At 60.6% G+C, this 54,174-nt stretch carries 58 protein-coding genes and 1 tRNA gene (2 of these 59 running past the window's edge); 24 read left to right on the plus strand and 35 right to left on the minus strand.

All coding sequences use genetic code 11. The features are described from left to right. Both ACQZ6F_RS20975 and ACQZ6F_RS20980 read right to left on the minus strand, forming a co-directional pair. On the minus strand, positions 1–40 hold the 5' end (the start) of the coding sequence (locus tag ACQZ6F_RS20975; protein WP_449093775.1) for an autotransporter assembly complex protein TamA. The gene continues 1,886 nt to the left of window position 1, outside the view; only the first 40 of its 1,926 coding nucleotides appear in the window; its start codon is at positions 38–40; its stop codon lies off the left edge, out of view. Between the two features lie 320 nt (positions 41–360). Continuing rightward, positions 361–660, minus strand: coding sequence for a glycine zipper domain-containing protein (locus ACQZ6F_RS20980; protein WP_449093774.1), 300 nt, complete (start codon positions 658–660; stop codon positions 361–363). A 481-nt stretch (positions 661–1,141) separates the two neighbouring features. Between ACQZ6F_RS20980 and hemA the strand changes: the two genes are divergently transcribed. Then, positions 1,142–2,353, plus strand: coding sequence for a 5-aminolevulinate synthase (hemA, locus tag ACQZ6F_RS20985; protein ID WP_077471781.1), 1,212 nt, complete (start codon positions 1,142–1,144; stop codon positions 2,351–2,353). A 66-nt stretch (positions 2,354–2,419) separates the two neighbouring features. Here hemA and ACQZ6F_RS20990 read toward each other — a convergent pair whose 3' ends face one another. From ACQZ6F_RS20990 to dxr, 3 genes are all read right to left on the minus strand, one after another. Beyond that, a complete protein-coding gene (locus ACQZ6F_RS20990) occupies positions 2,420–3,052 on the minus strand; it encodes a LysE family translocator (protein ID WP_449093773.1) in 633 nt (210 codons plus the stop codon). Between the two features lie 153 nt (positions 3,053–3,205). Beyond that, positions 3,206–4,111, minus strand: a complete 906-nt coding sequence (locus tag ACQZ6F_RS20995) for a pyridoxal-phosphate dependent enzyme (RefSeq protein WP_449093772.1) — start codon at positions 4,109–4,111, stop codon at positions 3,206–3,208. Positions 4,112–4,149: 38 nt separating this feature from the next. Then, positions 4,150–5,343 carry a 1-deoxy-D-xylulose-5-phosphate reductoisomerase gene (dxr, locus tag ACQZ6F_RS21000; RefSeq protein WP_267554725.1) on the minus strand — a complete coding sequence of 398 codons (1,194 nt, stop codon included), beginning with the start codon at positions 5,341–5,343 and terminating at the stop codon, positions 4,150–4,152. 199 nt (positions 5,344–5,542) lie between these two features. Between dxr and ACQZ6F_RS21005 the strand changes: the two genes are divergently transcribed. Further along, on the plus strand, positions 5,543–5,809 hold the full coding sequence (locus ACQZ6F_RS21005; protein ID WP_174072417.1) for a BON domain-containing protein: 267 nt from the start codon (positions 5,543–5,545) through the stop codon (positions 5,807–5,809). Between the two features lie 72 nt (positions 5,810–5,881). Further along, complete coding sequence (locus tag ACQZ6F_RS21010) at positions 5,882–6,343, plus strand: Ivy family c-type lysozyme inhibitor (RefSeq protein ID WP_449093771.1); 462 nt, start codon at positions 5,882–5,884, stop codon at positions 6,341–6,343. Positions 6,344–6,843: 500 nt separating this feature from the next. On the opposite strand, the gene ACQZ6F_RS21015 is transcribed toward ACQZ6F_RS21010, so the two are convergent. Beyond that, positions 6,844–6,920 (minus strand) — tRNA-Arg (locus ACQZ6F_RS21015). A gap of 119 nt (positions 6,921–7,039) precedes the next feature. After that, the gene (locus tag ACQZ6F_RS21020) at positions 7,040–8,200 is read right to left on the minus strand and encodes a M20 aminoacylase family protein (RefSeq protein WP_068389045.1); all 1,161 of its coding nucleotides are present in this window, start codon (positions 8,198–8,200) and stop codon (positions 7,040–7,042) included. Positions 8,201–8,394: 194 nt separating this feature from the next. Here ACQZ6F_RS21020 and ACQZ6F_RS21025 point away from each other — a divergent pair, with 194 nt between their 5' ends. Together ACQZ6F_RS21025 and ACQZ6F_RS21030 are read left to right on the plus strand one after the other, a co-directional pair. After that, complete coding sequence (locus tag ACQZ6F_RS21025) at positions 8,395–9,561, plus strand: D-alanyl-D-alanine carboxypeptidase family protein (protein WP_077471774.1); 1,167 nt, start codon at positions 8,395–8,397, stop codon at positions 9,559–9,561. Between the two features lie 15 nt (positions 9,562–9,576). Beyond that, the gene (locus ACQZ6F_RS21030; RefSeq protein WP_449093770.1) at positions 9,577–10,776 is read left to right on the plus strand and encodes a CobW family GTP-binding protein; all 1,200 of its coding nucleotides are present in this window, start codon (positions 9,577–9,579) and stop codon (positions 10,774–10,776) included. 355 nt (positions 10,777–11,131) lie between these two features. On the opposite strand, the gene ACQZ6F_RS21035 is transcribed toward ACQZ6F_RS21030, so the two are convergent. The 5 genes from ACQZ6F_RS21035 to ACQZ6F_RS21055 form a co-directional block, all read right to left on the minus strand. Beyond that, positions 11,132–11,365, minus strand: coding sequence for a sulfurtransferase TusA family protein (locus ACQZ6F_RS21035; protein WP_449093769.1), 234 nt, complete (start codon positions 11,363–11,365; stop codon positions 11,132–11,134). After that, a complete protein-coding gene (locus tag ACQZ6F_RS21040; protein WP_449093768.1) occupies positions 11,358–12,653 on the minus strand; it encodes a L,D-transpeptidase family protein in 1,296 nt (431 codons plus the stop codon). Before ACQZ6F_RS21040 ends, ACQZ6F_RS21035 begins: the two co-directional genes overlap by 8 nt. Before the next feature lie 230 nt (positions 12,654–12,883). Beyond that, positions 12,884–13,837: an acetyl-CoA carboxylase carboxyltransferase subunit alpha gene (locus ACQZ6F_RS21045; RefSeq protein WP_449093767.1), complete on the minus strand. Its 954-nt coding sequence runs from the start codon at positions 13,835–13,837 to the stop codon at positions 12,884–12,886. A 63-nt stretch (positions 13,838–13,900) separates the two neighbouring features. Beyond that, on the minus strand, positions 13,901–14,857 hold the full coding sequence (xerD, locus tag ACQZ6F_RS21050) for a site-specific tyrosine recombinase XerD (RefSeq protein WP_449093766.1): 957 nt from the start codon (positions 14,855–14,857) through the stop codon (positions 13,901–13,903). Between the two features lie 14 nt (positions 14,858–14,871). Beyond that, a complete protein-coding gene (locus ACQZ6F_RS21055; RefSeq protein WP_034481806.1) occupies positions 14,872–15,039 on the minus strand; it encodes a hypothetical protein in 168 nt (55 codons plus the stop codon). A 158-nt stretch (positions 15,040–15,197) separates the two neighbouring features. On the opposite strand from ACQZ6F_RS21055, the gene ACQZ6F_RS21060 reads away from it, so the two are divergent. The 3 genes from ACQZ6F_RS21060 to ACQZ6F_RS21070 are packed head-to-tail and all read left to right on the plus strand — an operon-like array spanning position 15,198 to position 18,228. Further along, positions 15,198–15,791, plus strand: coding sequence for a shikimate kinase (locus ACQZ6F_RS21060; RefSeq protein ID WP_077471770.1), 594 nt, complete (start codon positions 15,198–15,200; stop codon positions 15,789–15,791). After that, positions 15,788–16,918, plus strand: coding sequence for a 3-dehydroquinate synthase (aroB, locus tag ACQZ6F_RS21065; protein ID WP_449093765.1), 1,131 nt, complete (start codon positions 15,788–15,790; stop codon positions 16,916–16,918). The genes ACQZ6F_RS21060 and aroB overlap by 4 nt, the downstream gene beginning before the upstream one ends. Then, the gene (locus tag ACQZ6F_RS21070; protein WP_449093764.1) at positions 16,918–18,228 is read left to right on the plus strand and encodes an HlyC/CorC family transporter; all 1,311 of its coding nucleotides are present in this window, start codon (positions 16,918–16,920) and stop codon (positions 18,226–18,228) included. Before aroB ends, ACQZ6F_RS21070 begins: the two co-directional genes overlap by 1 nt. A 16-nt stretch (positions 18,229–18,244) precedes the next feature. Here ACQZ6F_RS21070 and ACQZ6F_RS21075 read toward each other — a convergent pair whose 3' ends face one another. After that, on the minus strand, positions 18,245–18,532 hold the full coding sequence (locus ACQZ6F_RS21075) for a BolA family protein (RefSeq protein ID WP_449094108.1): 288 nt from the start codon (positions 18,530–18,532) through the stop codon (positions 18,245–18,247). 106 nt (positions 18,533–18,638) lie between these two features. Here ACQZ6F_RS21075 and ACQZ6F_RS21080 point away from each other — a divergent pair, with 106 nt between their 5' ends. The 4 genes from ACQZ6F_RS21080 to ACQZ6F_RS21095 all read left to right on the plus strand — a co-directional run bounded on the left by ACQZ6F_RS21080 (position 18,639) and on the right by ACQZ6F_RS21095 (position 23,579). Then, positions 18,639–19,259, plus strand: a complete 621-nt coding sequence (locus ACQZ6F_RS21080) for a J domain-containing protein (protein WP_068389070.1) — start codon at positions 18,639–18,641, stop codon at positions 19,257–19,259. 308 nt (positions 19,260–19,567) lie between these two features. Further along, entirely contained in the window at positions 19,568–20,557 is a 990-nt protein-coding gene (gene cobS, locus ACQZ6F_RS21085) for a cobaltochelatase subunit CobS (RefSeq protein WP_068389242.1), read from the plus strand. Positions 20,558–20,574: 17 nt separating this feature from the next. Further along, positions 20,575–22,476: a cobaltochelatase subunit CobT gene (cobT, locus tag ACQZ6F_RS21090; protein ID WP_449093763.1), complete on the plus strand. Its 1,902-nt coding sequence runs from the start codon at positions 20,575–20,577 to the stop codon at positions 22,474–22,476. A 110-nt stretch (positions 22,477–22,586) separates the two neighbouring features. Next, the gene (locus ACQZ6F_RS21095; protein WP_449093762.1) at positions 22,587–23,579 is read left to right on the plus strand and encodes an esterase-like activity of phytase family protein; all 993 of its coding nucleotides are present in this window, start codon (positions 22,587–22,589) and stop codon (positions 23,577–23,579) included. A gap of 131 nt (positions 23,580–23,710) precedes the next feature. Here the strand turns inward: ACQZ6F_RS21095 and ACQZ6F_RS21100 are convergent, their stop codons facing one another. Next, entirely contained in the window at positions 23,711–24,346 is a 636-nt protein-coding gene (locus tag ACQZ6F_RS21100; RefSeq protein WP_077471762.1) for a queuosine precursor transporter, read from the minus strand. A gap of 117 nt (positions 24,347–24,463) precedes the next feature. Continuing rightward, on the minus strand, positions 24,464–24,766 hold the full coding sequence (gene rpmB, locus ACQZ6F_RS21105) for a 50S ribosomal protein L28 (RefSeq protein ID WP_077471761.1): 303 nt from the start codon (positions 24,764–24,766) through the stop codon (positions 24,464–24,466). Between the two features lie 237 nt (positions 24,767–25,003). Between rpmB and ACQZ6F_RS21110 the strand changes: the two genes are divergently transcribed. Then, the gene (locus ACQZ6F_RS21110) at positions 25,004–25,780 is read left to right on the plus strand and encodes a DUF3108 domain-containing protein (RefSeq protein WP_077471760.1); all 777 of its coding nucleotides are present in this window, start codon (positions 25,004–25,006) and stop codon (positions 25,778–25,780) included. Positions 25,781–25,919: 139 nt separating this feature from the next. Continuing rightward, positions 25,920–26,819, plus strand: coding sequence for an aromatic amino acid exporter YddG (yddG, locus tag ACQZ6F_RS21115; RefSeq protein WP_449093761.1), 900 nt, complete (start codon positions 25,920–25,922; stop codon positions 26,817–26,819). Between the two features lie 21 nt (positions 26,820–26,840). Here the strand turns inward: yddG and ACQZ6F_RS21120 are convergent, their stop codons facing one another. The 3 genes from ACQZ6F_RS21120 to gloB form a co-directional block, all read right to left on the minus strand. Beyond that, positions 26,841–27,998 (minus strand): esterase, encoded by a 1,158-nt coding sequence (locus ACQZ6F_RS21120; RefSeq protein ID WP_449093760.1) that lies wholly within the window; start codon positions 27,996–27,998, stop codon positions 26,841–26,843. 135 nt (positions 27,999–28,133) lie between these two features. After that, positions 28,134–28,559 (minus strand): cupin domain-containing protein, encoded by a 426-nt coding sequence (locus ACQZ6F_RS21125; RefSeq protein WP_449093759.1) that lies wholly within the window; start codon positions 28,557–28,559, stop codon positions 28,134–28,136. Continuing rightward, on the minus strand, positions 28,559–29,329 hold the full coding sequence (gloB, locus tag ACQZ6F_RS21130) for a hydroxyacylglutathione hydrolase (RefSeq protein ID WP_077471757.1): 771 nt from the start codon (positions 29,327–29,329) through the stop codon (positions 28,559–28,561). The genes ACQZ6F_RS21125 and gloB overlap by 1 nt, the downstream gene beginning before the upstream one ends. A gap of 53 nt (positions 29,330–29,382) precedes the next feature. Between gloB and ACQZ6F_RS21135 the strand changes: the two genes are divergently transcribed. From ACQZ6F_RS21135 to ACQZ6F_RS21150, 4 genes are all read left to right on the plus strand, one after another. Next, on the plus strand, positions 29,383–30,162 hold the full coding sequence (locus ACQZ6F_RS21135; protein WP_068389259.1) for a class I SAM-dependent methyltransferase: 780 nt from the start codon (positions 29,383–29,385) through the stop codon (positions 30,160–30,162). A gap of 102 nt (positions 30,163–30,264) precedes the next feature. Continuing rightward, positions 30,265–31,374 (plus strand): histidinol-phosphate transaminase, encoded by a 1,110-nt coding sequence (gene hisC / locus ACQZ6F_RS21140; RefSeq protein WP_449093758.1) that lies wholly within the window; start codon positions 30,265–30,267, stop codon positions 31,372–31,374. Next, positions 31,371–32,300: a prephenate/arogenate dehydrogenase family protein gene (locus tag ACQZ6F_RS21145; protein ID WP_449093757.1), complete on the plus strand. Its 930-nt coding sequence runs from the start codon at positions 31,371–31,373 to the stop codon at positions 32,298–32,300. Before hisC ends, ACQZ6F_RS21145 begins: the two co-directional genes overlap by 4 nt. A 27-nt stretch (positions 32,301–32,327) precedes the next feature. Further along, on the plus strand, positions 32,328–32,756 hold the full coding sequence (locus tag ACQZ6F_RS21150; protein WP_449093756.1) for a GNAT family N-acetyltransferase: 429 nt from the start codon (positions 32,328–32,330) through the stop codon (positions 32,754–32,756). Positions 32,757–32,760: 4 nt separating this feature from the next. On the opposite strand, the gene ACQZ6F_RS21155 is transcribed toward ACQZ6F_RS21150, so the two are convergent. After that, on the minus strand, positions 32,761–33,774 hold the full coding sequence (locus ACQZ6F_RS21155; RefSeq protein ID WP_077471753.1) for a DUF2125 domain-containing protein: 1,014 nt from the start codon (positions 33,772–33,774) through the stop codon (positions 32,761–32,763). Positions 33,775–33,826: 52 nt separating this feature from the next. Between ACQZ6F_RS21155 and ACQZ6F_RS21160 the strand changes: the two genes are divergently transcribed. After that, positions 33,827–34,360, plus strand: a complete 534-nt coding sequence (locus ACQZ6F_RS21160) for a gamma-glutamylcyclotransferase (protein WP_449093755.1) — start codon at positions 33,827–33,829, stop codon at positions 34,358–34,360. 33 nt (positions 34,361–34,393) lie between these two features. Here ACQZ6F_RS21160 and ACQZ6F_RS21165 read toward each other — a convergent pair whose 3' ends face one another. From ACQZ6F_RS21165 to ftsE, 4 genes are all read right to left on the minus strand, one after another. Continuing rightward, complete coding sequence (locus tag ACQZ6F_RS21165; protein ID WP_449093754.1) at positions 34,394–35,194, minus strand: lysophospholipid acyltransferase family protein; 801 nt, start codon at positions 35,192–35,194, stop codon at positions 34,394–34,396. Positions 35,195–35,292: 98 nt separating this feature from the next. Next, positions 35,293–36,015 carry a YdcF family protein gene (locus tag ACQZ6F_RS21170; protein WP_449093753.1) on the minus strand — a complete coding sequence of 241 codons (723 nt, stop codon included), beginning with the start codon at positions 36,013–36,015 and terminating at the stop codon, positions 35,293–35,295. A 69-nt stretch (positions 36,016–36,084) separates the two neighbouring features. Beyond that, positions 36,085–37,122 carry a cell division protein FtsX gene (locus ACQZ6F_RS21175; protein WP_449093752.1) on the minus strand — a complete coding sequence of 346 codons (1,038 nt, stop codon included), beginning with the start codon at positions 37,120–37,122 and terminating at the stop codon, positions 36,085–36,087. Continuing rightward, complete coding sequence (gene ftsE, locus ACQZ6F_RS21180; RefSeq protein ID WP_449093751.1) at positions 37,115–37,774, minus strand: cell division ATP-binding protein FtsE; 660 nt, start codon at positions 37,772–37,774, stop codon at positions 37,115–37,117. Before ftsE ends, ACQZ6F_RS21175 begins: the two co-directional genes overlap by 8 nt. Before the next feature lie 208 nt (positions 37,775–37,982). Between ftsE and ACQZ6F_RS21185 the strand changes: the two genes are divergently transcribed. The 3 genes from ACQZ6F_RS21185 (at position 37,983) to ACQZ6F_RS21195 (ending at position 40,011) form a co-directional block, all read left to right on the plus strand. Beyond that, complete coding sequence (locus ACQZ6F_RS21185; RefSeq protein WP_449093750.1) at positions 37,983–38,642, plus strand: FxLYD domain-containing protein; 660 nt, start codon at positions 37,983–37,985, stop codon at positions 38,640–38,642. 201 nt (positions 38,643–38,843) lie between these two features. Continuing rightward, on the plus strand, positions 38,844–39,389 hold the full coding sequence (hpt, locus tag ACQZ6F_RS21190; RefSeq protein WP_068389122.1) for a hypoxanthine phosphoribosyltransferase: 546 nt from the start codon (positions 38,844–38,846) through the stop codon (positions 39,387–39,389). A 262-nt stretch (positions 39,390–39,651) separates the two neighbouring features. Then, positions 39,652–40,011, plus strand: coding sequence for a response regulator (locus ACQZ6F_RS21195; RefSeq protein ID WP_068389128.1), 360 nt, complete (start codon positions 39,652–39,654; stop codon positions 40,009–40,011). A 15-nt stretch (positions 40,012–40,026) separates the two neighbouring features. On the opposite strand, the gene ACQZ6F_RS21200 is transcribed toward ACQZ6F_RS21195, so the two are convergent. From ACQZ6F_RS21200 to argH, 4 genes are all read right to left on the minus strand, one after another. Continuing rightward, positions 40,027–42,744 carry a TIGR02302 family protein gene (locus ACQZ6F_RS21200; RefSeq protein WP_449093749.1) on the minus strand — a complete coding sequence of 906 codons (2,718 nt, stop codon included), beginning with the start codon at positions 42,742–42,744 and terminating at the stop codon, positions 40,027–40,029. Between the two features lie 247 nt (positions 42,745–42,991). Continuing rightward, positions 42,992–44,263: a diaminopimelate decarboxylase gene (gene lysA / locus ACQZ6F_RS21205; RefSeq protein WP_449093748.1), complete on the minus strand. Its 1,272-nt coding sequence runs from the start codon at positions 44,261–44,263 to the stop codon at positions 42,992–42,994. A gap of 13 nt (positions 44,264–44,276) precedes the next feature. Then, the gene (lptM, locus tag ACQZ6F_RS21210; RefSeq protein WP_068389134.1) at positions 44,277–44,471 is read right to left on the minus strand and encodes an LPS translocon maturation chaperone LptM; all 195 of its coding nucleotides are present in this window, start codon (positions 44,469–44,471) and stop codon (positions 44,277–44,279) included. 99 nt (positions 44,472–44,570) lie between these two features. Further along, positions 44,571–45,971, minus strand: a complete 1,401-nt coding sequence (gene argH / locus ACQZ6F_RS21215; protein ID WP_449093747.1) for an argininosuccinate lyase — start codon at positions 45,969–45,971, stop codon at positions 44,571–44,573. A 23-nt stretch (positions 45,972–45,994) separates the two neighbouring features. Here argH and tlpA point away from each other — a divergent pair, with 23 nt between their 5' ends. After that, a complete protein-coding gene (gene tlpA, locus ACQZ6F_RS21220; protein ID WP_449093746.1) occupies positions 45,995–46,660 on the plus strand; it encodes a thiol:disulfide interchange protein TlpA in 666 nt (221 codons plus the stop codon). Positions 46,661–46,709: 49 nt separating this feature from the next. On the opposite strand, the gene ACQZ6F_RS21225 is transcribed toward tlpA, so the two are convergent. The 7 genes from ACQZ6F_RS21225 to ACQZ6F_RS21255 form a co-directional block, all read right to left on the minus strand. Continuing rightward, positions 46,710–47,297 (minus strand): DUF1989 domain-containing protein, encoded by a 588-nt coding sequence (locus ACQZ6F_RS21225; protein ID WP_449093745.1) that lies wholly within the window; start codon positions 47,295–47,297, stop codon positions 46,710–46,712. A 262-nt stretch (positions 47,298–47,559) separates the two neighbouring features. After that, entirely contained in the window at positions 47,560–48,438 is an 879-nt protein-coding gene (locus tag ACQZ6F_RS21230) for a 3-hydroxybutyryl-CoA dehydrogenase (protein WP_068389142.1), read from the minus strand. 148 nt (positions 48,439–48,586) lie between these two features. After that, positions 48,587–49,528 carry an electron transfer flavoprotein subunit alpha/FixB family protein gene (locus ACQZ6F_RS21235; RefSeq protein WP_449093744.1) on the minus strand — a complete coding sequence of 314 codons (942 nt, stop codon included), beginning with the start codon at positions 49,526–49,528 and terminating at the stop codon, positions 48,587–48,589. A 27-nt stretch (positions 49,529–49,555) separates the two neighbouring features. Continuing rightward, complete coding sequence (locus ACQZ6F_RS21240; RefSeq protein WP_449093743.1) at positions 49,556–50,305, minus strand: electron transfer flavoprotein subunit beta/FixA family protein; 750 nt, start codon at positions 50,303–50,305, stop codon at positions 49,556–49,558. 196 nt (positions 50,306–50,501) lie between these two features. Continuing rightward, on the minus strand, positions 50,502–51,080 hold the full coding sequence (locus tag ACQZ6F_RS21245) for a cob(I)yrinic acid a,c-diamide adenosyltransferase (protein WP_449093742.1): 579 nt from the start codon (positions 51,078–51,080) through the stop codon (positions 50,502–50,504). Positions 51,081–51,192: 112 nt separating this feature from the next. After that, complete coding sequence (locus tag ACQZ6F_RS21250; protein ID WP_047630776.1) at positions 51,193–51,396, minus strand: twin transmembrane helix small protein; 204 nt, start codon at positions 51,394–51,396, stop codon at positions 51,193–51,195. Positions 51,397–51,516: 120 nt separating this feature from the next. After that, positions 51,517–52,350 (minus strand): SDR family oxidoreductase, encoded by an 834-nt coding sequence (locus ACQZ6F_RS21255; RefSeq protein WP_449093741.1) that lies wholly within the window; start codon positions 52,348–52,350, stop codon positions 51,517–51,519. A 97-nt stretch (positions 52,351–52,447) separates the two neighbouring features. On the opposite strand from ACQZ6F_RS21255, the gene ACQZ6F_RS21260 reads away from it, so the two are divergent. After that, positions 52,448–53,386: a YihY/virulence factor BrkB family protein gene (locus tag ACQZ6F_RS21260; RefSeq protein ID WP_174072386.1), complete on the plus strand. Its 939-nt coding sequence runs from the start codon at positions 52,448–52,450 to the stop codon at positions 53,384–53,386. Here the strand turns inward: ACQZ6F_RS21260 and gluQRS are convergent. Beyond that, positions 53,351–54,174, minus strand: partial view of a tRNA glutamyl-Q(34) synthetase GluQRS gene (gene gluQRS, locus ACQZ6F_RS21265; protein WP_449093740.1) — the 3' portion only. 58 nt of this gene lie beyond the right edge of the window; the window shows 824 of its 882 coding nt (coding positions 59–882); its start codon lies off the right edge, out of view — the gene reads right to left on this strand; its stop codon occupies positions 53,351–53,353. The two genes, ACQZ6F_RS21260 and gluQRS, sit on opposite strands and share 36 nt — an antisense overlap.

The following is a 54,174-nucleotide window of genomic DNA, read 5'->3' on the forward strand; positions in this document are numbered from 1 at the left end:
GATACGCAATACTCTTCCTCGGTTCAGTTCTTTTATGCATACGCCGCTTTACGGTTACATGAGAACTTACTCAGTTTGACGTTTCCCCGGGGTTAACGCGCGGCCACCATAGAGGCAAAAGTCGCTCAGGTGTACCAGTTTGGAGTCAAAAACCTGGAAAAGATGACCAAAATGGACAGAAACGCCGGGATTTCCGATGGAGTTGCCGCGTTTCAGCGCTGGCCTTGAGGCGACGTCCAAGGGTTGTCGTCGCTGTGCCAACGCGTGATGCCGGCACCTTGAAGGCGGGGTATTTGCCTTGCTGGAATGAAAAAGTCCCGGGCTTGCGGCCCGGGACTCGATATAGCGATCTGATATCGATCAGTAGCCGCCGTAACCGCCGCCGTAGCCACCACGATATCCGCCGCGCGGGCAATCGTCGATGTAGCGACGACCGTAGCGGTCGCGATAGTAGCATTGGCCGGGCTGTTCCTGGACGCTGCCGATGACAGCGCCGGAAAGACCGCCGATAGCCGCGCCAACGGCGGCGCCGCGGACGTTGCCGGTCACTGCGCCGCCGATGATGGCGCCGCCTGCCGCGCCGATGCCGGCGCCTTGTTCAGTCGGCGTGCAGCTTGCGATGGACAAGCCGATCAATGCGAGCATGAGAACTTTTTTCATTTACTCTCTCCAACGTTAGTTAAGCCGAACCCGGCAACGTCGTCCCAATTCTTCAGCTCCAACACGATGGGCTGTTTTTTCAGTCCTGCAACTACGAAAAAATATCGTGCAAAATATGATTGTCCATTGGGCGCGAATAGTTTTTTTGTTGCTGAACAAAGGCACGTTCTTATTCGGACAATAAACGATTGGCAGAGGGTAGAAAATCTGCCGTCTTTCTCCACAGACTCCGTGGCAACGCTGATCTAACTTTGCGTCATCGCCGCCCGCATGGTTTTAGCGTTGCAGCGACCTGGGGCTGCTGTTCGGTTCCTTCGTTTCGGGCATGGTTTCGATTGTCAATTTGATGCGATTGGTTATTCTTGTCTGGAACTGTTCAAAATTAGGGGCCATTTGCCGCAGCGGAGCCCGAAAGCAGTTGGGAGGGGTTGACGTGTGAACCGCCATTCTTGAAAACGGTTGCACGCTACTGGAGCAGATGATGGATTTCGAAGCATTTTTTAAGGGCGAGCTGGACGGCCTGCATGATGAAGGTCGTTACCGCGTGTTCGCCGATCTGGAACGCCGCCGGGGCAATTTTCCGCGCGCGACGCGCTATACGCCCAACGGCCCGCAGGAAGTGACGGTCTGGTGTTCCAACGACTATCTCGGCATGGGCCAGCATCCAAAAGTGATCGAGGCGATGAAGCAAGCCATAGATCACTGTGGCGCGGGTGCGGGAGGCACCCGGAATATTTCTGGCACCAACCACTATCATGTTCTGCTCGAGCAGGAACTCGCCGATCTGCACGGCAAGGAATCCGCGCTGATCTTCACCTCCGGCTACATCTCCAACTGGGCGACGCTCGGCACGCTTGGCGCGCGCATTCCCGGCCTCATCATCTTCTCGGATGCGTTGAACCATGCATCGATGATCGAAGGCATTCGCTATGCGAAGTGTGACAAGGTCATCTGGAAGCATAACGACCTGCACGATCTCGAAGCCAAGCTGAAGGCCGCCGATCCGAAGGCGCCGAAGCTGATCGCTTTCGAATCCGTCTATTCCATGGATGGCGATATCGCCCCCATCAAGGAAATCTGCGATCTCGCCGACAAGTATGGCGCGATGACCTATCTCGACGAAGTGCATGCCGTCGGCATGTACGGCCCGCGCGGCGGCGGCATCGCCGAGCGCGAAGGCTTGATGGATCGTCTGACAGTCATCGAAGGCACGCTCGGCAAGGCATTCGGCGTCATGGGCGGCTATATCGCGGCTTCGACGGCGCTTTGCGATTTCATCCGCTCGTTTGCGTCCGGCTTCATCTTCACGACGTCGCTGCCGCCGGCGCTTGCCGCGGGTGCGGTCGCTTCGATCCAGCATCTGAAGGTCAGCCAGTTCGAACGCGCCCGCCATCAGGATCGTGTCCGCCGGCTGCGCGCCCAGCTCGATGCCGCAGGCATTCCGCATATGCCAAACCCGAGCCATGTCGTGCCGGTGCTGGTCGGTGATGCTGCCAAGTGCAAGTGGATTTCGGATCTGCTGCTCGACGCCGGCGTCTATGTTCAGCCGATCAATTATCCGACTGTACCGAAGAAGACCGAGCGTCTGCGCATCACGCCGACGCCGCTGCATTCGGATGGCGATATCGAGCATCTGGTTGGCGCGCTGCATGCACTCTGGTCGCGCTGTGCGCTGGCCCGCGCCGTCGCCTAAAACTGCTGTTTGCATCCAGTATCGCGGAAATGCATGGGCATTTCCGCGATATTTTTTCAAGCTGGGTTAGTTGCGGCTTGCCAAGGCCAGGCGGCACGCCAGGCCGGCAAAGACCGTTGCCAGAAGATATTGCGGCAATTTCGGCACACGCTTGATCGCCGAGAGACGTCCTCGGATATGGCTGCCGAGCAGGATGACGGAACCGTTCACGAGGAAGCCGATCCCATTCAAAATCGTGGCCAGCAGCGCCATCTGCAGGGTCATCGAGCCGCCATGCGGGTCGACGAATTGCGGGAACAGCGCCAATACGAAGAGTGCCATCTTCGGGTTGAGTAGATTGGTTGCCAGCCCCTCGGTGAATATGCGTTTTCCAGAGAGCCGCTTGAGTGCCGTGGACGGCGCGAAAGCCGAGCCTTGCGAACGGATGGTCTTGAAAGCGAGATAGAGCAGATAGGCACAGCCAGCCCAGCGTACGATCTCATAGGCAACAGGCACGGTGAGAAACAGCCTGGAGAGGCCGAGTGCGGCGGCCATGGCGTGGCAATAGGTTCCGAGCGCAATGCCCGCATAAGTGAGGAAGCCCGCCGAGCGGCCCTGGCTGACGCTGCGCGAGGCAATGAGCAGCATATCGGGACCGGGCGTGGCGGTGAGCACCAGCGATGCGGCGGCAAAGAGAATGAGAGTGGAAAAGTCCGGCATCCTTGATTCCTTTGAAAGTGAGGCCGGAATTCCTCTCTAGCGATCGATATCGGGAATGGCAACAGCAGAAATCAATCGGTAAGATTTTGCTTACCTATTGGTCTCGGGAGCCGACGGCAATCCTGCTGAAGGCATGCCGTGCAATCAGGATGCTTACCAAGCCTGCAACTGGGCGAGGGTGGCGGTCGCGCCACCACAGACGATCATCAACACCCGCTCGAAGCGCGCCAGCCGATCGGTATGGGCGTAGGCGACGGCCAGTGCGGCGCCGCAGGCAGGCTCCACGAGAGTGCGGTGATTGTCGAGGAAGCGCATGCATGCGTTGACGGCCGCGCGGTCATCGACGACGACGCAATCGACTGGTCTGTTCCGGGTAATCTCAAAAGCGCGCTGGCAGACCTTTCGGGCGCCGAGCGATGTTGCGATGCTGGTGATGGCGGGCAGCTCCACCAGCTTGCCCGATGTCACCGAAGCTGCCAGCGAGGCGGCACCTTCCGTTTCGGCGGCGATGATGGGGATATCCTGAAGACCATTGCGGTCCAGCCCCTCCGCGACGCCGGCGAGCAGGCCGCCGCCGCCCACCGAGAGAACGACCGCATCGAACCGGACACCAGCCCTGACGACTTCATCGATCATCGTCGCGTGACCCGTCCAGAGCAGTGGATCATCGAAGGGGTGGATGAAGGCGGTATCGGCATCGACCGCCTGGAGCGCGCGTTCGTTTGCCTCCTGCCAGGACGCGCCGTGCACGAAGACCTCGGCACCTTCCTGGCGGATCAGCGCCTTCGCCTGCTCCGTCGTCGTCTCGGGAACGAAGACCGATACCGGGATCGAAAGCCGACGCCCGGCATAGGCGACGGCAATGCCGGCATTGCCGCCGGAAGAGGATACGAAGCGCCGTTTCCCGTTAGCGGCATGATGTTCGCAGGCAGCACCGACACCCCTGATCTTGAAGGAGCCGGGCGGCTGCAGCGCATCCATCTTCAACCAGATGGAACGTCCCGAGGCATGGCTGAGCGGCTGGGATTCGATGAGCGGAGTTTCGAGGTGAAGTGGCATGGAGTGATCTGTCCGAAAGGCGCTGTTGGCGAGGCGGGTTAGGCTGCTTTTTCCCGCTGGGTGATCAGCGCCGCTGCCCGGCCGCGGGCTTCCCCGTCGGCGGCAAAGACGGCGTCCATGGTTTCGGCGCTGCCGGTCGCGATCATCTCGTCCATGACGGCTTCGGCGATATCGGCCATTTCCAGGAAGCCGATGCGGCCATCCACGAAGGCATGGAAGGCGATCTCCTCGGCGGCGTTCATGATGGCGCCCTGCAGGCCGCCGCGCTCAAGCGCGGTGCGGGCAAGCCGCAGCGCCGGGAAGCGAACCTCATCCGGCGCCTCGAAATCGAGCCGCGCCAGCTTGGCGAAATCCAGCCGGTCGACGCTGAGCTTGGTGCGGGCCGGGTAAGTCAGCGCATAGCCGATGGCCGTGCGCATGTCGGGACAGCCGAGCTGCGCCAGCACCGAGCCATCGCTGTAGCCGACCATGGAATGGATGACGGATTGCGGATGCACCACCACTTCAATCTGATCGGGCCGGACATTGAACAGGTGCTTGGCCTCGATCATCTCCAGCGCCTTGTTGAACATCGAGGCGCTGCCGACTGATATCTTAAAGCCCATGGACCAGTTGGGATGAGCACGCGCGATTGCGGGCGTCACATTGGCCATCTGCTCGCGCGTCCAGGTGCGGAAGGGGCCGCCCGACGCGGTGATGATGATGCGCTCCACCGCGTGCTGCTGATCATCCTCGAGCGCCTGGAAAATGGCGCTGTGCTCGCTATCGACCGGGATCAGCCGTCCGCCGCCTTCTGAAACGGCGCGCACGAAGAGATCGCCGGCGGAAACGAGGCATTCCTTGTTGGCAAGCGCAATATCGGCGCCACGGCGGGCAGCGGCGAGCGTCGGCGCAAGGCCGGCCGTGCCGATGATGGCGGCCATCACCCAATCCGATGGCATGGAGGCTGCTTCGATCAGAGCGTTCTTGCCAGCGCCGACTGCAATACCGGTGCCAGCCAGCGCGTCCTTCAGTGCCTGATAACGCTCCTCATTGGCGGTAACGGCGAAAGCCGCGCCGCAGGCCTTTGCCTGCTCCGCCAAAAGCTCGATATTGTCGTGGCCTGTAATGGCGGCGATGTCGAAGGCTTCACGCCCGCCCAGCTGGGCTATGACATCAAGCGTATTCTGGCCGATGGAGCCGGTCGAACCCAATATCGTCAGGCGGCGTCGCGCCTTGCTACCGGTGGTCATTCAGGTATCCGCATGTTGCTGAAAGTCTCCAAGGCTCTACAGGGGATCGCAGGAAGCGGCAAGTGTGCCGGCTTACAACCCCCTGCGACTGCGATGCGCGTTTAAGGCGAAATCACTGATTTAATGATATTTTTCGATCATTATTGAACCAATTGCCAAGTGCTGCGTTTTTCGTCCACTCGAATGCGGAGGGCGATGAATGGTTTTCAAAGCGGCGACATTTCACGGCATGGAGCTTTATCTGGAAAGCGAGCATTCCAGGCGTTCGGAACTGGAGTCAACAGTTGCCAACGCACTGGCCGTTGCCGGCGGGATCGATGCCTCCGAGGTGAAGGTGACGGCCGCCGGCCAGGAGATCCGCCTCGATGGCACCGTCGCCACTCAGCAGGAAGTGATGCGGGCAACCGCGGTCGCCGAATCGATCCGCGGTGTGAGGCTGGTGAGGAACAGGATTGCGGTGGGGTGATGTCATGTTCAAGCTCTTGCCCAGCGCTGGACATGAGCCCTTTATGCTCCCTATTCTTTTGAGGGCAAACGCATGAGAAATATCGTGGCATCAGTCGCGTTGCTGACAATCCTCGCAGGCACTCCGCCTGCATTCGCACAAAATCATCCCGCCACATTTCGCGAAATCGCCTCCGATCCGGCTGCTACCGCCGCCTTCAAGGCGATGGCCAAAGGCCACACGTTGCCGGACTGGATCAACGGCAAGACCGTCGAATCCCCCGGCAACGAGGTGACGTTTGGCGGAGACAAGGTCTATGTCATGAGCGCCTGCAAGCAGCATGACTGCGGCTCGGAGCGCATCGCCGTGATGTACGATCCCGGCAAGAAGATCATGTACGGCCTGCTGCTCTCAGCCGACCAGAAGACCGTGACCGAGAAGCTGACATGGCTGAACATCGGGCCGGGCAATGAAGCGATCGACGGCAGAACCATACTCTATGCGGCGCTGACGGGCAGTTTGGAAAACCATCCGGGGGCGTTTGATTACAAGTAAGCGGTAATGGGCAATGCCTCTCGGGGAACCGACCCCTAGCTCCCATTTGCTGAAATTGGGAGCTTGCGGCCTTTTTGAAGACGCCCACCATTCCATAATCTAATTGCTCTCCAGCGACGGAATAGCCTTTCCGTGCCGTTTAAGCTCTATCGGGGCGGGTTTGAGAGGTAATTATGCTGCGATTTGTGTTGAAGCTGGGCTCGGCGATCATCCTCGCCACAATGCTGGCGGGCTGTGTTGTAACCGGCCCCTATTACTACCATCCTTACTACTACCACCCGTATTATTATCATCCCTATTATCATTATTATGACGGCGGATTTTATCACCGGTGCTGGCACTGCTGGTAATTTCTTTTGTGTGTCGGAGTTCGCCAAACGGCGAACTCCCGGTCACATATCGTGAGCGTGCGAATGCATCGGGGACAGGCGTGCAGGAACGCCGGTGGACCCTTATAGATCTGATGGATAGGCTAACATATTGTTTTAATTGGGAAATGTTGGTGATCTCGACGCGATTCGAACGCGTGACCCCCAGATTAGGAATCTGGTGCTCTATCCTGCTGAGCTACGAGACCACTCGGGATGATCCATACAAAAGCAAAGGCAGGAAGCCAAGCCCTTTTACGTACCAGGGACAATTCGCTTTTGCGGTGCCGTGCGCCTCATAAGGCGCACGGAGAGTGGCGGTGGTGTCTCAGGCGTTGAGGCGCTGTTCGGCGAGGCGCACCCAGTAGGAAATGCCGTGGGCTATGGCTTCGTCGTTGAAGTCGTAGGCCGGGTTGTGCAGACCGGCGGTATCGCCATTGCCGACGAAGATGAAGGCGCCGGGGCGGGCGAGCAGCATGTAGGAGAAATCCTCGCCGCCCATCATCGGGTCGATATCCGGAATGACATTGTTCGCGCCGGCAATTTCCTCGGCGATGGCGATCGCATGGTCGGTCTCATCGGCATGGTTGAAGGTGACCGGGTAGTTGCGCTGGAACTCGATGTCGACCTCGGCGCCGTGGCTGGCGGCAATGCCGGAAACGATCTGCCTGAAGCGCTGTTCGGCGAGGTCGCGCATCTCGGGATCGAGCGTGCGCACCGTGCCGGCAAAGCTTGCCTCGCTCGGAATGACGTTATGCGCATTGCCGGCATTGAACTTGGTGACGGAGACGACGACGGATTTCAGCGGATTGGCGCTACGCGAGGCGATGAGCTGCAGGTTGGAGACAATCTGCGCGCCGATGGCGATCGGGTCGATGGTCTTGTGCGGCATGGCGGCATGGCCGCCGACACCCTTTATGGAAACGGTGAATTCATCTGTCGCCGCCATGATCGCGCCCTTGCGGATGGCGAAATGTCCCACGGGCAGGCCTGGCATGTTGTGCATGCCGTAGACTTCGGCGATGGCGAAGCGCTCCATCATGCCGTCCTTGACCATGGCGTCGCCGCCGGCGCCACCCTCTTCGGCCGGCTGGAAGATGACGGCGACATTGCCGTTGAAATTGCGGTTTTCGGCGAGGTATTTCGCAGCGCCCAAGAGCATCGCGGTGTGACCGTCATGGCCGCAGGCATGCATTTTGCCGGGTGTCTCGGAAGCCCAGGGCTTGCCGGTGATTTCGGTGAGCGGCAGGGCATCCATATCGGCGCGCAGGCCGACTGTGCGACCCTCGCCCTTGCCGCGGATCAGACCGACGACGCCGGTGCGGCCGATGCCGGTCACCACCTCGTCGACGCCGAAGGAGCGAAGTTTTTCAGCGACGAAGGCGGCGGTGTTTTCCACCGCATAGAGAAGTTCGGGCCGCGTGTGGATATAGCGGCGCCATTCGGTCACTTCGCCCTGGAGTTCGGCGGCTCTGTTCAAGATCGGCATGCTGATTTTCCTGCTGCTCACTATCGGTTGTGGTTCAACTCTTCGGTTCTTCGTTCCGCCCCTGCCGGCTCTTCGCATCTAGCGTGGCCTGCTCAAGGGCAAATAAAGTCGTCAATCGCCTTTGCCTTCTCCTAGCCATATAGGTTAAATAGACGAAGCTTTCGAGAAAATTCCGGAACTCTGAAGGATAGATCGTGCCGACGAAGCAGAATCGTTTGTATGCCGCCCTGCGGCTTGTTCCCGTAGCCGCAGCTGCATCCATGCTTTTCCTGTCGACCGCGCAGACGGCCGGAGCCAATCCGCATATTCTCGTCGATGTCAGCACCGGCCGCGTGCTCGACCAGCAGGAAGCGTTTCGCCGCTGGTATCCGGCTTCGCTCACCAAGCTGATGACCAGCTACGTCACCTTCCGTGCCCTGCAATCCGGCCAGATCAAACTCGATACGCCCGTCGTCATGTCGAAGCTCGCGGCCGCGCAGCCGCCGGCGAAGATGTACTTCAAGCCCGGGCAGAAGATGACGCTCGACAATGCCCTGAAGATGATGCTGGTCAAATCGGCAAACGATCTTGCCATGGCGGTCAGCGAAACCGTGGGCGGTTCGCAGCCGGCATTCGTGGCGCGAATGAATGCGGAGGCGGCTCGCCTTGGCATGCGCGACACGCATTTCATCAATCCGAACGGCCTTCCGGGCAAGGGGCAATATACGACGGCGCGTGACCTTGCCATTCTCAGCGTCGCGCTGCGCCGCGAATTTCCGCAATATGCCGGTTATTTCTCGCTGGAAGGCTTTACCAACGGCGTGAAGCAGGTGCCAAACATCAACATGCTGATCGGCCGTTTCGATGGCGCCGACGGCATGAAGACCGGCTTCATCTGTGCCGCCGGCTTCAACCAGATCGCCTCGGCAACCCGCAACGGCCGCACGCTGATCTCCGTCGTGCTCGGCACCGACAGCCTGGCGGCGCGGGCCGATGATTCCGCCAATCTGCTGGAAAAGGGTTTCCAGAACCAGCTCGCGGGCAAGGATACGCTCGCAAGCCTGCGGCCCGACACGCCGCAGTCGGCTGACGTTGCCGACGTCACCGCCGATATCTGCAGCACCAAGGGCGCGCAGGCGCGCAGCGAAACGCGCGATCCCTTCGGTCGCACCAAGGTGCAGTCGCCCTATATCCACGAAATGGATCATGAGCCCAATTTCATCTATGCCGGCCTGATCGGCGGCCAGGACATCGCCACCGCCGCGAAGGGCGACAAGGACGATGCCACTGCGAAAGGTGACAAGGCCACCAAGGGCAACAAGATCGCCATCTCCGGCGGGGCGGACAATGTGCCGATCCCGATGCCACGTCCCACTTTCTAATATCGGATTTTAGCCATGAGCGTTTCGCAGCAAAGAGTGCCGGTCGCAATCCTGACCGGTTTCCTCGGTGCGGGCAAATCGACCCTGCTCAACCGCATCCTCAAGGATGAGGCTATGCGCGATGCGGCCGTCATCATCAACGAATTCGGCGACGTCGGCATCGACCATCTGCTGGTGGAAAGCTCCGGCGATGCCATCATCGAGCTCTCGGACGGCTGCCTGTGCTGCACGGTGCGCGGCGAGCTGGTGGATACGCTGGCGAACCTGATGGACGCCATGCAGACCGGCCGCATCCGGCCGCTGAAGCGCATCGTCATCGAAACCACTGGTCTTGCCGATCCCGCGCCTGTCATGCAGTCGATCATGGGCAACCCGATCATTGCAGCCAATTTCGATCTGGATGGCGTCGTCACCGTCGTCGATGCGGTCAACGGGCTGCAGACGCTCGACAATCATGAAGAGGCGCGCAAACAGGTGGCGGTCGCCGACCGGCTGATCGTCTCAAAGAGCGGCATTTCTGGTGCGGTGCCTGAAGACTTGCTGATCGGTCGGCTAAGAGCGCTCAATCCGCGTGCGCAGATCCTGAGCGCCGATAGCGAGGAGGCCGGCCGCGCCGCCATTCTCATCAACGGTCTCTACGATCCGATGTCGAAGATCGCCGATGTCGGCCGCTGGCTGCAGGACGAGCTGAAGGCGGATGAGGATCACCACCATGATCATCATCATCACGACGGCCATGATCACCATCACCACCACCATCATGGCGGTCACGGCCATCACCATCATGGCCACCACCACGACCATCGCCACCAGCACGGCCATGACGTGACCCGCCACGACGAATCGATCCGATCCTTCTCGATCATCGAGACACAGCCGATCGACCCGGCGGCGCTGGAGATGTTCATCGATCTCTTGCGTTCGGCCCATGGTGAAAAGCTTTTGCGCATGAAAGCGATCGTTGCCGTGTCGGACAGGCCGGAGCGCCCGGTCGTGCTGCATGGCGTGCAGAACATCTTCCATCCGCCAGTGCGCCTGCCGGCTTGGCCCGACCCCGAGGACCGGCGCACGCGCATGGTGATCATCACCAAGGATCTGCCCGAGGATTTCGTGAAGGGCCTGTTCGACGCCTTTCTCAGCAAGCCGCGCGTCGATACGCCGGATCGCGCCGCGCTGCAGGACAACCCGCTGGCTGTGCCGGGGATGCGTTTCTAGAGCATTTCCAGGAAAAGTGCACAGCGGTTTTCCGTCCGGAAATGCGTAAAAACAAGAAGATAGAGCGTTTTCGCGCTTCGAAGAAAAGCGAAAATGCTCTAGCCATCCGGCAATCCGCCTCGCCCTTCGAGGGCGCTGCGCGCCACCTCAGGGTGAGGCTGGTCTTTGTGTATTGCCACCCGGTTCGTCGTAATCGGAGCAATACGAGGAAAAGTATGCCGAGGTTTGCTATCCAGACTTGTGTGAAAACGAGGAGATAGATGGTGTCCGAGCGTGGCGAGTTCGCTCCATCCTCATGGTGAGGTGGGAGCGAAGCGACCCTCGAACCATTGGGATGGCCACCGGCTGTAAGAGATCATCCCTTGCGGATGATGAAACGGTGGCCGCTTTCCGTCTTCTCGCTGGCGACAAGCGTGTGGCCCTTTTCATTGCAGAGATGCGGAATGTCGATCACCGCAAGAGGATCGGTCGTTTCGACCGTGAGCATGGCGCCGCTCGCCATGCCGCGCAGGCGCTTTTCCGTCTTGATCGCCGGATAGGGGCACTTCAGTCCGCGCAGATCGTAGATCTCGCCGTCCAGACTATTCACTCTTGGCCCAGAACTTCCAGAATGGCGGCTTCTTTGTCTGCTCGGTCTGTGCCGTCTCGACAGCCGGATTTTGCGCATAGGCGAGCGGGTTGACTGCTGGACCCGGAACCATCGGGTTTGCCGTCGGGATCGGAACATTCGCCGGAATGTTGGCGGCGACCAGCGGGCCGCCGGTCTGCTGCGCCGTTGCGTCCGGAGCGGCGGTTGCCGAGCGGATGCTTGCCGTCGTCGTCGGGCTGGCGACGGTGCCACCGCGCGCGATCTGCTGCGCCGATTGGTTGGACATCATCGACTCGAGATCGGCGACCTTCATCATCTTGCCGGCGGCCAGCGCAGTGCCCGTGGGAGCATAGGCAAGATCATGGCCCTTGCGCTGCTTGGCGACAACAGCCTTGCGCTCGGCCTCGGTCGGATCGTACCAGGCCATATCGCTAAATTTCTTCGTCGCCGCCGCGTAATCGGTCTGATACTGCTTGTCGTAATTGGCAAGCGCGACCTGCAGGGCAGGCGGTGTCGTCATGACCGGGCATTTGCCGCCGGCGTTGAACTGGCCGCTGGCCTGCTGGTTGAAGACATATTTCTTTTCGCAGACTTCGACTTCCGGCGGCCGCTTGGTCACTTCGAAATTGTCGTAGCCAACCTTCAGCATCTTCCAGAAATCGATATTCGGGCTGAGACGGTGCTTCCACATGTTTTCCGCCGTCATGCGGAAGGGGAATGCCTCGAGCTGAATGGCCTTCTGGCCGCCCTTGAAGGCGTCACGCGCGAAAGCGTAGATTTCCAGCACCTGCTGGTCGGTCATTGAATAGCAGCCTGACGACGAGCAGGCGCCGTGGATCATCAGATTGGCGCCGGTGCGGCCGTTGGCGGCGTCATACCGGTTCGGAAAGCCTGTGTTGATGGCGAGGTAGTATTTCGAGTTCGGATTGAGGTTGGCTGGCGTCAGCATGTAGAAGCCTTCCGGCGCTTGCCGGTCGCCTTCCTTGACCTTCGGGCCGAGGCGGCCGGACCAGGCGCAGATGCTGTAGCTCGCGATGACCTCGAAACGGTTGCTCTGGTTCGCCTTCAGGATTTCCATCGCACCTTCTTCCTTGAAGATACGGATCATGATCGGCGAATTGCGGTCCATGCCCTTCTTGGCCATATCCGCCAGGATACGGCTCGGCAGCGGTTGTTCGACCTTGTTCGTCACCTTCGACAGATCGATCGACGCGGTATCGAGCGCGTCGTTACAGCCGGCAAGAGCCAGCGCCATCAGGGAAACATAGGCAAGGTTACGGATGCGCATTCTGACTTGGCCCATAAATGCGAAGAGCGGCAGCTCGATCTGTTTCGCCACTCCCCTCGAAGCATGAAACGGAATCATAAACGGCTTATACTTGAAAATTCCTTACCAGCCTATGACGCTCTCGCGTCGCATCGGCAAGCTTTTCTTTGCCATAGAAGCTTCGATAACAGGAATGTGGCCAAGATTTGGCCTCATTCCTATTTTTCGCAATTGGATTTTCACAAAGCCGCTTAGAGATTGCGGCCGATGTTGAGGAATTTCTGGCGACGGTCGCTGCGCAGCTGCTCGCCCGTGCGGCTGGAAAGCTCGCCAAGCGCGTTGGAAATAATGTCGCCGGTTGCTGCGATCACGCTCTGCGGATCGCGGTGTGCGCCGCCGAGCGGCTCCGGGATGATGCCGTCGATCACACCGAGGCCTTTCAGGTCCTCGGCGGTGATTTTCATGTTGGTGGCCGCTTCCTTGGCGCGGGTGGAATCGCGCCAGAGGATCGAGGCTGCACCTTCGGGCGAAATCACGCTGTAGATCGAATGTTCGAGCATGTAGACGCGGTTGCCGGTGGCAATAGCGATGGCGCCGCCGGAGCCGCCTTCGCCGATGACGACGGAGATGATCGGCACCTTGACGCCAAGACACATTTCGGTCGAGCGGGCGATGGCTTCTGCCTGGCCGCGCTCTTCAGCGCCGACGCCAGGATAGGCACCTGCGGTGTCGACAAGCGTGATAACAGGCAGCTGGAAGCGGTCGGCCATTTCCAGGACGCGGATTGCCTTGCGGTAGCCTTCGGGACGGGCGCTGCCGAAATTGTGCTTCAGGCGCGTCTTGGTGTCGTTGCCCTTTTCCTGGCCGATGATGGCGATGGGCTGACCGCGGAAACGGGCAAAGCCTGCCTGGATGGCAGCATCTTCCGAAAATTTGCGATCGCCGGCCAGCGGCGTGAACTCGGTGAGCAGTGCACTGGCGTAATCGACGAAATGCGGCCGCTGCGGATGGCGGGCCACCTGCGTCTTCTGCCAAGCGTTGAGCTTGGAATAGATATCCGCCGTCGCTTCGCGAACGCGGATTTCAAGCCGACCGACTTCGTCCGAAGTGTCGATGCTTTCGTCTTCGCTCGCCAGTTTCTTGAGCTCGTGAATCTTGCCTTCGAGATCCGAGATGGGTTTTTCGAAGTCGAGATAATTGTGCATGAGGTGCGTTTCCGATCCTTTTGCGCGTAACGAGAGACGGCAGGTTTAACCCTTATGCCGGTCCTAATCCTGTTTTTTGGCCTGTTTGGCAAGGGGGTGATGCGTTTGGACGAGCTGATGAAGGCGTTCTTCCAGTACATGCGTATAGATTTGTGTCGTCGAAATGTCCGAATGCCCCAGAAGTTCCTGCACCACGCGCAGGTCCGCGCCGTTGGCAAGCAGGTGGCTTGCAAAGGCATGGCGCATGACGTGCGGCGAGATTAGCGAAGGCGTCAGCCCGGCGCGGATGGCAAGATCTTTCAGATCGCGCGCGAAGACCTGGCGCGCCAGATAGCCCTGCTGCGAGGCCGAAGGGAAGAGCCAAGGGCTTTCGGGTGCGGACTGCTTGGCATTCGCTGCGAGTTCGGTTTGCAGCCGTCCATAGGCCTTCAGCGCCGATATGGCCGACTGTGACAGCGGCACCAGCCGTTCCTTGTTTCCCTTGCCGCGAATGATGAGAAAGCGTCCTTCGTGATCCAACACTTTCGCAGGCAATGACACGAGCTCGCTCACGCGCATGCCGGTGGCGTAAAGCAGTTCCAGCAGCACCAGCATGCGCAGGCGCTGAAGCTGGTCGGGTCCATCCGCGGCTGCTTCCTGTTCCGCCTGGGTCAAAAGACGCGTCACGTCCTCGACGCCCATGGTCTTCGGCAGGGGGCGGCCCTTTTTCGGTGCATCGAGAATTCCCGTGGGATCGTCGGTGCGCAGGCCTTCCGCGTAGAGGAATTTATAGAATTGGCGCATGGCCGAGAGTCGCCGCGCCTGGGAAGAGGGTTTGAAACCTTGGGCCGCGAGGCCGGAGAGATAGGCGCCGAGGTCGCTCGGCCCGGCATCGGTCATGCGGACGCTGCGCTCGGAAAGGAAGCCATGGAGGTCTTCAAGGTCGCGCTCGTAGGATTGCAGCGTGTTGACGGCCGCGCCGCGTTCGGCGCTCATCATTTCCAGGAAAGACTCCAGATGCGCGCGGCTCAGATCTCTCACGCCAGCCCTCGCGTTCATGGCTTCAGCGAGCCGGTCGTCGGCGGATTGATGCGCTCTGGCGGAATGCGGATCGTTATTTCGCGCGGCTGCGGATCAACGAAGAGCGCGAGCGCCCACATTGCCCCATATATCGATCCGCCGATCACCGCGCAGATGACAAGGAAGCGAAACAGGGTCGGCATTCGAAAACTCTCCTCGTCCCAGCATGGGTCCGGCGACGCACTAATTATACCCAACAAGCGTTAGCGGAAGGATATTGCAGACATGTTTACGCGAGCGGCGTCTTGACGCTACAGGCGCATTTGACGATACCGTTTCCAAAGAAATTGTGAATGGGCCGATGAGTGAACAAGTCCTGACCCTTGCAGAGAGCCTAAAAGACAGGGCGCGCGCCGCGCTGGGTCAGCGCAATCTTGTCCTCGTGGGATTGATGGGGGCAGGCAAATCCTCGGTCGGCCGGCTGGTCGCGCAGCAACTGGGCATCCCCTTCGTCGACACCGACGCCGAGATCGAGCGCGTGTCGCGCATGACGATCCCGGAGCTTTTTGCCGCCTATGGCGAACTGGAGTTCCGGGCGCTGGAAACGCGTGTCATCAAGCGGTTGCTCAAGGGCGGGCCACGCGTCGTGTCAACCGGCGGCGGCGCCTTCATCAACGAGGGCACGCGGTTTCATGTCAAGCGCAGCAGCCTTTCCGTCTGGCTGAAGGCCGATCTCGAGGTTCTCTGGGATCGGGTCAACAAGCGGGACACGCGCCCCCTCCTCAAGACCGACAATCCAAAACAGACCCTCGAGGATCTGATGAACGTGCGCTATCCGATCTATGCGGAAGCCGATCTCACGGTTCTGTCCCGCGATGTGAGCAAGGAAGTCATGGCCAAGGAAGTCCTTGTTGCCGTTGCCGAGGGAAAGACAGCAGAAAGCAAAGCACCATGAATGCGATTACGGCGGCCTCCGCAGAACGCCTCTTGCGCGTGCCTCTCGGCGAGCGCGCCTATGATATCCTCATCGGCCCTGGCCTGATCGCCCGGGCAGGGCGTGAGATCGCGGCACGGCTGAAAGGCCGCAAGGCCGCCGTCATCACGGATGAAAACGTTGCGCCGCACTATCTTAATGCCCTGGTCGCCAGCCTGACGGCAGCAGGCATCGAGGCATCCAGCCTCGTACTGCCGGCCGGCGAGAAGACTAAGAGCTTCGAGCATCTAATGACGGTCTGCGATGCCGTGCTGACAGCGCGCGTCGAGCGTAACGATGCGGTCATCGCATTGGGCGGCGGCGTCATCGGTGATCTCGCGGGCTTTGCGGCCGGCATCGTGCGCCGTGGCGTCCGCTTCGTGCAGATTCCGACCTCGCTTCTGGCGCAGGTCGATTCCTCGGTTGGCGGCAAGACCGGCATCAACACCCATCACGGGAAGAACCTCGTTGGTGTGTTTCATCAGCCGGATCTGGTACTTGCCGATATCGACGTGCTGAATACGCTCAGCGAACGCGAGTTCCGCGCGGGTTATGCCGAAGTGGCGAAATACGGCCTCATCGACAAGCCGGATTTCTTCGCCTGGCTCGAGGCCAACTGGAAAGATGTGTTTGCCGGTGGTGCTGCCCGCATCGAGGCGATTGCGGCAAGCTGCCAGGCGAAATCCGATGTCGTCGTTGCCGACGAGCGCGAAAACGGGCCGCGCGCACTGCTCAATCTCGGTCACACCTTTGGTCACGCGCTCGAAGCCGCCACCGCCTATGACAGCCGCCGGCTGGTGCATGGTGAGGGCGTTGCCATCGGCATGGTGCTTGCGCATGAATTTTCCGCCCGCCTCAATCTGGCAAGCCCAGATGATGCGAAGCGCGTCGAGGCCCATCTGAAGACCGTGGGCCTGCCGACACGCATGGGCGATATACCGGGCGAGCTGCCGCCCGCCGAGACGCTGATGGACGCAATCGCGCAGGACAAGAAGGTCAAGAGCGGCAAGCTCACCTTCATCCTTACCCACGGCATCGGCCAGTCCTTTGTCGCCGATGATGTGCCGTCCTCCGAAGTCCTGAGTTTCCTGAAGGAAAAGCATCCCTGATGACGGTCGAGGGCACGCTGGCTGTATTGTTCGAATATTGGCCCGAGATCCTCTCGATCGTCGTGCTTGTATTGCTGTCGGCTTTCTTCTCCGGTTCGGAGACGGCGCTTACCGCTGTGTCGCGCAGCCGTATCCATACGCTGGAAGCCAATGGTGACCAGGATGCCGGCATCGTCCGTCGCCTGATCGAGCGCCGGGACCGGCTGATTGGCGCTCTGCTGATCGGCAACAACCTTGCCAACATCCTGTCGTCCTCGCTGGCGACCAGTGTGTTCCTCGGTCTGTTTGGCAACTCCGGCGTCGCGCTCGCGACCGTCGCCATGACCGTCATTCTCGTGATCTTCGCGGAAGTCCTGCCGAAGAGCTGGGCCATTTCGACGCCGGATCGCTTCGCGCTCAATGTCGCCGGCACGGTTCGGTTCTTCGTCGCGGTCGTCGGTCCGGTATCGAGCTTCGTCAATGCCATCGTCCGGTGGATTCTCGGTGTTTTCGGCGTCAACCTCTCGAAAGAGGTGTCGATGCTGTCGGCGCATGACGAGTTGCGCGGTGCGGTGGATCTGCTGCACCGGGAAGGGTCGGTGGTCAAGGCAGACCGTGACCGGTTGGGCGGCGTGCTCGATCTCGGTGAGCTGGAACTGTCTGATATCATGGTGCATCGCACGGCGATGCGCGCCATCAATGCCGATGACCAGCCAGAGGTGGTCGTGCGCGCCATTCTCGACAGTCCCTATACGCGCATGCCGCTCTGGCGCGGCACGATCGATAACATCATCGGCGTGGTGCATGCCAAGGACTTGCTGAGGGCGCTGGCCGAACCGAATGTCGAGCCGGAAAACCTCGACATCGTCAAGATCGCGCAAAAGCCCTGGTTCGTGCCCGACAGCACCAATCTCGAGGATCAGCTCAACGCCTTTCTGCGCCGCAAGCAGCATTTCGCCGTCGTCGTCGACGAATATGGCGAGGTGCAGGGCATCGTGACGCTTGAGGATATTCTGGAAGAGATCGTCGGGGATATCGCCGACGAGCACGATATCGACATCCAGGGCGTGCGGCAGGAGGCCGACGGCTCGATCGTGGTCGACGGCGTCGTGCCGATCCGCGATCTCAATCGGGCGCTCGACTGGAACCTGCCTGACCAGGAGGCGACGACGATCGCCGGTCTCGTCATCCATGAATCGATGACCATCCCGGAAGAGCGTCAGGCTTTCACCTTCTACGGAAAGCGTTTCATCGTCATGAAGCGGGAAAAGAACCGCATCACCAAGCTGCGCATCCGCCCCGCCGAAACGGAAGAGGCGAAGACGCCGTAATTGGGGTTTGCCTGGCCTACCAGCGCACAGCTTCGCCCGGTGCGGCGGGTTCCACGGCCAGCGCATGCAGGCCCGCATCCAGTTCCGGTTTCAGAAGATCGTTGATCGCCCTGTGGCGCGCAAGGCGCGGCATGCCCGCGAACTTGGCGGAGACGATGCGAATTCTTATATGGGTTTCGCCGGTTCCGGTCATGTCGGGCTGATGGCCGGCGTGCAGGTGGCTCTCATTGATGACAGAGAGGCGCTCGGGAGCGAAAGCATCGGTGAGCTTTGTCTCAATGCGTGATTGCAGTGTCGTTTCCATATTCACGCATCGAGCTCCCTGGCGAAAAAGGTTCCCACAAAGCCTGCAACATTCCTGTTTGTCAATTCTTGTTGTGGGCCAATCGAGGCCCCATAATTAGGGCGCTATGGGACTTGATTCAAAATACTTCGATCGCATTCGCACGCGCCGCAAACGCCCGCAGGAGCCCGAGGCGGGCCCCCCGACGTGTCAGTGGGATGGCTGCGAAAAGCACGGTACGCATCGCGCCCCGGTCGGGCGCAATGCGGAAGGGCAGTTCTTTTTGTTCTGCTTCGAGCACGTCAAGGACTACAACAAGGGCTATAACTATTTCTCCGGCCTCTCGGACGGGGAAATCGCGCGCTATCAGAAGGAAGCCATCACCGGCCATCGGCCGACTTGGACGGTGGGTGTCAACAAGGCTGCCAAGAACAGCCCGCTCCACTCCGATATCCGCTCCGGCTCCTATTCCCGCGTTCGCGATCCCTTCGGCTTCGTCAAGGAAGGGCAGGGGCAGGGGCGCGGGCCGCGTTTCCCGGAACAGCGCAAGCTGAAGACGCTGGAGGCGAAGGCATTCGATACGATGGGGCTGAACGCGACCGCCGCAGCACCGGAGATCAAGCGTCGCTACAAGGAACTGGTGAAAATGCATCACCCGGATGCCAATGGCGGCGACCGCGGCTCCGAGGAGCGTTTCCGCGCGGTCATACAGGCCTATCAATTATTGAAACAGAACGGTTTTTGTTAATTCCTGTCCTTGCTCTCCGCCTTCAATCAGGTATGGTCCAAATCGGCTGAAGCCGTGGGCAACCGCGGCAGGGTGCGCATTTGGCTGTCTGCACCTCGGCCAACTTTCCGGACGCGGCGTTTCTTGTCCGGGGCTCTGTTCAAGGATGCTCGCAAGCGATCATTTCATCGCGCCGAGATTTTGCTTTAGTCCCGGAGAAGTATCGCCGCTGTTCCGACCGAACGGATGCGGGCAATAAGCCGTGGCGTTTCGGATCAAACGGCTGAGATTGATATGGCTGGGTGAGAGCCACCCGCCTTGGAGACATGATGAGCAAGATTGACCTTGATATTTCCGAAGTTCCCGACACCACCGTTTCGGTTCGTGAAGTTTTTGGCATTGATTCCGACATTCGCGTTCCGGCCTACAGCAAGGGCGGCGCCTACGTACCCGATCTCGATCCGGACTATCTTTTCGACCGCGAGACCACGCTCGCGATCCTCGCGGGCTTTGCCCATAACCGCCGCGTGATGATTTCGGGCTATCACGGCACCGGTAAATCCTCGCATATCGAGCAGGTTGCCGCGCGCCTCAACTGGCCTTGCGTGCGTATCAACCTCGACAGCCATGTCAGCCGTATCGACCTCGTCGGCAAGGATGCGATCGTCGTCAAGGATGGTCTGCAGATCACCGAGTTCAAGGACGGCATCCTGCCCTGGGCCTATCAGCACAATGTCGCGCTCGTCTTCGATGAATATGATGCCGGCCGCCCGGACGTGATGTTCGTCATTCAGCGCGTGCTGGAATCGTCGGGCCGCCTGACGCTGCTCGACCAGAGCCGCGTCATCCGTCCCCACCCGGCTTTCCGCTTGTTCGCGACCGCCAACACTATTGGTCTCGGCGATACGACAGGCCTCTATCACGGCACGCAGCAGATCAACCAGGCCCAGATGGACCGCTGGTCGATCGTGTCGACGCTGAATTATCTGCCGCACAATGTCGAAGTCGATATCGTGCTGGCGAAGGTGAAATCCTTCCGGAACGACAAGGGTCGTGACGCGATCTCCAAGATGGTGCGCGTCGCCGACCTGACGCGTGCGGCCTTCATGAACGGCGACCTGTCGACCGTCATGAGCCCGCGTACCGTCATCACCTGGGCTGAAAATGCGGAAATCTTCGGCGATATCGCCTTTGCCTTCCGCGTCACCTTCCTCAACAAGTGCGATGAGCTGGAGCGGCCGCTGGTCGCCGAGCACTATCAGCGCGCCTTCGGCATCGAGCTGAAGGAAAGTGCCGCCAACATCGTGCTCGAAGCATAGGGAAGAACCCACACATCATGTCAGGTCGCGGAGACAATTCCAAAGCGAAGCCGGGTGCCCCGGTGGACATGGAGCCGTTGCGCCGGGCGATCACGGGCTGTGTGCGCTCGATCGCCGGCGATGCCGAGGTCGAGGTGGCATTCGCCAACGAACGCCCGGGAATGACCGCTGAACGCATCCGCCTGCCGGAGCTTTCGAAGCGGCCGACGGCGCATGAGCTGGCGGTGACACGCGGGCTTGGCGATTCGATGGCGCTGCGGCTTGCCTGTCACGACGCGCGCGTCCATGCCGTCATGGCGCCGCAGGGTACTGACGCGCGCGGGATCTTCGATGCCGTCGAGCAGGCCCGCGTCGAGTCCATCGGTTCGCTGCGCATGAGCGGCGTTGCCGCCAATATCAACTCGATGAATTCGGAGAAATACGCCAAGGCGAATTTCTCCGGCATCGAGCGCCAGGAGGACGCGCCGCTTGGCGAGGCCATGGCGATGATCGTGCGCGAGAAGCTGACCGGCCAGAAGCCGCCGGAAAGCGCCGGCAAGGTGCTCGACCTCTGGCGGTCCTTCATCGAGGACAAGACTGGCGGCGAGCTCGACAAGCTGATTTCGACCATCAACGACCAGCAGGGCTTTGCCCGCGCGATCCGCAACATTCTAACAGCCATGGAGATGGCCGAGGAATATGGCGACGAACAGTCGGACCCGGACAGCGAAGACCAGCAGAGCGAAGAGGACAAGCCGAACGGCGAAGACCAAAGCAGCGACGACGTCAATGAGGACGAAGGCTCCGACGCGGCACCCGCCGAGGACAGCGAAACCTCCGACGAGCAGATGGACGACGGCGCGACGGAAGACGGCGGCGAGATTTCCGACGACGACATGAGCGAGGAAGGCGAGGAGGATTCGGAAACGCCCGGCGAGACCCGCCGTCCGAACACACCCTTCTCCGACTTCAACGAGAAAGTCGACTATCACGTCTATACCGAAGAGTTCGACGAGACCACGACTGCGCAGGAGCTCTGCGACATGGTTGAACTCGAACGGCTGAGGGCCTTCCTCGACAAGCAGCTCGCGCATCTGCAGGGTGCGGTGGGGCGGCTTGCCAACCGTCTGCAGCGCCGCCTGATGGCGCAGCAGAACCGCTCCTGGGATTTCGATCTCGAAGAAGGGTATCTCGATCCGGCCCGTCTGCCGCGCCTGATCATCGACCCGACGCAGGCGCTGTCCTTCAAGATGGAGCGCGATACGCAGTTCCGCGATACCGTGGTGACGCTGCTGATCGACAATTCCGGCTCGATGCGTGGCCGGCCGATCACGGTTGCCGCTTCCTGTGCCGATATTCTGGCGCGCACGCTGGAGCGTTGCGGCGTGAAGGTCGAGATCCTCGGCTTCACCACCAAGGCCTGGAAGGGCGGGCAGGCGCGCGAGAAATGGCTTGCCAGCGGCAAGCCGCAGACGCCGGGCCGGTTGAACGACCTGCGCCACATCATCTACAAGTCGGCCGATGAGCCCTACAGGCGGTCTCGCGCCAATCTTGGCCTGATGATGCGCGAAGGCCTGCTCAAGGAGAATATCGACGGCGAGGCGCTGATCTGGGCGCATAATCGTCTTCTCGGTCGCCGTGAGCAGCGTCGTATCCTGATGATGATTTCGGATGGCGCGCCGGTCGACGATTCGACGCTGTCGGTCAACCCGGGCAATTATCTGGAGCGGCACCTGCGGGCGGTTATCGATCAGATCGAAACCCGGTCTCCCGTCGAGCTGCTGGCGATCGGTATCGGTCACGATGTGACGCGCTACTATCGCCGGGCCGTGACCATCGTCGATGCCGACGAACTGGCTGGCGCCATGACGGAACAACTGGCCTCGCTGTTCGAGGATCAGGCAAGCATGCCGCGCTCGCGCATGCGCCGCGCAAGCTGAGCCCGTTCGGGTTTCTCTCCGCATCGGCCTGCCGGCCGGTGCAATTTCCCATCGGCAATGCTGATTCAAAATGCCGGTCCGTCGCGATGAGATGCGTCGGCCTCATCGCCATGTTGGTGATACTCGGCGGCTGTAACCCCAGCGACAAGGCCGACGACGGCGGTCCGGCCGATATTCGCGCCACCGCTATTTCCAGCTTCAGACCCGGCTCGCAGGAAACGCAGTTCGGCGCGCTGGAATTTCTCGGCGGTCTTGAGCTCAGTTCGGACAATGCGCTGCTCGGCGCCATTTCGGCCATCCGCCTTCGTCCCGATCAACGGCAATTCGTTTCGGTGCTGGATACCGGCCACTGGCTGACGGGGACGATAGAGCGCGACGACAAGGGCCGGTTGAAGGGCATCGCCGAGGCACGGATCATGCCTATGATCGACCGTTACGGCGGCACGGATGCCGGCAAGGGGGCGATGGATGCCGAGGGGCTGGCCTTGCGCGGCAATCATGTCCTCGTCGGCTACGAGCAGAACCATCGCGTCGACGTCTATCCGGATCCTGGATTCGAGATCTCGCCGCCGGACGATAGTCTGCCTATCCCCATTCCCAGATGGCAGCTGCGCTCCAACCGCAGCCTCGAGGCACTGATGATCGCGCCGCAGTCGAGCCCGCTTGCGGGCGCCGCCGTCATCGTCACGGAAGACAGCCTGGACGACAAGGGCAACATGATTGCGGCCATTCTCGACGGGCCGCTGCATGGCCGCTTCACCGTGCGCCATTACGGCGGTTTTGATGTCAGCGACGGGGTCTTTATGCCCGATGGGGATCTCTTGCTGCTGGAGCGCCGTTTCGGGCTGGCGCGTGGGCTCGGCGTGCGTATCCGCCGCATTGCCGGCGCGGACATCAAGCCGGATGCGGTCGTGGACGGCAAGGTGATCTTCAAGGCCGATACCAGCGAGCAGATCGACAATATGGAAGGGATCGACGTGTTCCGCGCGGCGGATGGCTCCCTCCACCTCATCCTCGTCTCGGACGACAATCACTCGATCCTGCAGCGCAGCCTGATGTTGGAATTCCGACTGCATGACGAAAACGCCGTCAACCGGAACTAGCGCATTTCCAGGAAAAGTGCACAGCGGTTTTCCGTCCGGAATGTGCAAGAACAAAGAGACAGAGCGCTTTCGCGATTCGAAGAAAAGCGAAAATGCTCTGGGTTGTGCGGTTTACCGGAATTATCGCTTGATCAAGCCGTGGGCGCCTGTGGCACCGGCTTCAGCATGTTCATCAGCGCGCCATAGGGCAGAAGCATGACGAGGCCGACGGTCACCTTGACCGAGAAATCGCCGATCGCCCAGGAAATCCAGCGCGGTGCCGACGTCGCAAAAACGCCGAGGATGGATGCCGATTCGATCGCGAAGGGATCATTCGGCCCAAAGAAGACGAAGAAGGGCGCGAAGGCGAAGGAGAAGAAGATCAGCGTGTCCAGCATCGAGCCGATCAACGAGCCGAACAGAGGAGCGCGCCACCAGGCCATGCGGCGCAGGCGGTTGAAGACCGAGATATCCAGCAGCTGGCCGGCCAGATAGGCCGAACCGGACGCAATCGCGATTCGCGGCTGGGCGGTATAGAACGACAGGGCGACGCCGACGACGAAGCCGGCAAACACCACCTTACGCGCAGCCTTCGGGCCGAACTGGCGGTTTGTCAGATCGGTGATGAGGAAGGCGACGGGATAGGTGAAGGCGCCCCAGGTCAGGATATCCGCGAGATTGATGCCCGCAAGCTGGGCCTGCAGCGGATACTGCACAAGGATGTTGGAGGCGACGACGACCAGCGTCATCAGCAGTACGTAGATAAGGGTATGACGCGCTGTCAGCATTTTTTTATCCTGGGAGATGCCACCAGTTGGAGGAAACCGCACATGGAAAAAGGCTTGTCCGGATATAAACCGTGCAAGCCTCTTAACCGGTATGATATCGCGAAGCGCTGGAACTGCTTATGCAGCAGCGACGGCAGCTTCAGCGGTCTTCTTGATGATCTGACGACGCAGCAGGCGGGCGCGCATGCTGAGTTCGTTTTCGCTTGCCTTCAGAAGGAAAGCGTCAAGGCCGCCACGGTGCTCGACCGAGCGCAGGCCTGCAGCGGAAACGCGCAGACGGTAACGCTGGCCAAGAACGTCAGAGATCAACGTGACCTGGCAGAGGTTCGGCAGGAACCGACGCTTGGTCTTGTTGTTGGCGTGGCTGACATTGTTGCCCACGAGGACGGCCTTGCCGGTCAATTCGCACATGCGGGACATGATACACCTACTTTTGTTTTTCTCGGCTATCGGGTAAGCATTCCCGGCAAAACCGGGCACGCAATCCAACGGGCCATAATTGGAAAGTTGCGGTTCTATAGTCAGAGCGGCCGGCCACGTCAAGCCAAACCTTGTGTTTTCCCGCAATTCCGTCAAAAAGCTGCTGTTCTGTGGAACTCGCAGCGGGCGAGTGTAGTGTCTATATATCTTGCCTGATCCTCGTTGAAGGCCTTGAGCATGTTTCAAATTCGGAAGTGGCTTGTTATTTCGGCCGTCATTGCATCAATGCCATCCTTGGCGTTGGCCGACGTGCTGCGGCACGAGACCAGGTATCGCGTCTCGCTCGCCGGCCTGCCGATTGCGAGAGCGGATTTCAAGACCGAAGTCACCGGCAAGCAGTTCACGATCCGCGGCGACATAACCTCCGCCGGCCTTGCTGATCTCGTGACGTCGATCGACGCGAAAACCGATGTGACGGGCGTCGTCAACGAGAACAAGCTTCAGGCAACGCACTATTCGCTGTTCTACAAAAGCGGCAAGAGAGAGCGTACCTATGATGTCGCCTATACCAACGGCAATGTGACGTCGAACACGATCACGCCCGAGCCGAAGCGGCCGGATACCTGGGTGCCACTGGGTGCGAGCGATCTGAAATCGGTGCTCGATCCGATTTCCGGCATGATCTTTCCGATCACACCTGGCCTCAATCTCTGCAATCAGACGCTCGCCGTTTTCGACGGCGAGATGCGCATGGATCTGAAATTGTCGCCGAAGGGATCGCATCCGTTTTCGACCGAAGGTTTCAAGGGCAAGACCATTGCCTGCGGTGTCCGCTTTACGCCGAAGGGCGGCTACAAGGGCACGCGCAAGGACTATCTCTACCTTGCCAAGAGCGACGGCATGGAGATCTGGTTTGCCAAGGCCGACGCCATGAATGTATATGCTCCGGTCTATGTCCGCATACCCACGCAATACGGAACGGTGACGATTACCGCCGTGAAATACGGCAGCTAGGGCCACCGAGCGCTTCACAGAATCGCCTGACCACCCTACCGTTGTTTCCACGCAATTCCGGATAGAGAACTACTGCGCATTTTTCCGGGAATTGCTGTAGCGGGCAGCGGCTGCCCGCGGCACTTGGCTGGGGGCAGAGTTGAAGTTTCGTGCGACACTGACGGGTTTCTCGGCCATCGTGATGTGGTCGTTTCTGGCGCTTTTGACGGTGGCATCCGGCAAGATGCAGCCGTTTCAGCTGCTGGCCATCTGCTTTGCCATCGGCAGCATTCCCGGCATTGTCGTCCTGGCGTTGAGGCCGGAGCGATTGCAGCTGTTGCGCCAGCCGGCAAAGGTCTGGATCACGGGCATTGTCGGCCTGTTCGGCTATCATTTCCTCTATTTTACGGCGCTGCGTCACGCGCCGGCGGTCGAGGCGGGATTGATCGCCTATCTCTGGCCGCTTTTGATCGTCGTCGGCTCGGCTCTCTTGCCGGGTGAGCGGCTGCGCTGGTATCACATCGTCGGCGCGCTGATGGGCCTGGCGGGTACGGTTCTGATCGTCGGCCGCAACGGTTTCCATTTCGAGGGCGCCTATGCCGTCGGCTATGGCGCGGCCTTGCTCTGCGCCTTTACCTGGTCCGGCTATTCGCTGATCACACGCCGTTTCGAGGCGGTGTCGACCGATGTCGTCACCATCTTCTGCCTCGTGACCTCAATCCTGTCCTTCGTCTGCCACATCGGACTGGAGGAGACGATCTGGCCCGAGAGTCTGACGCAATGGATCGCAGTGCTCGGTCTTGGCCTCTTTCCCGTCGGCGCGGCATTTTACGCCTGGGATTTCGGCATCAAGAACGGCGATATCCAGATTCTCGGAGCGGCAAGCTATGCCGCGCCGCTGCTGTCGACGCTGATCCTGACCTTGTTCGGCTTTGCCGAACCGAGCTGGGGCATTGCGCTTGCCTGCCTGCTGGTCACCGGCGGGGCGGTCCTTGCGGCGCATCGCATGATCTTGCGCCCGGATAGCGGCGGTTCCGCGCAGGCGGAAGCGGCGGAATAGCTCCGCCGCAGCCATTGCCAGCTATTTCTTGAAGACCTTCTCCAGGAAGGCGGCAAGCGACGGGCGCCAGACGTCCATCTCGTGCTGGAGATCCGGATACTCGTGGTATTCGTGGGTGATCTTCTTTTCCTCGAGCACCGCCTTGAGGCCGGCCACATCCTTGCCGACGACCTGATCCTTGCTTCCCACAGTCACCGTGAAGTTGCGTAGCGTCTTGTTGATCTTGGCCGGCTCGTTGAGCGCGGCATCGACCGCCTTGTTCGGCACCGTGGTCGTGCTGACGCCGCTGAAGGTCGCAACCCAACCGAAGGTACCGAGATGCGACAGGCCGGAGACGAGCGCCTGGTATCCGCCCTGTGACAGACCCACGACGGCGCGACCGTCGGCATCGTTGCGCACCCGGTAATGGGCTTTCATGTAGGGAATGAGATCTTCGATCAGTTCGCGATCGGCCGCCTCCGCATTGGCGGGATAGAAATCCTTGCGACGGTCGGCGCCGGGGAAGTTCTCGGCGATGGCTTCCGGTATATCGGTCTCCGTGTCCGGAATGACCACAATCATCGGCTCGATCTTCTTTTCGGCAAGGAGATTGTCGAGGATCTGCGGCGCGCGGCCCTGCGCCACCCAGGATCCGACGGTGTCACCGAAGCCGTGATAGAGGTAAAGCACGGGCAATGGCTTGGAGGCATCGGTATAGCCGGGCGGCGTGTAGACATACATCTGCCGCTCCGATTTCAGTGCCTTGGAATGCAGGGTTACCAGCCTGAGGTCGCCATGCGGCACGTTGCGGATATCGAGAATGCTGCCCGGCACGAGGATGAGGCTGGTATTGACCTGCCGCTGCGGCTTGGGCGCATTGGTGCCGGTGTCGATGCTGCGGAAGCCGTCGATGTTGAAGTAGTATTCGTAGAGATCGGGTTTCAGGATCTCGGTCTTCACACTCCAGGTGCCATCGTCACCCTTCTGCATGGCTAGCGGATCGCGCGACCCAAGGGCGACCGAAACAGCCTTTGCCGACGGCGCATAGAGCCGGAAGGTGATGGAGCCGTCTTTTTCGACAGATGTGACGAAGTTTTTCAGAGGCTGTTCGGCCGGCGGCGAGGCCGGTGCATCGAGGGCAAGGACAGGGGCGCTCATGACACAGCCTGCCGCGACGAGCAAAGGAAACAACAAACGCACGAAAAGTCCTCCTCCAAATGATCCAACTTCTCTCTCCGTGGGTAAAGCTGACGCTGCGGGAAGCTTTTTCAAGATGGAAGACATCGCGCCGGCACTCCATGCGTGGCGCGAAGTCGACGGGCGGTAAAGGCGTATTCAGCTGGCGTTGGGTTTCCAGTCCGGCGCCGCCATCTCGAAGCTCGAAAACTCAAAGCCTGGAGAGACTGTGCAGCCGACGAGCGTGAATTCGCCGAGGCTCTCGGCCGATTGCCACCAGTCGGCGGGAATGATCGCCTGCGGACGCTCGCCCTTTGCGAGATCAAGGCCAAGTACCAGCCGCTCGCTCATCTTGCCATCGGCGGAGCGATGCAGGGCGAGGGGTGCGCCGGCATAATAGTGCCAGACCTCGGCGGCGTCGCGGACCTTGTGCCAATGCGAGCGATCGCCCGCTTCAAGCAGATAATAGATCGCCGTGGAGTGGCCGCGAGCGCCGCCCTGCTCGTCACGGAAGGTCTGCACGTACCAGCCGCCTTCCGGATGTCGCTGCATGGAAAGCGTTTCGATGATCTCTTTCACCTGCATCAGAAATTGTCCTTGCGCTTGCGGATTTCTGCGAAAACCTCTTCGTTGCTGCGGCTTTCCATCAGCAAGTGGCGTCGGATCGAGGGATCGGCGGCACGCAGGAAGGGGTTGGTTTCCTTCTCCAGCGCCAGCGTCGTCGGGATGGTGAACTTGCCCTCCGCCCTCAGCGCCTCGATATCGGCGGCGCGAGCCTTCAGCCGCTCGTTGTCGGGGTCGATCGTCAGCGCGAAACGGGCATTGGAGAGCGTATATTCGTGGCCGAAATAGACGGCTGTCTCATCCGGCAGCACGGCAAGCTTCTGCAGCGAGGCCCACATGTCGGCAGGCGTGCGCTCGAACAGCCGGCCGCAGCCTAGCGCAAACAGCGTGTCGGCGGCAAAGAGCAGCTTGTCATCCACGAAATGATAGCAGACATGGCCCGCCGTGTGGCCGGGCGTCTCGATCACGTTGATGGTGTGACCGGCGAACTCGAAGGTATCCCCGTCGCCGACGGCCTTGTCGAGGCCGGGAATGGCGACGGCTTCATTGATCGGGCCGATGATCTGGCAGCCGAACTGTTCCTTCAGCGCCAGGTTGCCCTCGACATGGTCGTTGTGATGATGGGTCGTCAGGATATGGCTGATCGTCCAGCCGCGGCGATTGGCCGCCTTCAGGATGGCATCCGCCTCGGGGGCGTCTATCGATGCAGTCGATCCGGTTTCCGGATCATGGACCAAGACGCCGTAATTGTCGGAACGGCAGATAAAAATCTCTAATTCCAATGGTTTCATGATCGAAATCGTCCTCGTCTTTTGGGTTGCTACAGAATGTAAGCCGTTCGGCCTTGAAGTCCAACGCTCGGCTGATAACATTTGTTTCGATGCACGCCGATATTGTCGATCTCCGTCAGTTCTATCATTCCGAGCTTGGTCGCTTGGCAGAGCAGTCCATTGCCATGGCGCTTTCCTCCATTTGGGCACGCATGCCGGAGGAGCGCCTTGTCGGCCTCGGCTATGCCGTTCCCTATCTCGACCGCTTCCGTGCTGATACCGAACGCACCTTCGCCTTCATGCCGGCAGGGCAGGGCGCGGTGAACTGGCCGCTGGGCTCGGCATCGTCGACGGCGTTGATTTTCGATGAAGAATTGCCCCTGCCAGACAGTTCGATCGACCGGGTGCTGATGGTGCATTCGCTCGAGTTCGCCGAAAGCCCGCGCGAGACGCTAAAGGAACTTTGGCGGGTGCTGGCGCCGGGTGGGCGGCTCGTCATCGCAGTACCCAACCGCCGTGGCGTCTGGGCACGGATGGAGCACACGCCGTTTGGCTCCGGCCGGCCCTATTCGCGCGGCCAGCTGACGTCGCTGCTGCGGGAAACAAACTTCACGCCGGGCGCAACGGCCGAGGCGTTGTTCTTTCCGCCCTCCAAGCTGCGTACCGTGCTCAGCCTGCGCCGCGCCTTCGAAAGGGTCGGCCGCACCTTATGGCCTGCCTTTTCCGGTGTGATCATCGTCGAGGCACAGAAGCGGCTCTATCAGGGCCTGCCGGTTGCCGTCCGGGCTTCACGCCGCGTCTTCGTGCCGGTGCTGGCGCCGCGCGGCATACCGACGACGCGCGACGGGCCTTGATGCGGTCGGCAAGGCGCTGACACTCGACAAATTTGTCAATCCGCATTAATGCGACGGGGTGTTTCAAGCCGGAAGTTTCCGGCCCTTCCCAAGGTCGATCCCATGAGCATGGAAATGAACAAGCCCGCCCCGCGTCCCGGTATTCTCGATATCTCCGCCTATGTGCCGGGCAAGGAGCATGCACCGGGCGTTGCGCGCGTGTTCAAGCTGTCCTCGAACGAGACGCCGCTTGGCGCCAGCCCGAGTGCCCTTGAGGCCTTCCGCAGTGCCGCCGGGCATCTGGAGCGCTATCCGGACGGACAGGCCAAGGAATTGCGCCAGGCAATCGCTGACGTGCATGGATTGAACGTCGCCAACATTCTTTGCGGCAACGGCTCGGACGAACTGCTCGGCCTGCTTTGCCACACCTATCTTGGTACCGGTGATGAAGGCATCATCACCGAGCATGGCTTCCTCGTCTACAAGATCCAGATGATGGCTGCGGGCGCGACGCCGGTTACAGTGAAGGAAAAGGATTGCACCGTCGATGTCGATGCGATCCTCGCGGCCGTGACCGAGAAGACGAAGATGGTCTTCATCGCCAATCCGGCCAACCCGACTGGCACCTATGTTCCCGTGAGCGAGATTCGCCGCCTCCAGGCAAGCTTGCCGAAGCATGTCATCCTCGTGCTCGACGCTGCCTATGCCGAATATGTTCGCCGCAACGATTATGAGGCCGGTCTCGAGCTCGTCTCCGGCAACCAGAATGTCGTGATGACGCGCACCTTTTCGAAGATCTACGGCCTGGCGGCGCTTCGCATCGGCTGGATGTACGGACCGGCCGATATTGTCGATGCTCTCAACCGCGTGCGCATGCCTTTCAACCTGAGCGGCGCCGCCATCGCTGCGGGTGCTGCTGCCATCCGCGACCAGGCTTTCACCGAGAAGGCTGTTGCGTACAACACGCTCTGGATCGAAAAGGTAACCTCTGCGCTCGAGGCCATCGGCCTCAAGGTGACGCCGTCGGTTGCGAATTTTGTTCTCGTTCATTTCCCCGACAGCGATGGTAAGCGCGCGACAGAGGCCGATGATTTCCTTACCAGCCGCGGCTACATCGTCCGGGCCGTGCGCGCCTATGGCTTCCCGAATTCACTGCGCATGAGCATCGGCACCGAAGAGGCCAATCTCGGCCTCATCGACACCCTGACCGAATTTATGGGGCGCAAGGCATGAGCACGATCCAGTTCGACCGTATCGCGCTGATCGGCATCGGCCTGATCGGCTCTTCCATCGCTCACGATATCAAGCGCCTCGGCCTTGCCAAGGAGGTGGTGGTTTCGACCCGCAGCACCGAGACGCTGAAGCGCGCCGAAGAGCTGAAGCTTGGCGACCGCTACACACCCTCCTCGGCCGAAGCGGTTAAGGATGCTGATCTCGTCATCGTCTCCGTGCCCGTGGGAGCCTCCGAGAGCGTTGCCAAGGAGATTTCGGCCCATCTGAAGCCGGGAGCTATCGTCACCGACGTCGGCTCCACCAAGGCGTCCGTCATCGCGCAGATGCAGCCGCATATGCCGGCCAACGTGCATTTCATTCCGGGCCATCCGCTTGCGGGTACGGAGAAATCCGGACCGGACGCCGGCTTTGCTGGGCTGTTCGAAGGGCGCTGGTGCATCTTCACGCCGGTTCCCGGCACCGATGAGGCCGCGATCGGGAAACTTCGCCAATTCTGGCAAACACTGGGCTCGCGCGTCGACGAAATGGATCCGGAGCATCACGATAAGGTGCTGGCGATCGTTTCGCATCTGCCGCATCTCATCGCCTACAATATCGTCGGCACCGCCGATGATCTGGAGACGGTGACCGAGTCGGAAGTCATCAAATATTCGGCCTCCGGCTTCCGCGATTTCACCCGTCTTGCCGCATCCGACCCGACTATGTGGCGCGATGTCTGCCTGCACAATCGCGATGCCATCCTGGAGATGCTGTCGCGCTTCTCCGAGGATTTGGCCTCGCTGCAGCGCGCCATCCGCTGGGGAGACGGCGACAAGATCTTCGAACTCTTCACCCGCACCCGCGCCATTCGTCGCTCGATCGTCGAGGCGGGCCAGGACGTCGACGTGCCTGATTTCGGCCGCCACGCGCTGGACACGAAGAAGTAGGCGCTCCGCTCGAAGGGAGGGTTGCCCATGATCATCAGAGACGGGCGCCCACAGGATCTTCCATGGCTGTCCAAGCATGATGACGTGAGTGAGGACTGGATCACGCGCTGTATCCAGTCCGCAGAATATCTGCTCGCCGAGCAGGATGATTTGCCGGTCGGCTTTCTGCGCTTCAGCCGCTTCTGGGGCAAGATACCCTATATGGACATGATCCGCGTGCTGCCGTCACACCGCCATTCCGGTGTCGGCACGGCATTGTTCCGGGCATGGGAGAGCGCGATGATCGTGCAAGGCGCTGAGGTCCTGATGACCTCCAGCGAGTGGGCCGAAGCCGAACCGCAGGCCTGGCATCGCCGCAACGGCTTTCGCGCCGCCGGCAGCATCGATTTCCGCGCGGTTCAGCCGAGCCCGGAGATATTCTTTCTGAAGGATATCTCCGGAGAGGATAAGCCGTAGCGCATCAGATCGGCGGGATTTTTCCGAGCGGAATGAAACCGCTGAGCGAGAGACGGCCGCGATCGGCTGTGAGGTCGACGGAGACCTTGTCGGCACCGCTTGCAAGAGCCTTCAGCATCTTGGTGGCTGTCTTGATGATGCTCTTGGCAGCCGGGAGCGTCGCCGTCAGGCTATCGCCCCAGGGTCCGATCTGGTTGATCTCCAGCTTGAACTGGCCGGACAAAAATCCATCACTGTCGAAGTTGAAGGGACCGGAGAGCGTCATGACACGACCGTCGCCGATATCGATGACGGCTTGGTGCAGCACGCCTGCGGCTCCGCGAAGACCTTCACGATCGCTGCCGTCGAGCAGGCCGGCCTTGCCTGTCAGCGTGACGCTGGCGCTCGTCGAGGCGGTCGGCAGCGTCTGCGGGAAATCCTTGATCACGGCGTTGGCGTTCTCGATGCCGATTGCGAAATCGAGATCGCTGCCATTCTGATTGGCGTGCATTTCGGTATGGGCGGCTGTCACGTTGGCGCTCTGGCCAGTGAAGGAGGAGACGATGCCTGCCTTCAGACCGTCGATGACAGTCTGGCTTTGCGCGACGCCGCGACCGTGGGCGACCAAGTTGGATTGCAGGTCCGTCCATTCGGCCGAGATCGTCAGGCCTTCGGTCGTCCGCAGCTCGGCCGGTGATTTCAGGTTCCAGGCGACGTGGTTGGGCTGGAAGACCGGCGCAGAGGCGCTCAGCGTGTCGAAGTTGGCCGAGACGCCCCGGGTCTGGTTATCGACCGTCACCGTGTCGCAGGTCAATCCGATGGAGAAGGGGAAGCCGCTGAAGGCCATGTTCTCGCATTTGCCGGCAATGCCGGCGCTATTTTGCTGGCCGAGCGCCTTCAATACGTTGGCTCTGACGAAGCCGGTCGCGTAATACCATCCTCCGGTATAGAGCGCGGCAAGGACTATCAACAGACCTAGCACGACGATCCAAAGACGTTTGCCTCGGCCGGTCGCTACGCTCTGGCTTGACGCTGCCATGTTGTTCTCCAATGGTTGGACTGAAAGTTCTCACACTGATTTGGCGTTGGATATGGACGAATTTTGGGTGTTTGGCTACGGATCGCTCATGTGGAATCCGGGCTTCGAGTATGAGGAAAAGGCCGAGGCGCTTGTTTTCGGCTACCGCCGTTCGCTTTGTGTGCATTCCTGGGTCCATCGCGGCAGCGAGGCGAGCCCCGGTCTGGTCCTTGGCCTCGATCGCGGCGGCTCCTGCCGCGGCATGGCGTTTCGCGTCTCGGCTGCGGCGTGGGATGAGGTCCTGTCCTATCTGCGCGAGCGCGAGCTTGTAACCAATGTCTATCTGGAGAGGACGACGGCCATCCGGCTCGCCGATGGGCGTCGGGTGACGGCGGTTGCCTATGTCGTCGATCGTGCCCACAGGCAATATGCCGGCGCGCTGGACGCCATTGACGCCGCCCATATCGTCGAATCCGCCAGTGGCCAATCCGGCCCGAACGACGCCTATGTCTTCAATACGCTGACGCATCTGCGCGACATGGGCATTCGCGATCATTGGCTGGAGCAGGTCGCGGGCGAGATCGACAGGATGCGGGAGGCATCCTGAGCCGACGCCTCCTGTGATGTTGCCGCAGGCAAGTCAAACCGCGGCGGCGACCTTTGCATCTCGGATTTCCGCCAGGCGCTTGGCTGCCGTCGGCGGAACGGGAAGATGCGGGTTCTGGGCGAAGGTCTCGACCAGCAATTCGTCGCTTGCCCTTTCCGTCTCCTCGATCAGTCGGGCGAAGAAGACATCCGGGTCCAAGCCCGGCTCGATCGGCGGCAGGATGCGGACCTTGAGGTGGCCCGGATATTTGCGGAAGGTGCGGCGCGGCCAGAACAGGCCTGGATGCATGGCAACCGCGACGACCGGGATATCGAGATCGCGATACATGCGGGCGATGCCGTATTTATAAACCGGCTCGGCGCCGGGCGGCCTGCGAGTACCCTCGGGATAGATGATGAGCTGGCGGCCGGTGGCGAGCTCTTCCTGGGTGCGTTTCAGCACGTCGAACATCACCTTGCCGCGTGCGCCGCGGTCCACCGGGATCATGCGCTGCTTTCCCGCGTACCAGCCGAACAGCGGGATCCACATCAGCTCGCGCTTCAGGATATAGACCGGATCGTCAAGGTAGGGCAGCAGCGCAAAGGTGTCCCAGAAGGATTGATGCTTTGGCGCGAAGATGTAGCTGCCCTTCGGGATATTCTCCAGGCCTTCGATCTCGAAGGTGGTGCCGACGATCTTCTCCATCAGCCAGGTGCTGGATTTGGCCCACGCCTTGGGGATCGCATAGGCGGCCTTGCGCGGCATCAGGAAATAGATCGGCGAGAGCACGATCATGCGAATGATGAGGTTGGCGTAGAAGACGATATTGAACAGGATCGAACGCAGGGTGATCATCAAGGCTTTCCCAACACGCCGGCTTTCGCCAGCATCAGAAGCCTTGCCTACACGATTACGCTGTCAATAAAAAGTCGGTCTGCGCGCGGCCATGCATCTCAGTCCGGATCGTCGCTCTGTTCCTGCGAGCGCAGGCCAACCGGGCGTCCCAAACCCGTGAGATTACGGGCACCGGCGAGAAGAACCTTGGCATATTCAGCAATCATCGTGCGCAGTGCATTCGGATCGGAGAACCAGTTCTTGGTCTTCAGGTCGGAATTGACTACCGGGTAGGGAATGAAGTCGGTGGACGGGTCGACATACTTCAATTCCGCCAGGCTGCGGGGCATATGGTAGTTGTTGGTCACAACCAGCACGCTCTTGTAGCCCCGGGCATGGATCCACTTCGCGGCTTCGCGGGCATTGCCGATCGTGTCGATGGCGTCATAGCCGATATCGACGCAGCAATTGAAGAGATTGACCGAGCTTTGCGTCAGCCTGCGGATCTGCGATGGGGTGGTGGTCGGATGCACGCCCGAGATCAGCAGCCGGTTGCCGGCGCCGGAGCGCAGCAATTCCACTGCCTGATCGATCCGCTGATAGCCGCCCGTCAGCACGACGATGCCATCCGCCTTTGGATCCAGCGGCGGTTTCAGCGTGGTGATCGAATCGGCAAAATGCAGGAAGCCGCCGAAAATGATGGCGACGAGGAATATGAAGCCAAAGCCGCCCCAGCGCAGGAGGCGCCGGAACAGGCTACGCCGCACGGGTCTATCGCTGCTGGATTGTTCTTCCAGCCGCTGCGAACTCACGGTCTTGCGAGTCGTCAGATCCATGCTCATGATTCGCTATTATACGACAATTGCGGCAAGCTACGGGCTGCCCAACGGCAAAAAATCATCACCACAGTGTCAATTCTGCACACTGTCCGACCTGCCGGGGTCGGAACGGATCAAATCGATCTCGTAGATCGTGCGCATGACGGTAAAACGTGCGGTAAGCGTGGTCAGCAGCGCGATGATGATCATGGTCGCGAGAATGCCGAGATAGCCGAGCGCGCCGACGGAAAACGTGCCGAAGAGGGCGGTCGCCTGGTCGGTCTGCGGCGTGGCGATCGTACGGCTCTGCAGGAGGCCGGCGCTGGCGAAGAACAGGGCGGCAAGCGCGCTGCCTGCTCCCGATCCCTTCAGGCTGATCTTCAGGAAATGCTTCTGAAACTCGGTGGCGACAAAGGTACTTTCGGCACCGACGAAATGCAGCACCTCGACGATGTGCCGATTGCCCGATAGTGCGCCGCGTGTAGCGAAGACTACGGTCAGCACCATCGCCGTGAACACCAGCAGCAGAATTCCCGTGCCGATAAGCACGGTGGTGTGCGCCATCGAAACGAGCCGGTCGACCCAGGTGCGATGGTCGTCCAGCGTCGCCTGCGGGATCTGCGCCTTGATCAGGCTGCGTATGGCCTCGAAATCCGGCGGATGCGTCTCGTCGATGGTGATGATGACGAGGCGCGGGACCGGCAATTCCTTGATATCGAGACCGGCGCCGAGCCAGGGCTCGAGAAGACGCGCCGTTGCCGCCTCATCGAGGATCTGGCCGGACTTGGTGCCGACGAAGCTGAGTGCGATATCACGGGCGCTGGTGAGCGCTTTCTCCATGTCCAGATTATCATCCGGCTTGATCTGGATGGTGATCTCGCGGGAAATCTGGCCTTCCCAACTTGCTGCCGTCGAGCGGACCATGCTGACCGCGCCGAGCGTGAGGCAGGCGAGAAAAGCCATGATGGCGATGACGACGATCAGCGCATTGCCCTGAATATTCGAGGAGGGCACGATCGGACCGGTCGGGCGCACGCGCATTTCCGGCCGCTTGCGCTCCGGCGGTGGTGCCGTGGGTGCCTGCGGGGCTTTGGCGTTCTGTGCGTTGCTGCGAGGGGCGGGCTTAGTCATAGATATCGAGATGCCCTCCCGACAGGATCATGCGCCTGGCTTCGATCTGGTCCATCAGGGCAAGGTCGTGCGTAGCGATGACGACGGCGGTGCCGAGGCGATTGAGCTCGAGGAACAGATTGAGCAGCCGGCGTGCCATTGGCGGATCGACATTGCCCGTCGGCTCGTCTGCAAGCAGGATTTCCGGGCGGTCGATGAGCGCGCGCGCAATGGCGGCGCGCTGCTTTTCGCCACCCGAGAGCACCGGCGGCAGCACGTTGATGCGCTCGCCCAGGCCGACCCATTTCAGCAGCTCCAGCACATCGGTGCGATAGGAGGTTTCGTCCTTGCCGCGCACGCGCAGCGGAAGGGCGACATTTTCATAGGTCGTCAGGTGATCGAGCAGCCGAAAATCCTGGAAGACGATGCCGACGCGGCGTCGCAGCAGAGGCAGCTCGTTGCGCGGGATCGAGGAAATCTCCCGATCGAACATGCGAATCAGCCCACGGGTCGGCTGCAGCGACATGAACAGCAGCCGCAGCAGCGTCGTCTTGCCGGCGCCGGAGGGACCGGTGAGGAACTGGAACGATTTTCGCGGAATGTCGAAGCTGAGGTCGCGGAGGATTTCCGGGCCTATGCCGTAACGCAAACCGACGTTCTCAAAATGAATCAACGGGCATCCAGTCTTCCGCGGGGTTCAATCAGGCGACTTGTTAACCAGCGGCGTTAACAGCCGGTAAATTTTCTGGAAAGGCGCCCCATTCATGGCGATCTTTGCGAAGCATTAACCATTAAAATTTACGACTGGGCAGGATTCGTTTCAATGCCCTCATTCGCAATGGGCGTCGAAACCATGTGGATCACCGAAACGGGAGGTCATCATGGGCGCTTTTCGCCACCGTCCGCAACAGGCGGGGCTGGTTTATGACCTCATTCCGCCCGAGCGCGGATCGGGTCCGGGCCAGGTGCACCATTTCACGCCGAAGCCTGACATCGTCGATGCGGAGTTCGTGACCGTTTCCGGCAGAAGCATCTCGGGCGCCAATATGCGCCATGGTGACCCTTTGCGAGCAAAGTTGCGGCCGCAGCCGGCGCGCAGGACCATGCTCTCGCGCACATTGGCTTTGCTGCGCTTTATCGAAGAGATTTTGCAGCAGGCCTCGCGCCGGAGTTTCGTGGCGCTCATCGTTTCGCTTGCGGTGCTGATCTTCGGTCTTTCCGGCGGTTTTTCCGGCCTGTCGGATACGACGGGCGAGATGGTTGGCGAGCCGCTGCAATTCGCGCATGTAACGCTGACGCCGCGCGACGAGAACGGGCTGCGTGTGCTGACATTGAATGGCATTATCGAGAATGTCAGCGGCGCGACGCTCTCAGTTCCGCCGATACGCGCCAATCTTTTTGCCGGCGATCAGCTGGTCAGAAGCGTTGTCGTGAATGTGCCGATCGATCGTCTCGCCCCGCATGAGAGCCGAGGGTTTTCGACGCGATTGCAGCATCCCGGCGGAAAAACACCGGATGTTCGCCTGACCTTCATGCCCTAAACGGTAATGCCGAAAGGTGTAGGTGGCCTTCGGGCGGCACCACACTCCAGCTATTTGATTCTAGCGCAGATTCAGATTTTAGGTGGATTGGGCCTAAAATCATCCGACTCTGGGGGGTGTGTCGGCTGTGCTGATTGTGCTAGGGGCTAGAGCTTGATCAGCGGACAAGTGCCGCAGCACAGCCATGGAGCATGCCAATCAATGCCTGTCGTACGCGGGAAAAATATCGAGCCGCTTTTCACTGCCGAGCAGATTGCCGAGCGTAACAAGGCTCTGGCGCAGCAGATTGCCAGCGGCCCGACGAAGGATCTCCTCGTCATTGCCATTCTCAAGGGCTCGTTCATTTTTGCAGCCGACTTGCTGCGCGCGCTGCATGACACCGGGCTTGCGCCGGAAGTCGAATTCATCACCTTGTCGAGCTACGGCGCCGGCACGACGTCTCAGGGGGTTCGCATCGTCAAGGACATCGACAGCGATGTGAGAGACCGCGACGTGCTGCTGGTAGACGATATTCTCGAATCCGGCCGTACCCTGCGTTTCGCCAAGGAACTGCTCTATGAGCGTGGCGCCCGCAACGTCTCGCTCGCGGTGCTGCTCGATAAGAGCGTCAAGCGCCAGGAAGAGCTGGAGGCCGATTATGTCGGCTTCGAATGCCCCGATTATTTCGTGGTCGGCTATGGCATGGATGTCGCCTATGCCTTCCGCGAGCTACCCTTTGTGGGCGTAGTCACGGGCGATGCTACCTGACGCAATTTCAGGAAAATGCGTGGCGGTCTCCCGCCCGTAATTGCGCAAAGACAATAATTCGGAGCGGTCAAGCGATGCCTTGAAACGCGCGACCGCTCCGGTGAATCTGAGTTAACGCGGGCAGCCGTCCTGGCTGTCCCATTCTGCTCCAGTGATGACGACTCATTAACCACGGAGCCTGATCGACCCTCCTCGTTTACCTATCGCAAACGGAATTCTGGTGATTTCGGTCGCGGAACATGACGGACCAGGAGCATAGGCCATGGCAAAAATTCTCATCACGGAAGACGAAGATTCGCTTCGCACCTTCGTCGCCCGCGCGTTGCGCCTGGACGGCCACGAGACCGAAGAGGCAGCTGATGGCGCCGAAGGTTTGGAAAAGCTGAAATTGGGCAGCTACGATCTGCTGCTGTCGGATATTCGCATGCCCGTCATGGACGGCATCGAGCTTGCGCATCAGGCTCATTCGACCTGCCCGGGAATGAAAATCCTGCTGATGACCGGCTATGCCGAGCAGCGCGAGCGGGCAGACGATCTGATGGAAAAGATCGTCGATGTCGTCGCCAAGCCTTTTGCTCTGCCTGACATCCGCAAGGCAGTCGCCCGCGCCCTGGCCGCCTGAACCGTCTCGTCGGCGCTACTGGCCCAGATTCAGCAGACGTTCCAGATAGCGCCGTTCCTCAGACAATGAGGGATTATTGCTCAACCGCTCGCGAATGGCATCGAGAATTTCACGAGCGCGCTGAGCATCAATGATCTTGGGTATCATATCGCTATCGGGATTATCCAGGGGACCGTTGTCATTACGCGGCCGGCCGAGTGGATCGCGGCCACCCTGACCGCCCGGACCCATTTGTCCCGGCATTTGCCCCTGGCCCTGGCCTTGTCCCTGCTGCTGCATCTGCGCCATGAGCTGGTTCATCATGTCGCGTGTGCCCTTGCGCAAGGCGTCAAGCGCGCGGCCCTGGCCCTGTACGGCGCCTTCGCCGTTGCCTTCGGTCAGCTGGCCTGCGGCACCCTTCATTTCCTGCTGGGCCTTGCCGTAATTCTGGTTCGGCTTCATGCCCATCGAGCCGAGGTTTTTCTGGAGCTCGCCGAGCTGCTTGGCTAGGTCGTCCTGCTGCTGGCGTAACTGCTTCAATGCGTCGCGCAGCTGATCGGCGGTCATGCCATCGGTGGGGTCGCTATCCTTCTTGCCCTGCTGGTTCTGGCCCTGATTTTTCTGGCCCATGTCGGGTCGGTTCTGGTCGCCGAGGTTGGGCAGCGGCTGATCCATCAGGCCGTCGCCATCCTCGTTGGAATCGCCGCGCTGCATGCGATCACGCATGGCCTGGTCGAACTTGAAGGTCTGGTCCATGAGCTTCTGCTGATCGCGCATGATGCGGCCGAGCTTGTCCATCTGCTCGCGCATCTTGTCATTTGCCTGGTTCTGCTGCTGTCCGGGCTGGGGCTTGCCGGCCTGAAGGCTGTTCATCAGATCCTGCAATTGGGAAAGCATCTGCTGCGCCGCCTGTCGATTGCCGGAGCGCGCAAGATTTTCGATCTGGTCCATCATCCGCTGCAAGTCCTGCTGACGCAGAATATTGGCGGAGCGCTGGTTGGGCTGGGCCGGCATGTTGCGCATGCGTTCGGCCAGCTCTTTCATATAGGCATCCATCGCCTTGCGCAGCTCGGCCGTCAGCTTCTTGATTTCCTCATCCGAGGCGTTGCGCTGCAGCGCGTCGGAAAGCTTCTGCTGTGCATCCTTCAGGGCCTTCTCGGCGTCGGTCAGCTGGGCATCTTCCATGCCGAGCGCGATCTGCCAGAGATAGTCGGCGGTGTCCTTCAATGCGGCATTGCTGCTGGCAAGTTTCATCCGCGTCAGCGCCGATTTGATCGCCAGATAATTGCCGAGATCGGGAATGGTTTCTTCCGGCCGGATGGTCAGCGATTTGTTGAGCTCTATCGCCTCGGGCATCTTGCGCGTATCGAGCGCGAAGACCTGGCGCTCCTCGGCGACGGCGGCTGCCAGCGGCTGGCTGAAATTACGGGGCGGCAGAACCATCTCATAGGGCGCGCTGCGCCCGGTCTGCCCGGCTCCGTCCTTGGCGACCAGGGTGATGCGCACCCGCTTGCCGGCAAGCGGATCCTGCGTCAGGTCATGGCTTCCGAGACCCTTGCCATTGCGGCGGTCGCGGCGCGGAATGTCCAGCTTGTATTCCGGCAGGCCGTAGAGCGGCGTCGCGGCCGGATCGGAATCGACGGGCACGATCTCGGCGTGGGCTTCCTCGACGCCGTAATCATCCTTGACCCTAAAGCCGAGCTCCAGTGCGCCGCTGGCATTGGCATGCGGAATGCCGTCAAAGCTGATTTCCGGCGGCTTGTCGACCACGACATTGAAGGACCAGGACTTGCCGTTGACGGTGAGTGCTCCGCCCTTTTCGAGCTTCAGCACATGCGTGCGGGCTATCATGCCATCGGCTGCAGGTGGGGTGGCGTTGCCTGGTGCCACCGGCGGCGCTGCAGCAGGCTTACTGCCGGCCGGTGTGGCCTGCTGATCGGCATCGGCGACTTGTTCGGGAACTTCGACGCCCTTGTCGGCACCAGCTGCCTGGAATAGCACCTTCTCATCGGCCGAGGCGCCGGTGACGCGCACGGTAAGCTCGGAGAATTGCGGTACGTTGAGATTATCGCTGGCATTGGCGACGTTGCCGGTGAGATAGACCGGTGGCTCGCCGGTATAATAGGGCGGTGTGACCCAGGCGTCGACACGGACATCCGGATTGCTCGAGCCGGAGGCGGATACGGTGAAGACATCGCTCAGAGAGCCGCCGCCATTCGACATCGAGAAACTGAAGGCCGTTACCAGCAGCAATGCCGGAATAGCACGCAGGGCGAAACGGTCGTAACGTGCGATATCCGGCCGCGGGAGGCCCGCATCCAGCGCGGCAATACGTTCCGCCATGCGGGTCTGGTGCTCGCGCCAGAGTGCACGGGCAAAGGGCGTCTCGAGCGCCGGCTCATCTTCCTGCACCGTGACTGGCTGGTGGGCGAGGCCATTGCGCTCTTCCAGCAGCCGATCCGCCTCGCTGATATCGGGCCAGCGCAGACGGCGCAGCGGATAGAGGGAGACGGCAAAACCGACGACGAAGACGGCGAGCATCAAGAGGCGCAGGATATCCGGTGCGACGCGGAAAATGCCGAACCATGCAGCAGACAGGAACAGGGCGAGAATGGATGCCGGCAACAGCAGCCGGGGCAGAAGCTGTTCGGAAACCAGCACGAACCGTGCAAAGAGACGCTTGACCGCAACCATGCGCGCCAGCGCCGGACGGGTGGCGAAAGCGCCCTTCTTGGGGTTGCTGGGGCTGGTCATCGGTCCGGTTTTCTCCCGATCTGACGTTGATGGCTATTTGCCCGTTGGAAATTGGCCGGATGTCCCACACATCCAAGCTCGCGGCGCCCGGCGAGACACCAATTCAGCAAAGATAACATTCTTTGTGGCGAAGACGAGGGCAAGCCGCGCCAAAGCCTGTTTTTTCATCGGACTTCGCTGAAACGTGATCGCTTGGCAGCGGTGGACAGGATTGTCCTTCCGCGCGCAGATTCGAGCGCGAAGCCGACTATCCTTCGAGCCAGGCGGGAAGCGAATCCAGCGCGATCAGCTCCTCATAGGTGCCGCGCGGACGGATGACGTGGAATTTGCCGCCCTTGACCAGCACTTCTGGAACCAGAAGCCGGCTGTTGTAGGTGCCGGCTTGCACGGCGCCATAGGCGCCGCCGGAGCTGACGGCGAGAAGATCGCCGGGCTTCGGCATCGCCATGTCGCGGTCGAGCGCCAGATAATCACCGGTCTCGCAGACGGGGCCGACGACATCCGCCTTGATGCGCTTGATATCGCCGGCTGCAACGACAACCGGGCGGATCTCATGATAGGCTTCATAAAGCGTCGGGCGGATCAGGTCGTTCATGGCGCCGTCGACGATGACGAAGCTCTTGTCACCGGCATCCTTCACATAGATCACTTCCGTCACCAGAATGCCGGCATTGCCGACGATCAGCCGGCCCGGCTCGGTGACGATCTTGCAATTGAGGCCGCGCAGCTGGTTCTTGACGATCTCGGCATAGGCATCGGGCAAGGGCGGCGGGTTGTTGTCGTCGCGATAGGGGATGCCGAGGCCGCCGCCGATATCGACGTGATGGATATGGTGGCCGTCGCCACGCAGCGTTTCCACCAAATCGCGCAGCAGCTTGAAGGCATCGTCGAAAGGCTGCAGCTCGGTGATCTGGCTGCCGATATGCATGTCGATGCCGGTGGCGCTGATGCCGGGCAGGCTCGCAGCTCGGGCATAAACGGCGCGGGCGCGCTGCCAGGAAATGCCGAACTTGTTTTCCTTCTTGCCGGTCGAAATCTTCGCATGGGTGCGGGCATCGACATCAGGGTTGATGCGGAAGGAAACCGGCGCCACCTTGCCGGCGCGGACGGCGCGCTGGTTTAAAACTTCCAGCTCGGGCTCGGATTCGACGTTGAAACAGTAGATGCCGGCTTCGAGCGCCACATCCATTTCCTGCGCGGTCTTGCCGACGCCGGAGAACATGATGCGGCTTGCCGGAATTCCGGCCGCCAATGCGCGGCGCAGCTCGCCGACGGAAACGACGTCGACACCGGCGCCGAGGCGGCCGAGCGTCTTCAATACCGCCTGATTGGAATTGGCCTTCATGGCGTAGCAAACCATGGCGTCTACGTCGCTAAAGGCTTCCGAGAAGACGCGATAGTGGCGTTCCAGCGTTGCCGTCGAATAGACGTAGAACGGGGTGCCGACCGCCTTGGCGATCTCGGGAACCGGCACATCCTCCGCATAGAGGATGCCGTCGCGATACTGAAAATGGTTCACGGCCGATGCCTAATCAGAGAAGCGGATCGAGGAAGAACTTCTTGTCCTGCTCACCCGGCTGCTTCGTCGGCTTGGAAACGTCGCCACCCTTGGTCGCGTGAGCACTCGGCGGGTCGAGATCGCCTTTGCGGCCACATCCGACGACGGCAAGGCCGATGACCGAAAGCACGACGGTCAGGCGGATGATATGCGGCATGTTGATCTGCATCGAAATCCTCTTGGGCGGCAAACGCGGAATGCATTCTTCTTAGCGAAGTTTCCGCGTCTTGTGCACCCTGATTGTTTGCTTGCGTTTTCGTCAGTCTTTTCAGTTGCGGGCACGCCAGAAGGCGATCTGCTTGCGCACCTCGGAAGGCGCCGTGCCGCCGAAGCTCTTGCGGCTGGCAACCGAGGCCTCGACCGTGAGCACGTCGAAGATCTTGTCGGTGATGGCAGGATTGATTGCCTGCAGCTCCTCGAGAGACAGCTGGGCGAGATCGCAGGATTTGCTTTCGGCAAGCGCCACGGCACGTCCCGTTGCATGATGGGCGTCGCGGAACGGCAGGCCCGCCTCGCGCACCAGCCAGTCGGCAAGGTCCGTCGCGGTGGAGTAGCCGGAGCCGGCGGCTGCCTTCATGCGCGCCGTGTTGATCGTCAGGTCGCGCACCATGCCGGTCATGGCTGCAATCGCCAGTTCCAGGCTTTCCGCGGCGTCGAAGACCTGTTCCTTGTCTTCCTGCATGTCCTTGGAATAGGCGAGCGGCAGACCCTTCATGATGGTCAGCAGCGCCACAAGCGAGCCGTTGATGCGGCCGGTCTTGGCGCGCACCAACTCGGCCGCATCCGGGTTCTTCTTCTGCGGCATGATGGAGGAGCCGGTGGAGAAGGCGTCGGAGAGGCGGACGAAGCCGAATTGCGGTGTCGACCAGATGACGATTTCTTCGGCAAGGCGCGACAGGTGCATGCCTGATATGGCGGCGATCGACAGGAATTCCAGCGCGAAATCGCGGTCGGAAACCGTGTCGATCGAGTTGCGGGTCGGCTCGCGGAAGCCGAGCGCCTTCGCCGTCATGTGGCGATCGATCGGGAAGCCTGTGCCGGCAAGCGCTGCGGCGCCGATCGGCGATTCGTCCATGTGCTCGATGGCATGGCGGACGCGCGAGCGGTCGCGGCCAAACATCTCGACATAGGCCATGCAGTGGTGGCCGAAGGTGACCGGCTGCGCTGTCTGCAGATGGGTGAAGCCGGGCATGACGCTATCGGCATGCTCTTCGGCGCGGTCGAGGAAGGCTGCGATCAGATCGGTCAGCGCCTGCTCGCACTTCTGCAGTTCTTCCTTCACCCAGAGGCGGAAATCGAGCGCCACCTGGTCGTTGCGCGAGCGGGCCGTGTGCAGCCGGCCGGCGGCCGGACCGATGAGGGTCGCGAGCCGCGCCTCGATGTTCATGTGGATGTCTTCGAGGCGGCGCGAAAACTCGAAATTGCCGCTTTCGATCTCTGACAGGATCGTGTTCAACCCGTGAACGATCTTGTCTTTATCCTCGGTTGAAATGATGCCTTGATGGGCAAGCATACTGGCATGCGCGATTGAGCCGCGGATATCCTGTGCAAACAGCTTCTTGTCGAAACCGATCGATGCATTTATCTCCTCCATGATTGCCGCGGGGCCGGAAGCGAAACGCCCGCCCCACATCTGGTTGGAGGATTTGGTGTCCGTGCCGTCAGTCATGAGATGCCCACCTGGAGAATGAAATGACAGCAAAGAAGCCGTTCGGTCTGCCGTCCATGAAACTCGTTATGCTTGCCGCCGTCGCTGGGATTATTGCCGGCGCGGCAGCGGTATACGTGAAGGAGGCAGGGTATGGCAATGGCATCGGTGAAACAGCTTCCGCCGATCAATGCGGGACAGCTAAGGATCGCGCCGCTGCCCTGACGCCCTTCACCAAGGGTCAGGTTGCCGCCATGAGCGTGCCGCCGGCGCCGATCTCGCTGAGGAACATTTCCTTCAAGGGTGCCGAGGGACAGCCGCTGTCGATCAACAGCTTTGCCGGCAAGACCGTGCTGCTCAACATCTGGGCGACCTGGTGCGTGCCGTGCCGCGAGGAGATGCCAGCGCTGAACGCGCTTGAGAAAAGCGTCGGCAACGACAAGTTCGAGGTGGTCGCCGTCAACATCGATACCGGCGACGATGAAAAGACCAAGACCTTCCGCACGGAATATGCCATCGACAAGCTTGGCTACTACCGCGACAACACCATGGGCGTGTTCAATGTGCTGAAGAAGCAGGGATTGGCCTTTGGCCTGCCGGTGACACTGCTTATCGACGACAAGGGCTGCCTGCTATCGGCGATGAACGGGCCGGCCGTATGGGACAGCGACGACGCCAAGAAGCTGGTCAAGGCGGCTGCAGGAATTTGATATCCGAAGCCATCTTCAAATCGGGAATGGCGACGCCTGGGGTTATCCCCTATCCATCGATCTCGATGATGATTTCCGTGCATTTGTCGCCATTGGTCGGATGGTAGTCGACGGAGCAGGCCGTCACGACGAGAAGCACATCGGCTTCGGCGCGCAGAAGAACGTTGCCGCCGGGCGGATTCTTCGATGCAAGCACTTCGAGCCGGCCATCGGGTTGCGGCGGTGAATTCTGAAACAGGTTCACCGGGTTGGGCACGAAGGGCATGGTCATCCCTGCCTCGTGCAGGGCGCCAAGGAAATTGTCGTAGCAATTGGGATGATTGTGCAGGCCGGCGCGGGCGTAAAGTGCCGTGTCGCAGGGCGGAAACAGCATATCGTGAGGGCCTGGCGAGTTATCCTCGACCAGCTTCAGAAGCGGGTGGCCCTTCTCGCTGTAGAAACATTCGCCTGGTTTGGGGAAGAGGCGCTCGGTGATGTCGCGGGTCTGCGACGTGCTGAGCCAATCCAGCCCGTCGCCATCCGGTGCGAATGCCCACATATCCGCAACCTGCTGCCCCTCCGGATCAATCACGCGCGCGAACTGGCCCTTTCGCAGCTGGAAACTGCGGCCTGACTGAGGTGGAATAGTTGAGCGCATTCGTGCCTCCTCATTTGTTCGGGGTAATTGGGGCGGCTGAGGGATTTGGGCGGTTTGGTGGCGTGGACACCCGCCCTCGCCCTTCGAGGGTCGCTGCGCTCCCACCTCAGGGTGAGGGCTAACCTATTGTGTCCGCTGAAATTCCCGCCATTTCCAGCGCGCTCCGTTTGTTTGACGCTGGCTCCGTTCCAGCCCTCATGGTGAGGTGCGGAGCCCGAAGGGCGGAGCCTCGAACCACTAGGGTTGGCCCCGTATAGGGCTGTTACCGCGTCGGAACCGGTACTTCGCCGCGATAGTCGTAGAAACCACGACCGGATTTACGACCGAGCCAGCCGGCTTCGACATATTTTACCAGGAGCGGGCAGGGGCGATATTTGGAGTCGGCCAAGCCGTCATGGAGGACCTGCATGATCGACAGGCAGGTGTCGAGGCCGATGAAGTCGGCAAGCTGCAGCGGGCCCATGGGATGGTTGGCGCCGAGCTTCATGGCGGTGTCAATGGCATCGACGGTGCCGACGCCTTCGTAAAGCGTGTAGATCGCCTCGTTGATCATCGGCAGCAGGATGCGGTTGACGATGAAGGCGGGGAAATCCTCGGCGACGGTGATCGTCTTGTCCAGCGAGGACACATATTCCTTGGCGGCGGAGAAGGTCGGTTCGCCGGTGGCGATGCCGCGCACCAGCTCCACCAGCTTCATCACCGGCACCGGGTTCATGAAGTGGATGCCCATGAAGCGCTCCGGCCGGTCGGTGGCGGAGGCGAGGCGGGTGATCGACAGCGACGAAGTGTTGGTGGCGAGCATCGCCTCGGGCTTCAGGATCGGGCAAACCTGCGCATAGATCTTGCGCTTGACGCTTTCGTCCTCGGTCGCGGCCTCGATGGCGAGATCGACCTGGGCGAGGTCGTTGAGATCGTTCGATCCGGTGATGCGGGCAAGTGCTGCCTTGCGATCCTCATCACTGGTCTTGCCGGAGCTGACCTGACGGGCAAGGTTGCCGTTGATGGTGGCAAGTCCGCTTTCGATGCGATCCTGCGAGAGGTCGTAGATATGGACCTTGTAGCCGGCCATGGCCGATACATGGGCGATACCGCAGCCCATCTGGCCCGCGCCGATAATACCGATCGTCTTCAGCGAACTCATTGCCAACTCCCCGGCGGCGCGCTCTTGGCGGTGCGCTATTTTCTCAACCACAAATTTGCCGGGCCATTTCTAGCCCGGCAAAGATTGATAGACCTATAAGAGACGATTTTCCAGTCTCTCGCAACTGCGAGAAGATCAATAGGTACGATCAAAGCGCCTTTTGTAGTTCGGGGAGTGCTTCGAAGAGGTCTGCTACGAGGCCATAGTCGGCGATCTGGAAGATCGGGGCTTCCTCGTCCTTGTTGATGGCGACGATGACCTTCGAATCCTTCATGCCGGCCAGATGCTGGATGGCGCCGGAAATGCCGCAGGCGATATAGAGCTGCGGTGCCACCACCTTGCCGGTCTGGCCCACCTGCCAATCGTTCGGCGCATAGCCGGCATCGACGGCAGCGCGGGATGCGCCGACGGCCGCACCAAGCTTGTCGGCGACGGGAAGAATGACCTCGCGGAACTTCTCGGCAGAACCGAGTGCGCGGCCGCCCGAGATGATGATCTTGGCAGACGTCAGCTCCGGACGATCCGACGACGACAGCGCATCGCCGACGAAGGTCGACAGACCCGGGTTTGCAGCAGCAGAGACACTCTCGATCGATGCGTTGCCGCTTGCGTCCGCTGCGGCAAACGAGGCCGTGCGCACGGTGATCACCTTCTTCGCGTCGGTTGACTGCACCGTCTGGATGGCATTGCCGGCATAGATCGGCCGCTTGAAGGTATCGGCGGAGACCACCTCGATGATTTCCGAGACCTGGGCGACGTCGATGAGGGCGGCAACGCGCGGCAGCACGTTCTTGCCGACCGAGGTCGCTGCCCCGATGATGGTGTCGTAGGAACCGGCCAGCGATACGATCAGCGCTGCCAAGGGCTCTGCGAGATTGTTGGCAAGGCTGGCATCCTCGGCCACCAGCACCTTGGAGACGCCGGACAGCTTGGCAGCCTGTTCGCCGGCAGCCTTTGCGCCAGCACCTGCGACGAGCACATGCACATCGCTTGCCGTTTCCTTGGCGATTTTCGTTGCTGCCGTCAGCGCCTTGGCGGTCTGGTCGGAGAGGTGGGCATTGTCGTGATCAGCCAGAAGAAGAATGGCCATGATATCTAACTCCTCGTTCGGACTGGTTTAAAGCACGCCGGCTTCGACTTTAAGCTTTTCGACAAGCTCGGCGACGGACTTGACCTTTACGCCTGCCTTGCGGCCGGATGGCTCTTCGGTCTTCAGCACTTTCAGGCGCGGCTCGGTCGAGACGCCGAAATCGGCCGGCGACTTCTTGTCGAGCGGCTTCTTCTTGGCCTTCATGATGTTGGGCAGCGAGGCGTAGCGCGGCTCGTTCAGGCGCAGGTCGGTGGTGACAACTGCCGGAAGCTTGACTTCGATGGTCTGCAGGCCGCCATCGACTTCGCGCGTGACCTGGGCCTTGCCGTCGCCGATCTCGATCTTCGAGGCGAAGGTTGCCTGTGCCGTGCCGAGCAAGGCTGCCAGCATCTGGCCGGTCTGGTTGCTGTCGTCATCGATCGCCTGCTTGCCGACGATGATCAGGCCGGGCTGCTCTGCATCCGCGACGCCCTTGAGGATCTTGGCGACTGCCAGCGGCTCGACGGCATCGTCGGTCTCGACCAGGATGGCGCGATCCGCACCCATGGCAAGCGCGGTCCGCAGCGTTTCCTCGGCCTTGGCAGGCCCGATCGATACGACCACCACTTCCTCGGCCTTGCCGGCTTCCTTCAGCCGCAGCGCTTCCTCAACCGATATCTCGTCGAACGGGTTCATCGACATCTTCACATTCGATAGCTCAACGCCCGATCCATCCGCTTTCACCCGGATCTTCACGTTGTAATCAACCACCCGCTTTACTGGCACGAGAATCTTCATGGAATCCTTCCTTCAACATGACCGCCCGAGAACATGCGCTGTTTAGCGCCATTCCATTTGTCGAATGGCGACATGGATACGCGTTTTTCCCCCAATTACAACGCCTCCATGCCGCGGAGATACGAATTGCCCTAAAGGCATAAATAACGTTTACGTCAACGTCAATAAGCTGGCCTGGAACGATTTAATCGCGGCATCAGCGATTCTTGCCGGGAACCCAGAGCACATCGGCGCGTCCGTGGTCGTTGGCGTGGCGCGCAGCGACGAACAGGAAATCGGAGAGGCGGTTGATGTATTTCAGCGCTGCCGGGCTGACATGTTCGCCATCGCTGCGCGAAAGGGCCACCATCAGCCGCTCGGCGCGCCGGGCGATGGTGCGAGCGAGATGCAGATGGGCGGAGGCAGGGGTGCCGGCAGGCAGGACGAAGGATCTCAGCGGCTCGAGATTGGCGTTGAGCCCATCAATATCGTGTTCGATACGCTCGACCTGATGGTCGATGATGCGAAGGGGCTCGTAGGCCGGCGGCTCGTCGGTTTCAGGGGTCGAAAGATCAGCGCCGAGATCGAAGAGATCGTTCTGGATGCGCATCAGCATGGCGTCGAGATCGGGCATGTCGGCCGTATGCAGCCTCGCGACGCCGATGGCGGAATTGGTTTCGTCGACGGTGCCGTAGCTTTCGACGCGCAGATCGTGTTTCAGCCGCCTTGGACCGGAGACGAGGCCAGTCGTGCCGTCATCGCCGGTCTTGGTGTAGATCTTGTTGAGCTTGACCATCGTCTTCCTGTGGTTAGAGCCCTTCGCTTTTCTACGGATCGCGAAACGCTCTAACCCTTTGTTTTATGCAATTCCGGACGGAAAACCGCTACGCACTTTTCCTGGAATTGCTCTAGGCCGGGCGGCCGCCGCCCGTCAGCCAGAGCGTCAGCATGATCAGGATGACCGCGACGGCCTGCAGCAGAACGCGCAGCTGCATCAGCCGGTTCGAAAGGTTCGGATTGTCGCCTTTCATCATGTTCAGCAGGCCGCGAACGAGTACGATCGCGACGAGGCCCATGACAATGATGGCGGCAACATAAGTAACGGTCGACATGGTTCCTCCACCCTTGTCTTCAGAGCAGCTAAGCTTCTCAGGAAAGCTCGAAGCTGCTCCATGTCATTGTTTCCGCGCAATTCCGGGCGGAAAATGCTAGGCATCTTTCCCGGGATTGCTTTAGTCCAGCCGGCGCATCAGACGATAGAAAAGGTTAGCCGGCAATAGCCTTTTCAAGAGAACACCCTGCTTGGCAGGGGTGGTAACAAGATAATGCGGGCGCGGATTTTTCACATTCAACGCCGATTTTAGCACATCATAAACAGCTTCGGGTCCCAATTTATGTTTACTGATCGGGCCCGATCCGTCCAGCCGCCTGAGCTGCCTGCGGTATTCCACCGCATGCGCCGAGCCTTCCAGGTCGATATGCTCGTTGATCTTGGCGAGCGCGTTGGCGGTAAAGCGCGTCGCGATCGGGCCGGGTTCGATGAGGCTCACATGGATGCCGCTATCCTGCAGCTCCATCCTGAGCGTGATCGTCAGGCCTTCCAGCGCGAATTTCGAGGCCGTGTAGGCACCGCGAAAGCGATAGGGGACCAGCCCGAGGATCGAGGAACAATTGACGATGCGGCCATGTCCGTGCCTGCGCATCAGCGGAATGATCTGGCGCGTCAACTCGTGCCAGCCGAAGAAATTCGTCTCGAACTGTTCGCGCAGCACGTCGGTTGTAAGATCCTCGACAGCGCCCGGCTGGCCATAGGCGCCGTTGTTGAACAAGGCGTCAATACGATCGCCCGTACGTTCGCGCAGGGTGGCCACGACAGCGGAAATCGTCTCGGGCCGCGTGTAATCCAGCAGCAACGCTTCGATGCCGTCGGCTTCAAGCGCTGCGAGGTCTTCCTGCCTGCGCACGGTTGCGAAAACGCGCCATCCGTCGGTCTTCAACGCCCTGGCGCAGTAGGCGCCGATTCCGGACGAGCAACCAGTTAGCAGGATAATGCGTTGTTCCGTCATGGGATGTTTCCTGTACAAACAGAAACTCGTTTCCCATATTCGGGGACCCGATACAATCGACAACCGGCGGATGAAGCCGACGTCAAGCGGAGATGGAATGCCGACAGTCCTGCGGACGGTTTACAAGGTAATTTACGACGCGGTGTACCATTTCGTCGAAGATGACGGGTTTGCCATGGCAAGCCATGTAGCGCTTTCGACGCTGCTTGCGGTCTTCCCTTTCCTGATCTTCGGCACGGCGCTTGCGAGCTTCCTCGGCGCCAGCCAGTTTTCGTCGACGGCCGTGCATCTCATCTTCGATACCTGGCCGGAGGCGATCGCCAAGCCTCTGGCCGATCAGGTGGTGCAGGTGCTGACCATCCCGCGCGGCGGCCTTTTGACCATCTCGGTGCTGGCGGCCGCCTACTTCGCCTCGAATGGCGTCGAGGCGCTGCGCATATCGCTGAACCGCGCCTATCGCGTGCTGGAAACGCGGCCCTGGTATTTCAATCGTCTCGCCAGCCTCGGCTATGTGCTGATCGCCGTGTTAATCTTTGCGATTCTCAGCATCCTGCTGGTCGCCGTGCCGCTGGCACTGAACTACACCCGGCAATGGCTGCCGGCGCTCGCAGATATTCTCGAGATCGTCTTCAGCTGGCGAATCTACGGCACGATTTTCCTATTGGTGGCGGGGTTGCTGATCCTGCATCTGTGGCTAGCGGCCGGCCGGCGTCGTCTGCTCGACGTCATTCCCGGCGTCATACTGACGCTGGTTTTCTGGTCGATCGGCGCACTGCTCTTTGCCTATTATCTCTCGACCTTCGCCAACTACACCGCCACCTATGCCGGCCTGGCGTCCGTGATGATCGTGCTCATTTTCCTCTATATGCTGGCGGTGATCTTCATCATGGGGGCCGAGATCAATGCGGCGCTGATGAAATTCCGGGTGCGGCGCCTGCTGTTCGGGAAGACGGCGAGCCGCCCGGCGGAAGAGACACCCTCGGAAGAAGTGCTTGCCGAATCAGAGGCCGATGCGGCAGCGAAGCTCCGCCGGTGACAGGCCTCGCCGGCGCCACTCGGCGATGCCGGTATCGCCCAGGCTCTTGGAAAGCTTGCGGCCGTTATCGTCCAGCACCAGGCGGTGATGATGATAGAGCGGTTCGGGCAGGTTAAGCAGGGTCTGCAGCAGACGATGGATCGAGGTTGCGTGGAAGAGGTCGAGCCCGCGCACGACATGGGTAATGCCCTGCGCCGCATCATCGACGACGACAGACAGATGGTAGCTCGACGGCGCATCGGAGCGCGACAGCACGACATCGCCCCAGGCTGCGGGGTCGGCCAGGATATCGCCTTTCCCTCCATCGCCGCTTTCCTGCCAATGGAGCGGCCCGCCCACGGCTGTCATTGCCTTTTGCATGTCGAGACGCCAGGCATGTTTCATGCCCGTTGCGAGCAGGCGCTGCTGCTCCGCATCACTGCGCTCTCGATCGTCGGACGGATAAAGCGGCGTACCATCTGGATCGCGCGGCCATGGCTTTCCGCTTGCCTCGAAGGTTGCGACCTTCGCCTTGACCTCGCCGCGTGTCAGAAAGGCGGGGTAGACGAGGCTGCGCTCGATGAGTGTTTGCAGTGTCTCCTGGTAGGCCGGGAAATGTTCGGACTGCCGGCGCACCGGCTCCCGCCAATGAAGGCCGAGCCAGGCGAGGTCGGCATGAATGCCGGCTTCGAAATCGGGTGTGCAGCGGGCCAGATCTATGTCTTCGATGCGCAGCAGGAAATCACCGCCAGTCCGCGCCGCCATGTCGTAATTCAGAATGGCCGACAGTGCATGACCAAGGTGCAGCG

Source organism: Rhizobium sp. A22-96, assembly GCF_053521805.1.

What these genes read in the sequence shown, in the direction of transcription:
- ACQZ6F_RS20980 (WP_449093774.1), bottom strand. Translation starts at nt 660, where the DNA reads ATGAAAAAAGTTCTCATGCTCGCATTGATCGGCTTGTCCATCGCAAGC.
- hemA (WP_077471781.1), top strand. Translation starts at nt 1,142, where the DNA reads ATGGATTTCGAAGCATTTTTTAAGGGCGAGCTGGACGGCCTGCATGAT.
- ACQZ6F_RS20990 (WP_449093773.1), bottom strand. Translation starts at nt 3,052, where the DNA reads ATGCCGGACTTTTCCACTCTCATTCTCTTTGCCGCCGCATCGCTGGTG.
- ACQZ6F_RS20995 (WP_449093772.1), bottom strand. Translation starts at nt 4,111, where the DNA reads ATGCCACTTCACCTCGAAACTCCGCTCATCGAATCCCAGCCGCTCAGC.
- dxr (WP_267554725.1), bottom strand. Translation starts at nt 5,343, where the DNA reads ATGACCACCGGTAGCAAGGCGCGACGCCGCCTGACGATATTGGGTTCG.
- ACQZ6F_RS21005 (WP_174072417.1), top strand. Translation starts at nt 5,543, where the DNA reads ATGGTTTTCAAAGCGGCGACATTTCACGGCATGGAGCTTTATCTGGAA.
- ACQZ6F_RS21010 (WP_449093771.1), top strand. Translation starts at nt 5,882, where the DNA reads ATGAGAAATATCGTGGCATCAGTCGCGTTGCTGACAATCCTCGCAGGC.
- ACQZ6F_RS21020 (WP_068389045.1), bottom strand. Translation starts at nt 8,200, where the DNA reads ATGCCGATCTTGAACAGAGCCGCCGAACTCCAGGGCGAAGTGACCGAA.
- ACQZ6F_RS21030 (WP_449093770.1), top strand. Translation starts at nt 9,577, where the DNA reads ATGAGCGTTTCGCAGCAAAGAGTGCCGGTCGCAATCCTGACCGGTTTC.
- ACQZ6F_RS21040 (WP_449093768.1), bottom strand. Translation starts at nt 12,653, where the DNA reads ATGCGCATCCGTAACCTTGCCTATGTTTCCCTGATGGCGCTGGCTCTT.
- ACQZ6F_RS21045 (WP_449093767.1), bottom strand. Translation starts at nt 13,837, where the DNA reads ATGCACAATTATCTCGACTTCGAAAAACCCATCTCGGATCTCGAAGGC.
- ACQZ6F_RS21055 (WP_034481806.1), bottom strand. Translation starts at nt 15,039, where the DNA reads ATGCCGACCCTGTTTCGCTTCCTTGTCATCTGCGCGGTGATCGGCGGA.
- ACQZ6F_RS21060 (WP_077471770.1), top strand. Translation starts at nt 15,198, where the DNA reads ATGAGTGAACAAGTCCTGACCCTTGCAGAGAGCCTAAAAGACAGGGCG.
- aroB (WP_449093765.1), top strand. Translation starts at nt 15,788, where the DNA reads ATGAATGCGATTACGGCGGCCTCCGCAGAACGCCTCTTGCGCGTGCCT.
- ACQZ6F_RS21070 (WP_449093764.1), top strand. Translation starts at nt 16,918, where the DNA reads ATGACGGTCGAGGGCACGCTGGCTGTATTGTTCGAATATTGGCCCGAG.
- ACQZ6F_RS21075 (WP_449094108.1), bottom strand. Translation starts at nt 18,532, where the DNA reads ATGGAAACGACACTGCAATCACGCATTGAGACAAAGCTCACCGATGCT.
- ACQZ6F_RS21080 (WP_068389070.1), top strand. Translation starts at nt 18,639, where the DNA reads ATGGGACTTGATTCAAAATACTTCGATCGCATTCGCACGCGCCGCAAA.
- cobS (WP_068389242.1), top strand. Translation starts at nt 19,568, where the DNA reads ATGAGCAAGATTGACCTTGATATTTCCGAAGTTCCCGACACCACCGTT.
- cobT (WP_449093763.1), top strand. Translation starts at nt 20,575, where the DNA reads ATGTCAGGTCGCGGAGACAATTCCAAAGCGAAGCCGGGTGCCCCGGTG.
- ACQZ6F_RS21095 (WP_449093762.1), top strand. Translation starts at nt 22,587, where the DNA reads ATGTTGGTGATACTCGGCGGCTGTAACCCCAGCGACAAGGCCGACGAC.
- ACQZ6F_RS21100 (WP_077471762.1), bottom strand. Translation starts at nt 24,346, where the DNA reads ATGCTGACAGCGCGTCATACCCTTATCTACGTACTGCTGATGACGCTG.
- rpmB (WP_077471761.1), bottom strand. Translation starts at nt 24,766, where the DNA reads ATGTCCCGCATGTGCGAATTGACCGGCAAGGCCGTCCTCGTGGGCAAC.
- ACQZ6F_RS21110 (WP_077471760.1), top strand. Translation starts at nt 25,004, where the DNA reads ATGTTTCAAATTCGGAAGTGGCTTGTTATTTCGGCCGTCATTGCATCA.
- ACQZ6F_RS21125 (WP_449093759.1), bottom strand. Translation starts at nt 28,559, where the DNA reads ATGCAGGTGAAAGAGATCATCGAAACGCTTTCCATGCAGCGACATCCG.
- gloB (WP_077471757.1), bottom strand. Translation starts at nt 29,329, where the DNA reads ATGAAACCATTGGAATTAGAGATTTTTATCTGCCGTTCCGACAATTAC.
- hisC (WP_449093758.1), top strand. Translation starts at nt 30,265, where the DNA reads ATGAGCATGGAAATGAACAAGCCCGCCCCGCGTCCCGGTATTCTCGAT.
- ACQZ6F_RS21145 (WP_449093757.1), top strand. Translation starts at nt 31,371, where the DNA reads ATGAGCACGATCCAGTTCGACCGTATCGCGCTGATCGGCATCGGCCTG.
- ACQZ6F_RS21150 (WP_449093756.1), top strand. Translation starts at nt 32,328, where the DNA reads ATGATCATCAGAGACGGGCGCCCACAGGATCTTCCATGGCTGTCCAAG.
- ACQZ6F_RS21155 (WP_077471753.1), bottom strand. Translation starts at nt 33,774, where the DNA reads ATGGCAGCGTCAAGCCAGAGCGTAGCGACCGGCCGAGGCAAACGTCTT.
- ACQZ6F_RS21160 (WP_449093755.1), top strand. Translation starts at nt 33,827, where the DNA reads ATGGACGAATTTTGGGTGTTTGGCTACGGATCGCTCATGTGGAATCCG.
- ACQZ6F_RS21165 (WP_449093754.1), bottom strand. Translation starts at nt 35,194, where the DNA reads ATGATCACCCTGCGTTCGATCCTGTTCAATATCGTCTTCTACGCCAAC.
- ACQZ6F_RS21170 (WP_449093753.1), bottom strand. Translation starts at nt 36,015, where the DNA reads ATGAGCATGGATCTGACGACTCGCAAGACCGTGAGTTCGCAGCGGCTG.
- ACQZ6F_RS21175 (WP_449093752.1), bottom strand. Translation starts at nt 37,122, where the DNA reads ATGACTAAGCCCGCCCCTCGCAGCAACGCACAGAACGCCAAAGCCCCG.
- ACQZ6F_RS21185 (WP_449093750.1), top strand. Translation starts at nt 37,983, where the DNA reads ATGGGCGCTTTTCGCCACCGTCCGCAACAGGCGGGGCTGGTTTATGAC.
- hpt (WP_068389122.1), top strand. Translation starts at nt 38,844, where the DNA reads ATGCCTGTCGTACGCGGGAAAAATATCGAGCCGCTTTTCACTGCCGAG.
- ACQZ6F_RS21195 (WP_068389128.1), top strand. Translation starts at nt 39,652, where the DNA reads ATGGCAAAAATTCTCATCACGGAAGACGAAGATTCGCTTCGCACCTTC.
- ACQZ6F_RS21200 (WP_449093749.1), bottom strand. Translation starts at nt 42,744, where the DNA reads ATGACCAGCCCCAGCAACCCCAAGAAGGGCGCTTTCGCCACCCGTCCG.
- lptM (WP_068389134.1), bottom strand. Translation starts at nt 44,471, where the DNA reads ATGCAGATCAACATGCCGCATATCATCCGCCTGACCGTCGTGCTTTCG.
- argH (WP_449093747.1), bottom strand. Translation starts at nt 45,971, where the DNA reads ATGACTGACGGCACGGACACCAAATCCTCCAACCAGATGTGGGGCGGG.
- tlpA (WP_449093746.1), top strand. Translation starts at nt 45,995, where the DNA reads ATGACAGCAAAGAAGCCGTTCGGTCTGCCGTCCATGAAACTCGTTATG.
- ACQZ6F_RS21225 (WP_449093745.1), bottom strand. Translation starts at nt 47,297, where the DNA reads ATGCGCTCAACTATTCCACCTCAGTCAGGCCGCAGTTTCCAGCTGCGA.
- ACQZ6F_RS21230 (WP_068389142.1), bottom strand. Translation starts at nt 48,438, where the DNA reads ATGAGTTCGCTGAAGACGATCGGTATTATCGGCGCGGGCCAGATGGGC.
- ACQZ6F_RS21235 (WP_449093744.1), bottom strand. Translation starts at nt 49,528, where the DNA reads ATGGCCATTCTTCTTCTGGCTGATCACGACAATGCCCACCTCTCCGAC.
- ACQZ6F_RS21240 (WP_449093743.1), bottom strand. Translation starts at nt 50,305, where the DNA reads ATGAAGATTCTCGTGCCAGTAAAGCGGGTGGTTGATTACAACGTGAAG.
- ACQZ6F_RS21245 (WP_449093742.1), bottom strand. Translation starts at nt 51,080, where the DNA reads ATGGTCAAGCTCAACAAGATCTACACCAAGACCGGCGATGACGGCACG.
- ACQZ6F_RS21250 (WP_047630776.1), bottom strand. Translation starts at nt 51,396, where the DNA reads ATGTCGACCGTTACTTATGTTGCCGCCATCATTGTCATGGGCCTCGTC.
- ACQZ6F_RS21255 (WP_449093741.1), bottom strand. Translation starts at nt 52,350, where the DNA reads ATGACGGAACAACGCATTATCCTGCTAACTGGTTGCTCGTCCGGAATC.
- ACQZ6F_RS21260 (WP_174072386.1), top strand. Translation starts at nt 52,448, where the DNA reads ATGCCGACAGTCCTGCGGACGGTTTACAAGGTAATTTACGACGCGGTG.